This window comes from Halorubrum saccharovorum DSM 1137, from assembly GCF_000337915.1.
Taxonomy (GTDB): Archaea; Halobacteriota; Halobacteria; order Halobacteriales; family Haloferacaceae; genus Halorubrum; species Halorubrum saccharovorum.
Genome location: NZ_AOJE01000015.1, coordinates 1 through 45,959, shown reverse-complemented (window position 1 = coordinate 45,959; position 45,959 = coordinate 1). Strand labels below are relative to the sequence as shown.

The window sequence follows — 45,959 nt, the reverse complement described above, 5'->3', positions numbered from 1 at the left end:
TCGCCGGAGCATCGTCCTGTCTCCTCGCCGGAGCATCGTCCTGTCTCCTCGCCGGAGCATCGTCCTGTCTCCTCGCCGGAGCATCGTCCCGTCGCCTCGCCGGAGCCGTCTTGGCGTGATCGCCGCTCCGTTCGCCGCGCGGGGCTCGGTCCCGACGCGGCACCGGAGTCCGGAGCGAGGGCTCGCGTGGCTAACACGACGCTTCTACCCATGGCGACAGCCACGCGGCGAGGACGGATGAAAGCGCGGGACTCACTCGCCGCCGGCGACCCGGCCCGCGACCCGGTCGCGGTCGGTCCGGATCTCCTCGACGATCTCCGCGATCTGCGCCAACACGGGGTAGTTCGTCCCCTCGGTCGCCCCGTACAGGTACTCGTGGAACGACTGTCGATCCGCCCCCTCGCCGGGGTCGTCGATGGTCATCGGCGGGTCGTCGAGCGCGCGCTGCCGCTCGCTGGCCACCTCGTCGCAGTCGTCTTCGAGCCCGCCGAGGCGCTGCCAGATGTCGATCGCCGCGTCCGTTTGATCCCCCTCCACGCCGTCGAGGTGTTCGATGAGGCGACGACGGCGGCGGTCGACGCGGGTCAGCTCGTTCTCGTACCGGGACAGCGTGTCGATCTCCGCGTCGATCGCGTCCGCCAGCGACGACCGGGCGTCGGCGGCCCGCCGGCTCCGCCGCACCAGCGCCGACTGCGCCCCCGCCGAGAGGGTGCCGTTGGAGGCCAGCGCGGTGGCGGTGTCGGGGCCCAGTTCGGCCGCGAGGCTCTCGGAGATCGTCTCGTCGTACTCCTCCCTGTAGTGGGGGAGCGACATCACCGTGTCCCGGTACGCCGCGAGCACGCGCCGGAGCCTGACGTCGTCGGTCCCGTTCCCGCCGTTGACCGCGGAGACCGGGCGGACCGCGGCCGCCGGCCCGTCGAACGACGGCGCGGTCGACGAGGCGGGTGCGGGGTCAAGCCCGGAGATGCGGTCCGCGAACTCCTCGAACGCGGCGCGCTCGTCGAGGACCCGCCGCCGCTCGCTCCGGCACTCGTCCTTCGCGTCGCGGACGTACGTCAGCGCGACGAACGCGACGACGCCGGCGATGACCAACGCGGTGACGACGCCGGGCTCGCTCGCGATCGCGGTGAGGTCACACGAGACGCTGGCACACTCCGCCGTCGTCGGGTCCGCGCTCCGGATCCGAAAGACTCCTGCCGCCCCCTGTCTCGTGCTCATTGTATGCGGTAACACGACACACGTACAAAGTGCTTGTGGCGGATCTCGGCACCTGCTACGACGGTTTCCGGATCCGATTGTTCACTGCCGTTTCGGCGACGGCGGCCGGTTCCCGGCGCCCGGACTACTCCACGACGCCGTCGTCGGTGATCACGGTGTCGACCATGCCGATCGGGGTCGCGTCGTAGCTCGGGTTCTCGATCGTCACGTCCTCGACGGGCTCGCGCATCACCTCGACGGCGTCGCGGAACTCGTTTTCGAACCGGAACTCCTCGATCTGTTTCGCGCCGGAGCCGACCGCGGTCACGGGGACGCCGAGTTCGCGGGCGGTGACGACGAGCGGGAACGTCCCGACGCGGTTGTAGTACGTGCCGCCGGTCATGCAGGTGATCCCGAGGAGGACGCGGTCGCAGTCGCGGAGGGCGTACCCCATCGCGCTGTCGACCACCATCCGGGTGTCGACCCGCGCGATGCCGGCGAGCACGCGGGCGGTCTTCCGGCCGAGGGTGCGCGGGCGCGCCTCCGTGACGTACACCGTCAGGTGGGCGCCGTCGCGGGCCGCGTTCTCGATCGACTCGAGCACCGTCGTCGAGTAGTCGTGGACCAGCAGGGTGTCGCCGTCCTCGATGTGCTCGGCCGCGTTGGCGGCGGCCTCTCCCTTCGCCGTCTCGATGTGGTCGGCGACGCGGTCGATGGTCTCTTCGAGCCGCTGTTTACCGTCCTCGACGCTCGTCGCTTCACCGACCACGGAGCGCTCGACCTCGCGTATCGCGTTGTGGAGCGCGGCGTGGGAGGGGTTCGACCGCCGCAACACCCCCGCGTTGTGTTCGAGGTCGCGCTCGAATTCGTCGACCGCCACGTACTCGCGGTCGAGCAGCTCCGCGAGCGCCCGCGTCGCCTTCACGGCCACCGCCGACGTGCTGTGGGTCCGCATCGCTCGGATCTCGGCGACCGTCTCGTCGATCATACCCTGAGAATCGTCGTCCCACTTCAAAGGGGTTCCGGGGTCTTATCGGACCCAGAGTGCGAGCCCGATCGACGACCGTCGCACCTGACCGTCAGAAACGCCCCAACACTCGGGTCACACGCGGAAAAACCCAATACCCCGTCATCCCGCCCCTACGCGAACGAGACAGGTCCACGAACGGAACAGGTCCACGAACCGAACAGGTCCACGAACGGGTCAGGCGAACAGGTCGCGGGCCTCGCCGACGGCCTCGACCAGGGCGTCGACCTCCTCGACGGTGTTGTAGAGGTAGAAGGAGGCGCGCGCGGAGGCGGCGACGCCGAGTTCGTCGTGAAGCGGCTGCGTGCAGTGGTCGCCGGCTCGGATCGCGACCCCGTAGTCGTTGAGGATGCTGGAGAGGTCGTGGGCGTGGACGCCCTCGACGTTGAACGCGACGAGCCCGCCGCGGTCGTGGCCCGGCGGGCCGTAGATCTCCACGCCGCCGAGGGCGGTCAATTCGTCGTACGCGTACTCGGCCAGCAGGTCCTCGTGGGCCTGCACGTTCTCCATGCCGATCTCCTCGAGGTACTCGATCGCGGCCGCGAAGGCGATCCCCTGCGCGATCGACGGCGTCCCGGCCTCGAACTTCCACGGGAGGTCCTCCCACGTGGAGTCCTCGAAGGAGACCCGCCGGATCATGTCGCCGCCGTAGAGGTACGGCTCCATCTCGTCGAGGATCTCCTCGCGGCCGTACAGCGCCCCGATCCCGGTCGGGCCGCACATCTTGTGGCCGGAGAACGCGAGGAAGTCGACCCCGAGGTCCTCGACGTCGACCGGGCGAGTCGGGACCGACTGCGCGCCGTCCGCGAAGACGTACGCGTCGTGGTCGTGGGCCATCGCCGCGATCTCGGGGATCGGGTTGACGGTGCCCAGCGTGTTCGAGACGTGGACGACAGACACCATCTGCGTGTCGTCGTCGATCAGGGTCGCGGCGTGCTCCATGTCGAGCCGGCCCTCGTCGGTCACCTCGACGAACCGCACGTCGGCGCCCGTGCGCTTTCCGATCTGCTGCCACGTGACGAGCGAGGCGTGGTGTTCCATCTGCGTGAGGACGACGTTGTCCTCCGGTCCGAGCTCGTTGAGTCCCCAGGCGTACGCGACGAGGTTCATCGCCTCGGTGGTGTTCTTCGTGAAGACGATCTCCTCGCGGCCCGACGCGCCGACGAAGTCGGCGACGGTGTCGTGGGCCTGCTCGTAGGCGACGGAGGCCTCCTGGCTCAGCTGGTGGATCCCGCGGTGGACGTTGGCGTTGTAGCCGCGGTAGTAGTCCGCGATCGTGTCGACGACCGGGTCCGGCGTGTGCGAGGTCGCCGCGCTGTCGAGGTAGACGAGCGGGGTGTCGTCGCCCGCCCCCTCGCCCGGCGACTCCGGATCGCCGCCGACCTTCCGATCGAGGATCGGGAAGTCGGCGCGGACGGCCTCGATATCGAACGGGTACTGTTCCTGAACTCCCATTACCCGGATCTGGGCCCCGAGCACTAACACACCTTCGGTCCGGTACGTGTTGCCAGTGTCTCAGAGGTGTATTTTGTGAACCCCGTCGCCGGTTCGGCCGTATCGACCCTGTTGTGGTCTCTCATACAAGAGAGTACGTTTCGTGTGTTCTGTGAAATACGAAGAGTACATTTCGTCTGTTCTTCGGTTCCGTATCTAATTGCGGACTTACGGCTGAAAACTTCACTCAGCGGGTCTGCTCAGCGATCTTCTTCCGTGTTTGGACAACGATGTTCGGATCGAGATCCAGTTCGTACTCGTAGTACTGTCCGCCACTTCGCCCCTGATTCTGTTCGTGCCGGATGAGAAAGCCGAGCATATGGAGGTCGGAGAGGCGGTCCTGCACGCTTTTCAAAGTCGTCAACGGTGACGCCCCGTGGGCGTCGGCAACCGTCTCGTATACCGTCTGAATCTCTTTGGACCGTGCCGGAAGTTCACCTTCCTTGGCCAGCGTAGCGATCGCTTCGAGAATATACTGGGCGTGCTCGGTCTGATCACGGATCTTGTTCTGGAGACGGCCCCGCTGGACGAGCGTCCGTAACCGTTCGATGTGATCGTCGATCACGTGTCGGTCACCCTCCCGTTCTGCGATTTCGGATCCGACACGAACTGTGATCATTCCGGAGAACACACGAAACGTACTCTCTCAATGTCAGCGACAGCTCAGATAGCTTCAGGTCACGACCGAACTAGTGCGCTTTTGAACGCGGGGGGCCTCGATCCGGGTATGACCGATACGCTCAGGCTCGCCACGCGCGGGTCGGACCTGGCACTCCGGCAGGCCGGGACCGTCCGCGACGCCCTGTCGAGCCGCCGACGCGACGTGGAGCTCCGGCGCGTCGAGACCCGCGGCGACCAGATCCCCGACGAGCTGATCCACCGCCTCGGCAGGACCGGCGCCTTCGTCCGCGCGCTCGACGAGGAGGTGCTCGACGGCGACGCCGACCTCGCCGTCCACTCCCTGAAGGACGTGCCCACCGAGGGGATGGGCGACATGGTCGTCGCCGGCGTCCCCGAGCGCGCGCCCTCCGGCGACGTGCTCGTCCACCCCGACGGCCTCGGCATCGAGGACCTCCCGTCCGGCTCCGTCGTCGGGACCGGATCGCTCCGCCGGACCGCCCAGATCAAGGCCGCGCGGCCGGATCTGACCGTCGAACCACTCCGCGGCAACGTCGACACCCGGATCGAGAAACTGCTCGCGCCCCGGCTGCAGGCGGAGCACGAACGCCGGCTGATCGCCTCGGGCGAGGCGCGCGCGGCGACGGCTGAAGAGGGCGGAGAGAGCGGCGAGGAGGGAGACGGCGAGACCGACGCCGACGAACCGAACTGGGACGCTCTCGGCGACGACGAAGGCGGCGACGGCGGCGAAGGGGACAGCGAGGGAGACGACGTCGACGAGGAGTTCGATCAGACCGTCGAGGAGTGGTTCGACTCGCTCTCGGACCTCGAACGCGCGGCGATGGAGCGGAAAGTCGAGACGGAGTACGACGCCATCGTCCTCGCGGAGGCGGGACTCCGGCGCTCGGAGCTGTTCTACGAGGTGGAGACGACGCGGCTCCCCCGAGAGGAGTTCGTCCCCGCGGCCGGGCAGGGCGCCATCGCCGTCACCGCGACCGACCCCGACGTGATCGAGGACGTGCGCTCCGCGGTCGACCACCCGCGGACCCGGGTGGCCGTCACCGTCGAGCGCACGATCCTCGGCGAACTCAACGGGGGGTGTGTCGCCCCGATCGGCGTCTCGGCGCTCGTGCAGGGCGAGCACGTCCACACCCGCGTCCGCGTGCTCTCGACCGACGGCACCGAGGAGGTGGCCGACACCCGCGACCTCCCGATCCGGTCGCACGCGAAGGCCGCCGAGGAGTTCGCGGCGGACTTAGCCGACAGGGGCGCGGCGGACCTGATCGCGGCGGCCCGCGAGGAGACCGAGGGCGGCGCCGACGAGGGGACTCGGGTAGGGACCGAGGAGGAGGCGGCCGATGAGTGAGGGGGACGCGGCGGCGCCGCCGAGCGACGGGCGAACCGACGACGACCTCGGCACCGTCTACCTCGTGGGCTCCGGCCCGGGCGACCCGGACCTGCTGACGGTGAAGGCCGCCGATCTGATCGAGTCGGCCGACGTGGTGCTCCACGACAAGCTCCCCGGCCCGGAGATCCTCGGGCGGATCCCCGAGGCGAAGCGCGAGGACGTGGGGAAGCGCGCCGGCGGCGAGTGGACCCCGCAGGAGTACACGAACCGGCGGCTCGTCGAGCTGGCGCGCGAGGGGAAGTCGGTCGTCCGTCTGAAAGGCGGCGACCCGTTCGTTTTCGGGCGGGGCGGCGAAGAGGCCGAACACCTCGCCGAAGCGGGAATTCCCTTCGAGGTCGTCCCCGGCGTCACCTCCGCGATCGCGGGCCCCGCGGTCGCCGGGATCCCGGTGACGCACCGCGACCACGCCTCCTCCGTCTCCTTCGTCACGGGCCACGAGGACCCGACGAAGGAGGAGTCTGCGGTCGACTGGGAGGCGCTCGCCGCGACCGGCGGCACCGTCGTCGTGCTGATGGGCGTCGGCAAGCTCCCGGCGTACACCGCGGAGCTCCGCGACGCCGGCCTCGGCGGCGACACCCCGGTCGCGCTGGTCGAGCGCGCGACGTGGGCCGACATGCGCGTCGCCACCGGAACCCTCGACACGATCGTCGAGGTCCGCGACGAGGCGGGGATCGAGCCGCCCGCGATCACCGTGATCGGCGACGTGGCCGCGACGCGCGACCGGGTCGTCGAGTTCCTCCGGAACGAGGGTGAGGGAGGTGGCGACGCGTGAGTGACGACGCCCCCGCGACCGACGAACCCGACGCCCTCGACGCCTCCGACGCCCCCGCAGTCGCCGTCTTCCGTCCCGCCGACGAGCGGATCGAGGACGCGGAGTCGCTCCTGGCGTCGCTCGGAGCCGATCCGGTCGCCGACCCGATGCTCGCGGTCGATCCGACGGGCGAGACCCCCGGCGACGAGCCGTACGTCGTCCTCACGAGTAAGACGGGCGTCGAGCTCGCCGCCGAGGCGGGCTGGGAGCCGGGCGACGCGACCCTCGTCGCCATCGGTCCCGCGACCGCGGACGCGGCGCGGGCGGCGGGCTGGACCGTGGACCTCGTGCCGGACGAGTACACCTCCGCAGGACTGGTGGCGGCGCTGGAGGATCGCGTCGACGGCGAGCGCGTCGAGGTGGCGCGCTCGGACCACGGCAGCGACGTGCTCTTGACGGGGCTCCGCGAGGCGGGCGCGACCGTGACCGAGACGGTGCTCTACCGGCTGACGCGCCCGGAAGAGGCCGGCGAGTCGGTCGTGTTGGCCGCCGCGGGCGAACTCGACGCCGCGGCGTTCACCTCGTCGCTCACGGTGACCCACTTCCTCGACGCCGCGGCGGAGCGCGGGGTCCGCGAGGCGGCGATCGCTGGGCTGAACGACGCGGTCGTGGGCGCGATCGGACCGCCAACCGCTGAGACGGCCGCGGAGGGCGGAATCGACGTCGACGTGGTCCCCGACGACGCCGACTTCGATGCGCTCGCGCGGGCCGTCGTCGACGCAGCCGACCGAGACGGTGAAGCGGGCGGCGAGAGACGAGACTAGAGGCGATCGAGCGGCCGGCCCGTCCAACGATTCGTTCGAACCGATAGGTCTCACGATCGATAGCGAGACGTGACTTCTCGTCGTATCCGAGAGAACGACGGGAGATTCGGCCACGAACGACGGCTCCGTGCGATTTCAGTCGCGTCTCATTCTCACCCTCTAAATATCTACTATGATATTTTCCTCCGCGGGTTTATTAGCCGACAGGTGAGAACAGATACCATGGAACCGAGCGAGCGATGGTCGATCCGGGTCGACGACGGAGTGCTCGTCGTCGAGCTCCCACACGGGACGGGTCTCTCCCCGTCGGACGGCGAGTCGCTGCTCGACCGGTGGCGGACGCTCTCCGCCGAGCGGCGAGTGGACGCGGTCGTGCTCGTCGTCCGGACGACGCGCCCCTGCTCGGACGCCGGTCGGCGGACGCTCCGGCTCGCGGCGCGGGCCGCCGCCGACCGCGGCGTGACGCGGTTCGCGGTCGTCGCGGAGCGCCCGAAGCGGCGGTACCTCGAACGGACGATGGACGTGGACGGGATCGACGCCGAGCCGTTCAACGACGCCGCGGCCGCGGTGCAGTGGGCGAAGTGCCCGTCGGAGCCGGCGGCGTCCGTCGCCACCGAGTGAGCGGTCGCCGCCGCTGACGGCTTCATACGCAACAGCCGCGAGAACTCCCCCTACCGACCGCTCTCGACAGCGACGTACATGTCCGTCGCGAGCCGCTCCGCGCGGTCGGCGTCGGCGGACTCGGCGTAGATCCGGATCTTCGGCTCGGTGCCGGAGGGGCGCACGAGCACCCACGCGTCGCCGTAGTCGAGCCGGTAGCCGTCGGTGGTGTTCGGCTCGGCGTCCGCGGTCTCGACGTAGGCGCGCGCGGCAGACAGCATCTCGTCGCGCTCGTCGTCGTCCGCGTACTCGACGTTGCGCCGCACGAAGTGGTAGTCGGTGTACGGCGCGACGACCTCGCTGACGGGCGCCCCGTCTGCGCCCGCGAGCAGCTCGAGGAACCGGGCGCCGATGTACGCGCCGTCCCGCGAGAGCCGGTACGGCGGGAAGAACAGCCCGCCGTTCCCCTCGCCGGCGACGGGGACGTTCGTCCCCTCCTCGTGGAGTTCTCGCGTCCGAGTGATGATGTTCGTCGCCCCGATGGGCGTGAGTTCGAGGTCGGCGTCGTTGGCGTCGCAGACGTCGACGACCCGCTGTGAGACGTTCACCGCGCTGACGACGGCGTCGCCCGGTTCGAGGCAGGCGTCCGCCATCGCCGCGAACGAGGTGTCGCCGTCGACGAACGCGCCCGTCTCGTCGACGAACACCGCTCGGTCCGCGTCGCCGTCGTGAGCGATTCCCACGTCGGCGTCGCTGGTCGCGACGAGCCGCTGGAGGTCGTCGAGGTTCTCCGGCACCGGCTCCGACTCCCGGCCGGGGAAGTGACCGTCGGGCGTCGCGTTCACCGTCAGCACCTCGCAGCCGAGCTCGCGGTAGATCCGCGGCGACGACACCGACGCCGCGCCGTGACCGGGGTCGACCGCGACCGTGAGATCGGCGTCGGCGATCGCCTCGGCGTCGACCGCGTCGATCAGCTGGTCGGCGTAGTCGTCGACGGCGCCCTCGATCCGGGTCGTCGCGCCGGCGTTCCGCCAGTCCGCGTGGTCGTAGTCGTCGTCGAGGACGCGGCGCTCGACGCGTTCGAGCACGTCGACGGAGAGCTCCACGCCGTCGTCGCCGACGAGCTTGATCCCGTTGAACTCCGGCGGGTTGTGTGAAGCGGTGACGAGCACGCAGGGAACCTCCGCGGACTCGCAGTAGTTGCCGACCGCGGGCGTCGGGACGACGCCGAGCCGGTCGACGTCGCAACCGACGGCGGCGAGCCCGCTCGCCGCGGCGTTGGCGAACAGCTCACCGGTGGTGCGGGTGTCGCGGGCGACGGCGACCCGGTCGGCGTCCCAGGTCGTGCCGGCGGCCTTCGCGATGTCGAGGACGAGCTCCGGCGTGAGGTACCGAAGCGCGACTCCGCGAATGCCGCTGGATCCGAACAGCTCCATGGACGGCAATGCGCCGGCCGACGGGAAAGCGGTTCCGAACCGGGGCGGGAGGAGTTCCGAACCGAGACCGGAGCGAGACGTGCTGGCGCACGCTCGGCGCCGACGCGTGCGGTTCAAACCCGTCGCGCCCCAATGGGTCGCATGAAGCGCACGCGACGCGATCTGTTGGCGACGAGCGCGGGGACCCTCACCGCCGCCGGGTCGGTCGGGGTCGCCGGGTGCCTCGACTTCGCCGCGGGCGACGGCCCGCAGGGACCCGAGGGAGTCCCGGAGACGCTGACGTGCGAGGACGACGCGTTCGCCCGGCTGACGGCTCCCTTCGACGAGCCGGTCGAGGGGACCATCGTCGACGCCGGGGGGACGCGGTTCGAGCTGGCGACGGAGGGAAACGCCGAGACGTACGGCCAGTCGATGCGGCTCGTGTTCCGTAACACCGGCGACGAGCCGGCGACGGTCCTCGGCAAGCACGCCTACTCGTTCCAGCGCCAGACGGGCGAGGGGTGGCTCGACGTCCGCGGGTCGCCCACGGGCGAGGCGGTCGAGCTTCCCCGAATCGAGGAGACGCTCGACCCGAGCGGCGCGTACATCTGGTCGATCGACCTCGAAGAAGCGGTGATCGCGTCGGCGGTCCCCGACCGGGAGCTCGCGGTGTGCCCGCCGCTCGGGCCCGGCACGTACCGATTCGTCTACTGGGGGATCCCAGACGCCCCGCCGCTGGGCGCCGAGTTCGAGCTGGTGGGGTAATCGACGCGGCTCGGCCCCCGCGAGCTAAAACGCGGTCCACTCGGTGGGTTTCCCAACCCGACCGCGGACCCGGAACTCCCGGTCGTCGCCCTCGACGCGGGTCTCGACGATCACGTCGAACGGCTCGTGGAGGGTGTGGACCACCTGCTCGTCGTGGGCGGTCGAGTTGACCACGCCGACGAACGGCCACCCCTCTCCCGAGGTCTGGGAGGTCATCACGCGGGTGAACCGGTAGATCCGCTCTGGGTCCCAGTACATCAACAGCTGGGACAGCGAGTAGACCCCGACGGCGCGCTCCCGGCCCGCAGAGGACTCGACCACGTCGGTGAACTTGATCCCGATATCGGTGAGGTTGCCGGCGCTGGCGACGTACTTCGTCGTCGGGGTGTCGTCGCGCTTGTCGCCCTGCTCGTGAGTGATGCAGTCGATGACGATCACGTCGTCGCCGTCGCGGCCCGTGATCGACTCGTAGTCGCCGCGGACCTTCTCCGCGGTGCGCCCGGTGGAGATTATCACCGGGCCGGTCGACCACTCGGCGAGCAGTCGGTTGAACAGGTCGTACTTCCCGCTCATCGGTGGCCCGGTGACGAGCACGCTGTCGGCGTCGAGGACAGCGTCGGGAAGCACGGTCATGTGTCTGGGTTGAGGGGGTATCGGGTAAAACCCTTCCGAGGGATCACTTCCGGAGCATGGACGGGAGGTCGAGCGACGACGGGGGGCCTTCTCGGGGGCGCCTCGTGAGTGTCAGTTCCGTTATCGCTCCGGGGAGGGCGGCCGACACGGGAGAATCGCGCGGGGAGCCGGTGCCGTCGACGAGTTGGTCCCAGACCGCCTCGGCGTCGTCGGCCTCGGCGGCGGCTTCGAGCGCCTTGGTCCGACCCTCGTCGTACGCGAGTTCGATCAGGCTCCGGTCGTACGCGTTCTCGAACGCGGCCAGAACGCGGTCGAGCTCGGTCGGTCGCTTGCTGCCGACGCCGTCGGCGACCCCGAGCGCGAACGCGCGCTCGACCGCCTCCTCGCGGGCGAGGTCGTCCCACTCTGTTCCGAAAGTCCGGTCGTACATCAGTAGTTCACCGTCGCCGCCGAACCGACCCGGATCCCGCCGTCGGTGAACTCAACGCCCTGGATGTCGGTGTTCACGTCGGTCCCGCGCATCTTCAGCACCTGGATCCCGCGCTGCATCCCGTCGTCTTCGAGGTAGTTGTGCATGAAGACGACGCCGTGCGCGAGGTAGTGCTCTTCGGAGTACGCGCTCGGATCGGTCATCTCGGAGATGAGCAGGGTCGTCGCGTCGGTCCGCTTCAGCGAGGAGAGCAGCTGTACCATCGTGTCCTCGTCGTCGTCGAGGAGGAACCGCAACAGCATGGTGGAGTCGAAGACGACCCGGTCGATGTCGCGGGAGTTGATGAAGCCGGTGAGCCGGTTCGTCACCCCCGAGTGGTCTCGCCGCTCGCCCGGTAGGCCGAAGAAGCGTCGGCCGTCCGAGGAGAAGGAGTCGAGGAAGGTGATCCGGTCGCTGTCGAGCGCGCGGTCGAATCCGAACTCGTACCCGCCCATGTCCCGACGGATCCCCTCCTTCGTCTCGTGCATGCTGATGTACAGCACGTCCTCGCCGTTACGAGCGCCCTGCGCGGCGAACTGCGAGCAGAACGTCGTTTTCCCGCTGCCGGGAGGGCCGCTGACAACGTACAGGCGATTCTCCGGGAACCCGCCGTCGACGAGGGCGTCGAACCCGGGAACGCCGCTTGAGGCGCGCATACGGATCGACTTGTCGGTTATCGGATAAGGGTTGCCACCCGGTTCTCACGGGTGAGAACGATCGCGGGACGAGTCGCGGACGGACCGGCGACCGCCGATCGCCGATCGGGGCTCGGACGGACCGGCGACCGCCGATCGCAGATCGGGGCTCGGACGGACCGGTGCGCTACGCTTCGGCCTCCTCGCCCTCCGCGGCGAGGTCGGCGGCGTCGAGGTCTTCGGCCTCTTCGACATCGGGAGAGACCCAGACCACGAAGCGGTCGTCGGACTTGACGATCCCGTTGACTCCCTCGTCGTCGACCGTCGTCGCCTGATCGACGTCTTCCGGGGCAACGTCGCGGACCTGGAACACCTCGTCGACCATCCAGCCGACCGTGCCGCCCTCGTCGATCTCGGTGTCGTCGAACACCACGATCCGCTCGCGGGGGCCCTCCTCCTCGATCGCGAAGAGCGTCTTCGGGTCGACGATCGTGGTCGTGCGGCCCCGCAGGTCCATCACGCCCTCGACGTGGTCGGGGGAGTTGGGGATCCGCGTGAGCTCGCCGGCGTCGACGATCTCGTCGATGACCCCGATGTCCAGACAGTACGTCCCGTCACCCAGTCCGAACTCCAGCACCTTCGTGGGTTCGGCGTCCGTCTCGATGGCTGCCATGGAGGGGACTGCGGCGAAGGGACCAATAACCGTGTCCCCTGAATTATCAGGCGTGATTACCGGGTCCGTGGATTTATGCTGATTCTGGGCCCGCTTCCGTACATGAGTAGGACGACGGATCGGCGAGGCGGTCGCGACGACTCCTTGCGGGTGGTTGTCGTCGACGACTCGCCGTTCATGCGAGGGTTGATCTCCGACCTCTTGACCGACGCGGGGGTCGCGGTCGTCGGCGAGGCGGGCGACGGCGCCGAGGCGCTGTCGGTGGTCGCCGAGACGCGTCCGGATGTCGTGACGATGGACGTCGAGATGCCGGGAATGGGGGGGCTCGAAGCCGTGGAGCGGCTGATGGACGAGACGCCGACGCCCGTGCTGATGCTCTCGGCGCACACCGCCGAGGGCGCGGAGGTGACGTTCGAGGCGCTCGAACGCGGCGCGGTCGACTTCTTCTCGAAGCCCGGCGGCGAGGTGTCGACGGGCGTCTCCCGCGAGTCGGACCGGCTCGTCGAGGCGGTCCGGTCGGTCGCGGGCGCCGACCTCGCCGCGGCGACGCGCGACCGGCGCGAGCGCGAGGCCGCCGAGGGCGGCTCGGGCGCGACGACCGCGAGCGCGTCGGCCCCGTCCGCGTCGACAGCGACCGCCGAGGTCGACGGTCCGCTGACGGTCGTGATCGGCGCGTCGACGGGCGGACCGAACGCGGTCGAGCGCGTCATGGGGGCGTTACCGATGGCAGACTGCCGGGTCGTCATCGTCCAGCACATGCCGGAGGCGTTCACCTCTCGGTTCGCCGACCGCCTCGACGAGGCCTCGGCGTACGACGTGCGCGAGGCGAGCGACGGGGCCCGGATCGGCTCCGGCGAGGCGCTCGTCGCCCGCGGCGGGAGCCACACCCGGATCGACAGCTACCGGTCCGGACGGCTCCGCGTCAAGCTCGACGAGGACGACTCGCAGTCGGTCACGCCCGCCGCCGACGTGACGATGCGCTCGGCCGCCGAGGTCGTCGACGGCCCCCTCGTGGGCGTCGTGTTGACCGGGATGGGCGCCGACGCCTCGGAGGGGATCCGGGCGATGGCCGACGCCGGCGCGCGGACCATCGCGCAGAGCGAGGACACCTGCGTCATCTACGGGATGCCGAAGCGCGCGGTCGAGACGGGCGGCGTCGACGAGGTTCACGACCTCGACGACGTGGCCGGCGCGATCGTGGGGGGTGAGGCCTGATGGACTCCCACCGCGCCGCGTTCGTCGCCGAGGCGGAAGACGGGATCACGGACCTGAACAACGCCCTGCTCGCGCTGGAGGCCGACCCCGAGGACGCCGAGGCGATGGACGACGTGTTCCGCGTCGCCCACACGCTGAAGGGGAACGCCGCGGCGATGGGGTACGAGGACGTCTCCGACTTCGGACACGCCCTCGAAGACCTGCTCGACGCGGTCAGGCAGGGCGACCGTGAGGTGACGCCCGAGCTGATGGACCTGCTCTTCGAGGGGGTGGACACCGTCGAGGCGATGGTGTCGGAGATCGCCGACACGGGCGACGTGTCGACCGACCCCTCCGACCTGGAGAGCCGCCTCCGCGAGATGGAGGAACACGGGACCGTCGGCGGGGAGGACGCCGGCAGCGACGACGGCTCCGACGCCGGCGAGGTCGACGATACTGACGCGGACGACAGCGACGAGGGCGGCGAGGCCGACGAGGGGCCCGCCGAGGAGAGCGACGAGAACACCGAGGACGACGCGGACGCCGTCTCAGTCCCCGAACTCCCCGACGCGGCGGCCGCCCTCGACGGTCCGGTCGTGTACGCGGACGTGACGATCGGCGAGGCCGCGATGGCGGGCGTCGACGCGGCGCTCGTGTTGCAGGCGCTCGACGACCAGTTCGGCGAGCACGTCACGGTCCCCAACCCCGAGGCGCTGGAGGACGGGGAGTACGACGAACGGTTCGACGCCTTCGTCGCCGACGCCGACCCCGCGGTCGTCGCCGAGGGGATCGGCGCGCTCACGCAGGTCGAGTCGATCGCGACGGCGCTGGTCGGAGATAGTGACGAAGGCGGAGAGGCGGACGCGGTCGACTCCGGCGGCGACGCCGAATTGGGTGCAGAGGCCGACGCCGAATCAGGTGTGGGGGCCGACGCCGAATCAGGTGTGGGGGCCGACGCCGAATCGGGTGCAGAGGCCGACGACGACGCGGACGCCGAAGACGGCGCGGAGGCCGACGACGACGCGGACGCCGAAGACGGCGCGGACACCGAAGACGACGCGGACGACGGCTCGTCCGACACCAAATCCGACTCGAAGTCCGGCGACGAGATCAAGTCGATCCGGGTCGACGTCGACCAGGTCGACGAGCTGTACGGGCTCGTCGAGCAGCTGGTGACGAGTCGGATCAAGCTCCGCCGGGAGTTAGAGGAGCTGAACGCGCAGTCGGACGCCTTAGACGAGCTCGACAAGCTCGCCTCCAGCCTGCAGGACACCGCGATGGACATGCGGCTCATCCCGTTCTCCCAGGTGTCGGACTCGTTCCCGCGGCTCGTCCGCGACATCTCGCGGGACCTCGACAAGCGGATCGACTTCGAGATCGAGGGCGACGACGTGGAGCTCGACCGCACCATCCTCACGGAGATGCGCGATCCGCTCGTCCACGTCTTGCGGAACGCGGTCGACCACGGGATCGAGACCCCCGAGGAGCGCGAGGCCGCCGGGAAGGACCCGACCGGGCACGTCAGGCTCACGGCCGAGCGCGAGCGCGACCACGTGATCATCGAGGTCGCCGACGACGGCGGCGGGCTCGACCCCGACCAGCTCCGCGAGAAGGCGGTCGACGAGGGCGTCAAGAGCCGCGAGGCGGTCGAGGCGATGGAGGACGACGAGGTGTACGACCTCGTGTTCCACCCCGGCTTCTCCACCGCGGAGGAGGTGACCGACGTCTCCGGGCGCGGCGTCGGGATGGACGTGGTGCGGACGACCGCCCGCGACCTAGACGGCTCCGTCTCGGTCGAGAGCGAACCGGGCGAGGGGACCACGGTCCGGTTCCGGCTCCCCGTCACCGTCGCCATCGTGAAGGTGATGTTCGTCGACGTGGGCGGGACGGAGTACGGGATCCCGATCAAGTCGATCGCCGAGGTCGCCCGCGCGGACGACATCGAGGAGGTCCACGGCGACGAGATCGTCCGTCACGAGGACGATCTCTATCCCGTGATCCGGCTGAACGAGCGGCTCGCGAACGGCGGCGCCGCGGCGGTCGGGTCGGGTGCCGGCGACGCCACGGAAGTTGACACCGCAGGAGGCGAGTCCGCCTCCGCGACGACCGACGGCGGCGTGACCGACGAGGGGATGCTCGTGCGGATCCGCGAGGAGACGCGGCAGGTCGCGCTCCACTGCGACGCCGTGCTCGATCAGGAGGAAGTGGTCGTGAAACCGCTCGACGGGCCGCTGTCGGGGACGCCGGGCCTCAGCGGCACGGCGGTCCTCGGCGACGGCGACGTCGTGGCCGTCCTCGACGTGGTGAGCCTATGAGCGGCGAGAGCGAGACGGAGTTCGAGGGCGTGCTCAGGCAGATCAACGACACGGTCCCGTTCGAGCCCGGCTACTACAACGAGTCGTACCTCGACCGCCGGATCACCGCCCGGATGCGCCGGCGCGACACCGAGTCGCACGCCGAGTACGAGCGCCTGCTCCGGGAGGACGACGGCGAGCGCGAGGCGCTGATGGACGCGCTCACGATCAACGTGACCGAGTTCTTCCGCAACTCGGAGATGTGGGACGTGCTCCGCGACGTGCTCCGCGAGCGGACGAGCGAGCAGCGCCGGGTCCGCGTCTGGTCGGCCCCTTCGGCCGACGGCCGGGAGCCGTACTCGGTCGCGATGTTAGCCTGCGACGACCCCGAGATCGACGAGTCGCGCGTCGAGGTGCTCGGCTCCGACATCAGCGAAGAGGCGCTCGACAGCGCTCGCGAGGGCGTCTATCACACCACCCGTACGACCGACATCGCGGCCGAACTCGAACCCCTCTCGGACCCCGATCGCTACGTCGAGCGCGACGACGACGCGTTCCGGGTGCGCTCGGCGGTCCAGCGGCTCGTCGACTTCGAGACGCACGACCTGATCCGCGACGGCGCGCGCGACCCGTTCGACGTGGTGTTGTGCCGAAACCTGCTGATCTACATCGACGTGGACCACAAGGGGGCGCTGTTCGACACGCTGGAGGCGTCGCTCGCGGAGGACGGGGTGCTCGTGCTCGGCATGACCGAGAGCGTCCCGCCGGACCGATCGGATCGGTACGAACCGATCGACAAGCGCCGGCGGGTGTTCCGGAGGGTCTGATGTCGCTGTACCAGCACGCGCGGGACGGGAACGCAGACCGGCTCAGGGACGCCATGGGCAGCGACAGCGCCGCGGTCCGGAAGCGCGCGGCCGAGTTCCTCGGCGAGGTCGCCGATACAGGCGACCAGCCGTCGATCGACGTCCTCCTGCGCGCCGCGACCGGCGACGAGGACGCGCAGGTCCGCGGGGCCGCGGTCGACGCGCTCGACGAGATCGGCGAGGCGGCGCTCGAACAGCTCCTCTCGGAGCTCACGGGGACCAAGGGCTCCGAGGCGGAGTGGGTCACCGCCCGGAAGTTCGCCCGCGCGCTGCGGGCCGACCGTCCGGAGCTCCGGATGGCCGCCGCGAACGCGCTCGGTCGCCTGGACGACGACAGCGGCCTCCAACACCTCGTCGAGGCGCTCGACGACGAGGACCCTCGCGTCAGGCTCCGGGCGTGTCAGGCCTGCGGGACCTTCGCCGACCCCCGCGCGGTCCCCGCCCTGACGGAGCGGCTCGACGACGAGCCGCGGGTCCGGCGGGCCGCCGCGAACGCGCTCGGCAACATCGGCACCGATCGGGCGCTCGCCCCTCTCCTGGATCTGCTCGACGACGGGGACGAGTCGCTTCGGCGGATCGCCGCCGGCGCGCTCGGAAAGGCGAACAACCCGGAACCGGTCGAGCCGCTGGCGCGCGCGCTCGGCGACGAGAGCGCGGTGGTGCGCAACGCCGCGGTGTACTCGATCATCGAACTGCTCTCGAACGTGCCGACCCGGCAGAGCCACGCGGTCCGCGACCGGGTCGTCTCCGAACTGAAGCAGGCCGACGACGCGACGGTCGTCGAGCCGCTCGTCGAGATCCTCACGGACGGCCAGCAGAGCCGCCAGCGGCGGAACGCCTCGTGGATCCTGGGCCGCGTCGCCGAGCCGGAGTCGGCGGCCGCCGTCGAGGCGCTCGCGGACGCGCTCGCGGACGACGACCCCCAGACCGCGCAGTTCGCGGCCACCAGCCTCAAGAGCCTCGGCGGACCGATCGTCGAGGACCGACTGCTCGACCGGCTCGGCACCGAACACCCCGAGGACGCCCGCGCGAAGGCGGTGTTCGTGCTCGGGCAGATCGGCGGGCAAGAGACGCTCAACCGGCTCGAAGAGTTCACCGACGACGAGAGCCCCGCGGTCCGGAAGCGGGTGTTCTCCGCGGTCTCGAAGCTCCGGGCGGGGGGGCCGTAAATGTCCGGCGGGAGCGGCGAGTACAAGGTCGCCGACACCCAGGCGCGGTTCGCGGTCGCCGTCCGCGACGGGCGGAAGGTGAGCGACGTCTCGTGGACGCCGGGGCGCGTGCTCCTCTCGAACCGACGGCTGATCTTGGCCGGCAACGACGGAAAGCGCACCGTCCCGCTCTCGGACCTCGAGGGGCTCGGCGGGCGCCACGACGCCAACCAGTCGGTCGCGCGGGTCTCCAACTACGTCAGCTTCGACCTCGGCGATCAGGTGCTGTTGGTCGCCGCCGCCGAGCACGAGGAGTTCGAGCGCGACGTGTACCGCGCGCTGCTCGACCAGCGGACGGTGACCGCGAAACACCCCGCGATCGAGGGCGGCGTCGTCCAGGAGACCGAGTGGGAGCAGGCGCGGGTGAAGATCGACGAGAACGGACTCAACGCGGCCCTAGAGAGCGGCGCGTTCGTGAAGTTCGACCTCGACGACATCAGCGGGCTCGACGCCGCGAAACGCACCGTCAACGGCGAGAAGAAGCCGGTGATCGAGGTGTCGCACACCGACGACGAGGGGACCAGCATCGAGACCCACATCGCGGGCGACCCCAACCGAATGCGGTTCGTCGAGGCGTGGCTCCGGAAGGGCGAGGAGCGGAGTTCGACGAACGTCGACCTCTCCAGCCGCGACCGGGAGGTGTTGATGGCGCTGTACTCCGGGGTCTCGCCCTTCGAGATCCCGTCGTTCCTCGGGATGGACGTCGACGCCGTCGAAGAGACGTTCGAGCGGCTCGTCGACCTCGAAGTGGTCGAGGAGGTGCGGGTGCGCCGCGAGGTGGCGTTGAACTCCCGCGGCCGCAACATCGCCAGCGAGGCGATGAACGAGCAGTGACTGGCGAGCGGCGGTACCGCTGATCGCGACGGCACCGGACCGACTGGCGAGCGGCCGCCGCGGGTCGTCCCCGCAACGGCGGTGCGCCGGGCTCGCCTCGGCCGCCGCGGACCGCGGTCACGTCACGGCCGTGGTGGCCGCGGTATCGGACGACGGGAACGGGGCCGCCAGCCGTCTCCGTGCGGTCGGTGTGCGTCCCGAGAGCGGATCGGGGCCGATATTAAGTCCGTCCGGTGACGAGAGTGACCATGCCGACCGATCGAGCCGCCGCGTCTCTCGACGGCGACGCGAAGGACACGTCGGAGGTGCTGACCGGCCGCCCCGACGAGGGCCCGGGCGGGATCGTCGCGTTCGCACGGGCCGTCGACGGGGTCCCGCTGCCGATCGCCGCGGCGTTCCCGATCGACGCGTGGGTCGGATCCCGAACGATCTCCGACGTGTCCGGGGTGGTCTAATGGGGGCGAGGCGGATCGGGGTCGATGTGGGCGGAACGTTCACCGACGTGGCGCTGTCGCTCGACGGCGACCTCGTGACGGCGAAGGTCCCGAGCACCGCCGACCAGAGCGAGGGCGTGATCGCCGGGATCGAGAAGGCCTGTGCGGAGGCGGGGGTCGACCCGGAGAGCGTGAGCGAGTTCTCGCACGCGATGACCGTCTCGGTCAACGCGCTCCTCGAGGGGGACGGCGCGAGGACCGCGCTCGTCGCGACCGAGGGGTTCCGAGACGTCTTGGAGATCGGCCGACAGGACCGGCCGTCGCTGTACGACCTCGGCGCCGAGAAGCCGACGCCGCTCGTCCCGAGGCGCCGCCGCTTCGAAGTGTCCGAGCGGGCGACGACCGAGGGCATCGAGCGCCCCGTCGACGACGGCGAGGTGCGCGCGATCGCCGAGCGGATCCGAGAGTCGGACGCCGAGTCCGTCGCGGTCTCGCTGCTGCACGCCTATGCGCACCCGGAGAACGAGAAGCGCGTCGCGGAGGTGCTTCGGGAGGAGCTCGACGTGCCCGTGTCGGCCTCGCACGAGGTGCTCGCCGAGTTCCGCGAGTACGAACGCACGTCGACGACCGCCGTCGACGCGTACGTGCGGCCGACGATCGACCGCTACGTCGGCCGTCTCACCGAACGCGCGCGGGACCTCGGCGTGCCCCAGCCGCGGATCATGCAGTCGAACGGGGGTGTCACCGACGCCGACACCGTCAGGCGGAACGCCGTCACGACCGTGCTCTCGGGCCCCGCCGCGGGCGTCGTGGGCGCGAGCGCGATGGCGGCGGGCGAGACCGGCGGGCGGGAGGGGCTCGTCACTTTCGACATGGGCGGCACGTCGAGCGACGTGAGCCTCGTCCGCGACGGCGAGGCCGAACGGACGACGACCGGGGTGATCGGCGAGCGGCCAGTCAAGACGCCCATGGTCGACGTCGAGACCGTCGGGGCGGGCGGGGGGTCGATCGCGTGGGTCGACGCCGGCGGCGCGCTCCGGATCGGTCCGCGATCGGCCGGGGCCGACCCCGGTCCCGCGTGCTACGGGAAGGGCGGGACGGAGCCGACCGTCACCGACGCGAACCTCGTCTTGGGATACATCGGGTCGAGCACGAGCCTCGGCGGCGAACTGTCGCTCGACGAGGACGCCGCCCACGACGCGCTTTCCGGCCTCGCCGAGGAGGCGGGACTGTCCGGGGCGCTGGAGGCCGCTCGCGGGGTCCACCGCGTCGCGAACGCGAACATGACCCGAGCGATCCGCTCGGTGACCGTCGAGCGGGGGCACGACCCGCGGACGTTCGGTCTCGTCGCGTTCGGCGGTGCCGGACCGATGCACGCGATCGCGATCGCGGACGGCCTCGACATCGACCGGGTGGTTATCCCTCCCGCGTCGGGCGTCCTGTCCGCGTACGGGCTGCTCGCGGCCGACGAGAAGCGCGACGCGGTTCGGACGTACCGGCGTCCGCTCTCCGAGCTCGATCCGGACGACGTCGACGCCGTGTACGAGGCGCTGTCCGAGGAGCTGCTTGCGGAGATCAGCGACTCCGACGCGGCGACGGTGCGGTGCGCCGCGGACCTCAGGTACGCCGGGCAGAGCTTCGAGCTCACCGTGGACGTCGCTCGACCGTTCGATCCCGTGGACGCCCGAGAGCGGTTCGCGGCGACCCACGAGGCGGCGTACGGCTACCGGGCGGACGAACCGGTCGATCTGGTGAACTGCCGGGTGACGACCACGGTGGGACGAGACGCGCCGTCGATCGAGTACGCGGCCGACGGCGATCCGCTGTCTGGAACCCGCGAGGCGGCGTTCGCGGGTGAGATCCGCGAGACGCCCGTCTACGAGCGGGATCGGCTGTCGCCGCGGCGCGGGGGCGAGGGCTCACCGACGGTGAGCCCGTCTACCGCGGGGTCCCCCGTCGAGGGGCCGGCCGTCGTCGAGGGGACGGAGAGCACCGTCGTCGTCCCGCCCGGATGGGGCGTTCGGGTGCGCGACGACGGCGCGCTGATCGCGGGGGTGAGCGACGCGTGACCGACGGTCCCGCCGAGCCGAGCGGAGAGCGAGACGGGATCGACCCGGTGACGCTCGAAATCCTCCGGAACCAGCTGGAGAGCGTCGCGACCGAGATGGGGCACGTGCTCATCCGCGGGGCCTACTCGCCGAACATCAAGGAGCGGCAGGACTGCTCGACGGCGCTTTTCGACGCCGACGGCCGCATGGTCGCGCAGGCGGAGCACATCCCGGTCCACCTCGGCGCGATGCCCGACGCGGTCGACGTGGTCCTCGGGAAGGAGCCGAAGCCGGGAGACGTCTTCGTCGTCAACGACCCGTTCGCGGGGGGGACGCACCTCCCGGACATCACGCTGGTCTCGACGATAGCGCCCGACGACGAGGTGATCGGGTTCGCGGTGTCGCGGGCGCACCACGCCGACGTGGGGGGCAGCGCGCCGGGGAGCATGCCGCCGGGGGCACGGGAGATCTACGAGGAGGGGCTCCGACTGCCCGCGGTCCGGCTCGTCGACGGCGGCGAACCGAACGAGGGGGTCCACGACCTGATCCGGGCCAACGTTCGGACGCCGGACGAGCGCGAGGCCGACCTCCGGGCCCAGCGCGCCGCGAACGCGCGTGCGGAGACGCGGGTCGGCGAGCTGCTCGACGAACACGGTTCGGCCCTGATCGACGCGTTCGACGCGGTCATCGGCTACTCCCGCGAGCGCGTCGAATCCGAGATCGAGGCGCTCCCGGACGGCACGTACCGGGCGCGAGACGTCCTCGAAGGCGACGGCGTCACCGACGACGACGTGCCGATCGAGGTGGCCGTCGCCGTCGACGGGGCCTCGATCGACGTCGACTTCGCCGGGACCGCAGACCAGGTTGCGGGGAATCTCAACGCGCCGCTGTCGGTCGCGAAGAGCGCGGTCTACTTCGTCGTCCGCGCGATAACCGACCCGGACATCCCGCCGAACCACGGCTGTTACGAGCCGGTGTCCCTGTCGGCGCCCGAGGGGTCGGTGCTCAACCCCGAGCCGCCGGCCGCGGTCGTCGGGGGCAACGTCGAGACCAGCCAGCGGGTCATGGACGTCACGCTGGCGGCGGTCGCCGCGGCGGTTCCCGACTCTGTTCCGGCGGGCGGACAGGGGACGATGAACAACCTCATCATCGGCGACCGGAGCGGCGAGTTCACCTACTACGAGACGATCGGTGGCGGGTTCGGAGCCCGCCCCGACAAGGACGGCATGGACGGGGTGCAGGTCGGGATGACCAACACGCTCAACACGCCCGCGGAGGCGATGGAGATCGAGTACCCGCTCCGGGTCGAACGGTACGCCCTGCGCCCGTCGAGCGGCGGCGACGGCAGGCACCGCGGCGGACTGGGCCTCGAACGGACCGTCGCCGTCGAGACCGACGCCGCCGTGTCGCTGCTGACGGAGCGGCGGCGGACCGCTCCCGCGGGGCTCGACGGCGGCGAAGACGGCGCGACCGGTGAGAACCTCGTCGACGGCGAGCCCGTCCCCGCGAAGGCCTCCGTCGACATCGAGGCCGGTACGACCGTCTCGATCCGAACGCCCGGCGGCGGCGGGCACGGCCACCCGGAGGAGCGCGACCCGACGGCGAGGGAACGCGATCGGCGCGACGGGAAGACGAACGGCCGATGACCCGTATCGGTGCGATCGCCCCGTCGAACCACTCTTAAGTCGCAGCCCGACCGAGTGCGTCCATGAGCTACGAGGCGGTGTTCTTCGACCTCGACAACACCCTGTATCCGTACGCCCCCTGCAACGAGGCCGGCAAGCGGGCCGCCCTCGCGGCGTTCCGCGATCGGGGATACGAGATGGATCGCGAGACGTTCGACGAGCTGTACGCGACCGCGCGGCGGGAGACGAAGCGGGAGACCCGCGAGACCGCCGCCTCCCACGACCGGCACATCTACTTCAAGCGCGCGCTGCAGCACCACGCCGGCGACCACGACGCCGCCGACGCGCTCGCGCTCGGTGACGCGTACTGGGGGGGATACGCGACCGAGATCGAGCTCTGCGACGGGGTCGAACGCGTCTTCGACGCGCTCGCCGAGGCGGGGACGGACATTGCGGTGGTGACCAACCTCACGACCCGCGTCCAGCTTCGGAAGCTCTCCCGGCTCTCGATCGACGACCGGATCGACCGGCTCGTCACCTCCGAGGAGGTCGGCCGCGAGAAGCCGAGCGCGATCCCCTTCACGACCGCGCTCGCGGCGTTCGATCTCCGGCCGAGCGAGGCGCTCATGGTCGGCGACAACGTCGGCGCCGACGTGGCCGGCGCGAACGCGGTCGGCATGGACACGGCCCTGTTCGTCGCCGACGGCGAGACGCCGGCCGTCGACGAGCTCGACGGCGACCGGCGCCCGGACCACCGGCTCGACGCGTTCGCCGACCTGACGGAGGTGGCGGCGTGACCCGAGAGGAGTCCGACGCCGGTGTCGACCCCGACCGCCTTCGCGACGCGCGCGAGGCGGTCGTCGAGCACGCGCCGGCGCTCGCGGACCTGACGCCCGGCCGGACCGGGAACCTGAGCGTTCGCGACGGCGACGCCGTGGCGGTCACGCCCACCGGCGTCCCGTACGACTCCTTCGACGCGGCCGACGTGCCGGTGGTCTCGCTGGAGGGCGAGCGGCTGGCGGGCCGGATGGCCCCGTCGAGCGAGGTGCCGATGCACACGGGGATTTATAAGCACGACCGGCCGGGCGCGATCGTCCACACCCACTCGCCGTGGGCGACGACGATGGCGACGCTCCACCGGAAGCTCCCGCCCGTGCACTACATGATCGCCGCCGTGGGCCGGGAGGTCCCGCTGGCCGACTACGCGCCGTACGGCACCGAGGAGCTGGCCGCGAACGTGGTCGCCGCGATGGCCGAGGCCGACTCCGACGCCGCGATCCTCGCCAACCACGGGCTCGTCGTCACCGGCCCCGACGTCGAGACGGCGGTCGAGAACACACACCACGTCGAGGACCTCTGTCGGCTCTACCTGCGGGCCTCGGCGGTGGGCGAGCCGCACGTGCTCTCCGACGAGCAGATGGCGACCGTCGAGGAGCGGTTCGAGAGCTACGGCCAGCAGCCGGACGCCGACGGCTCGTAGCAGGGACGATAGCCGGGCGCCGACGATTCGTAACCCGATCGCCCCTTGCCCGGATTTATAACTACCGAGCCGGCTACTGGATCGGTATGACCGACACGGAGCCGGCGGCCCCGGTCCGGGAGACCGCCGAATCGATCGCGACGATGGAGATCCGCGGCGCGGCGACCATCGCGGCCGCGGCCGCGGAGGCGCTCGCCGAGCAGGCGGAGGCCGCGGCCGCGTCCGGGGAGACCGCGAGCGACCCCACCGCCTTCCGGGCGTCGATGCGCGCCGCGGGGCGGACGCTCCGCGAGACCCGACCGACCGCCGTGTCGCTGCCGAACGCCCTCCGCTACGTCCTCCAGCGGATGGAGGGAGAGACGGTCGACGAGCTGCGCCGCAGCGTGATCGGCGCGAGCGACGCGTTCGTCCGCCAGCTCGACCGCGCGCAGGAGGACCTGGGGCAGGTCGGCGCGAACCGCCTCGCCGACGGCGACACGGTGATGACCCACTGCCACTCGACGGACGCGCTCGCGTGTATCGAGGCCGCCGTCGACCAGGGGAAGTCGATCTCGGCGGTCGTCAAGGAGACGCGCCCGCGCCAGCAGGGCCACATCACCGCCGAACAGCTCCGCGACGCCGGGGTGCCGGTCACCCTGATCGTCGACTCCGCGGCGCGGCGGTACCTCGACGAAGTCGACCACGTCGTCGTCGGCGCCGACTCGATCGCCGCGGACGGCGGCGTCATCAACAAGATCGGCACCTCGGGGCTCGCGGTCAACGCCCGCGAGCGCGGCGTCCCGATCATGACCGCGGCCCAGACGATCAAGCTCCACCCGGAGACGCTGACGGGCCACACCATCGAGATCGAGATGCGGGACGAAAGCGAGGTGGTCGACCCCGAGGCCCGCGAGGAGATCGGCGAGATCGACGTCGAGAACCCGGCGTTCGACGTGACGCCGCCGCGGTACATGGACGCGATCGTCACCGAGCACGGCCAGTTCCCGCCCGAGAGCATCGTGACGCTGATGCGGGAGCTGTTCGGCGAGGGCGCCGAGGAGCCGTGGGCCGAGCCATGAGCGGCGAGGGCGCGGGACGCGACGGGACCGACGACTGGGAGGAGGAGCTCGCCGAGTGGGACGAGGAGGTCTCCGAGTGGGAGGCGGGAGAGAGGGAAGACGAGGGAGGCGACGGCGAGGGCGGCGATAGACGGGACGGCCGCGACGCCGCCGGCGACGAGACCGACGACGACGACCCCGTCGACGACCCCGATCTGGAGCCGGAGTCGTCCGGCCACGTCCCGAAGGTCATCTCCGCCGGCCACATCAACTGGGACGTGACGATCCACGTCGATCGGCTGCCGGAGCCGGACGGGGAGACCCGGATCGACCTGCTCGAACAGTCCGGCGGCGGCAGCGCCGCGAACGTCGCGGTCGGGCTCGTGGGGCTCGGCGGTCAGTCGGTCGTCTACGGGAGCGTCGGCGGCGACGAGTCGGGCGCGCTGGCGCTCCGCGAACTGGCGAGCGCCGGCGTCGACCCCGGACAGGTCCTCGTCGACGCGGACGCCCCGACCTCGGTGAAGTACGCGATCGTCGACGGCAGCGGGGAGTTACTGATGTTAGCGAACGACGGCGCCAACGAGGCGTTCACCGCGGCCGAACTCGACCGCGACACGCTGTCGGCGGCCGACCACCTCCACCTCACCGGCCAGCAGCCGGGGACCGCGGCCGCGCTCGCGACCGCCGCGGGCGAGGCCGGAACGACCCGGAGCTTCGATCCCGGGCGGCGCGTCGGCGACCGCGAGTTCGAGGCCGTGCTCCACGCCACGGACGTGCTCTTCCTGAACGCCCCGGAGGCCGACGCGCTCGCCGACTCGACCGACATCGACCCGTGGGAGCCCGACGACCGCGTGGTCGCGATCAAGCTCGGCGAGGAGGGCGCGACGATCCGGACACCCCACGGCGACGTGTCCCATCCGGGGTTCGACGTCGATGCCGTCGACACCGTCGGCGCCGGCGACGCGTTCGCGGCCGGCTTCCTCGGTACGGCTCTCAGGGACCCCGAAACCGCCGGCGACGGCTTCTCGCACGACCCGCGCGACTACCAGGTGCCGCTGCTCGTCGGCAACGCCTGCGGCGCGATCGCGGCCGAGACGGTGACCGCCCGCGCGGAGCTCTCGTGGGAGCGCGTCCGGTCGGTGATGGGCGAGTCGCCCGAGTCGGACCTGCTGATCGAGATCCGCGTCTGAACGGGCTCGACCGCGATCGCGCTACCCGACGTAGTCGAACGCGACCGCGACATCGGCGGCGCCGAAGAAGACGAACCGGTAGCGCCCCGGCTGCAGGTCGGGACAGACCCGCAGCCCCTCGGGCTGGTGCTCGCCGGCGACGAGCCCCGACTCCGTCATCGCGAACTCCCACGCGACGGTCTCGCCCGGCGGGTGCGCGATCGCCTCGTCGGTGTAGCCGAAGCGCCCGTCGTCCGCGCCGCGCACGTCGGTCCACCCGTCCTCGGTGAACACCTCCACGTTGTACTTCCCGTGGTTTCCGACGTACACCTCGCGGTTCGAGACGTTGGTCAGTTCGAACCGCACGTCGTCGCCGCGCTCGAACGTCAGCGCCTCGGCGGGGTCGTCCCCGTCGGACGCGGGGTTCACGACGCGGAGCTCCAGGGCGCTTCCGCCGTCCGCGCCGGCCCCGCCGCCGGACCCCCACGAGACGCCGTCGGAGTAGGCGGGGGGATGGCGCTGGAAGGCGTCGTCCTCGCAGTCGAGCGGAGCCGGCACGGTTCGGGGGTCGCCGTCGGGCCTGACGTACCCGTCGAGGGCGTCGGGGTCGCGGACGCCCTCCTCGCCGGTCAGCTCCGCGGTCTCGCCCCAGCCGTCCGTCATCGAGAGCCGGAGCGACTCCGGCAGCGGGTCGGCGGTGACCCGGAGCAGCGCGCCGGAGAAGGTGATCGCCTCGCCGCACGCCTCGTCGTCGCCGGCGGTGTTCTCGACGGTCGCGTCCGCGACGAGGGTCCCGTCCTCGACGCCGACGTCGTCGAACGCGATCCGGTCGTGGCAGGTGGTCGGGCCGACCGACTCGACGTACGCGAGCACGGACGACGAGAAGTCGGTCGCCTCGACGAACTCACCGACCGCTTCGGGAGCGTCGTCGAACAGCCACCGGCCCTCGTCCCCGTCGGTGAACAGCACGCAGAAGCCGCGGCGCGACTCGCGGTCCCAGGCGGGCCCGGAGAGCGCGCCGCCGGCCTGCTGGACCGCCGTGTCGGTGACGCCGGATCCGCCGTCTTCGCCGTCCCCGCCGTCCGATCCGTCTTCCCCGTCGCTCCCGTCCCCGCCGTCTCCCGCGCCGGGATCGACTTCGTCGGTACAGCCGGCGAGCGCGACGACGCCTCCCGTCCCGATGCCGTACATCGCCGTTCGACGCGTGAGTTCGGTCATGACGAGCGTCGCTACGACGGCTCCGTATAAGGGATTCCCGTAGGCGCAAAGATCTCTCTGTGCTACCCGGCGTCGTCCTCGGTCGGAGACCCGTTCCGGTCGAACGCTCTCATCGCCGCTGATCGAATCACCGTTCGACGATCGTCTCGACCACCAGAAAAAGAGTAGGCGGCTCGATAAAGAGTTAAACCGCATCTGAGTGGGTTTTAAAACGTCGGCGGGCTGTGAGAAACGTGGTGAAATCGTCCGAACCCTCTACGGGCTATATGGGGTCACCGGTTGTAGGGTGAAGTGGTTATGTCCATCCCCGCACCCACGCACCTCGCCTCCGGCCGGCAGGTGACCGAACTGATGACCGGCACGATGAAGGCCGCCGCCTTCTGGGCGGCGATCGCGATTCCGACCACCTACCCCGTGCTGCTGTACTCGGGGCTCGACGGCGGCACCGGGCAGCTGTTCGTCGGCCTGCTGTTCGCGAACGCGCTCGCGCTCGCGCTCGGTCACGACTACAAGCGCTGAGGCCGCCGCGCCCTCCGAACCGCATCGCGGCGACGACCGACCGTCGCCCTCCGACGACCGCGCCCTCCCTTCCCTCCGCCCTCCGACGACCGCGCCCTCCCTTCCCTCCGCCCTCCGACGACCGCGCCCTCCCTTCTCTCCGCCCCTCTCACCCGTCGCCGCTCTCGCCGACCAGCCGCCTTTCGCTTACCGCTCTCGAAGCGCTTACCCACCGCCCGGTCCGACTGTCGGTATGACCGACGAGACGCACGTCGAGTGGCGCGACTGGGGCGCCGAGGCCTTCGCCGAGGCCGACGAGCGGGACTGTCCGATCCTCCTCTCGCTCTCCGCCACCTGGTGTGAGGGCTGTCACGAGATGGACGCGATCACCTACGCGGAGCCGCGGATCGCCGCCAACGTCAACGAGGGGTTCGTCCCGGTCCGCGTCGACGTGGACCGCCACCCGCGGGTGCGCGAGCGGTACAACATGGGCGGGTTCCCGACGACCGCCTTTCTCACCCCCGAGGGCGAGCTGCTCACCGGCGCGGGCTACCTCGACGTGGACGGGATGCGGCAGGTGCTCGAGTCGGTCCGGCAGATGTGGGCCGACAAGGGACGGGAGGCGGGCCGGGTCCCGCGCGCGCTCGACGCCGACCTCCCGCCGAGCGGGGAGCTGACGGACGCGATCGAGAACCACCTCGCCGGCCAGATCGAGGCCAAGTACGACGAGGAGTACGCCGGGTGGGGCTCCGACGCGAAGTTCCCGCTCCCGCGGACCGTCGAGTTCGCGCTGAAGCGCGACCGCGACCGCGCCCTCCGGACGCTCGACGCGGTGCGCGACCACCTCGCAGACGACGTGGCCGGCGGCTTCTTCCGGTTCGCGGGGACGCCCGACTGGGGCGACGTGGCCTACGAGAAGCCGATCGACACGAACGCGGCCGTCACGCGGGCGTTCGCGAACGCCTACCTCTACACGGGCGACGAGGCGTATCTCTCCCCCGCGCTCGACGCGGTCGAGTTCCTCACCGACGACCTCTGGACCGGCTACGGCGTCGGCGGGAGCGTCGGTCCGGGGCTCGGGCGCGCCTACTACGCGGCCTCCGCCGCGGACCGCGAGGACCTCGACTCGCCGCGCCGAGACCTGACCGTCTTCGCGGGCGGGAACGCGCTCGCGGCCGACGCGCTGCTCGCGGTCGCCGCCTACACCGACGACGAGCGCGCGCGCGAGTACGCCGACCGGATCCTCGGCGGGCTCGAACGCGACCTGATCGACGCCGACTCCGGAGCGGTGACACACTACCGCGGGAGCGACGAGGTCGGCGAGGCGGACTTACTCGCCGACGCGGCCCGCGTCGTGAGCGCGTACACCCGCGCCGCGGGCGTGCTCGGCGAGGGCGCGGCGGTCGCCCGCTCGGTCGCGGACCGAGCGATAGACCGCCTCCGCGTCGACGGCTCCTTCGTCGACGGACCGCGGTCGGGAGCGGGACTGCTCGACCGCCCCTTCCGCCCGCTCGATGGCAACGTGGAGATGGCGACCGCGTTGCTCGACCTGGCGGCGCTGACGGGCGAGGAGCGCTACGAGACGGTCGCCCGCGAGACGGCGGGGTCGTTCGCCGGCGCCACCGAGCGGCTGAGCGTGCAGGTCGCCGGGTACGGCAGCCTCGCGGGGCGGCTCCTCCGCGGCACCACGGTCGTCGCCGTCGGCGACGAGCCCGGCAGCGACCTCCACCGCGCCGCGTGGCGGGTCGCCGACCACGAGAAGGTCGTCGTTCCGAACGCGCATCGGGAGGACGCGCCNGCTCAGAGATGTGTATAAGAGACAGGGTCTCCGAGACGGCCGAGTAGCGACCCGGAACCGCGCGGTTTCCCGCCCGGAGCGTTTCGGTTCGGTATTCGGTCGGATTTGGGATCGGTTCGTCTCGACGACCGACGCCGCTGCGAGTAAACCGGCGACGTGTTTATACGGGTCCCGACGGATGAGACGGTATGGCATCTCTCCGCGACCTGGGACTCTCCGAGTACGAGGCCCGCGCGTACCGCGCGCTCCTTCGCACCGGCCCGACGACGGCGAAGGACCTCTCGCGGGCCAGCGAGGTCCCGATGGGGCGAGTGTACGATGTGCTCAACAGCCTGGAGCAGCACAACCTGGTCCGGAGTCAGGCGGCCAGCCGGCCGAAGAAGTACGCCGCGGTGGAGCCGGACGCCGCGCTCGACCGGCTGTTGGAGGAGAAGAAGCGGGAGCTGGAGACGCAGGCGGAGCAGTACGAGGAGGTGGTCGACGACCTCTCGACGGAGCTCGACGCGGGCGAGCCCGTCGACGGGCAGTTCTGGACCGCCGCAGTCGGCGCGGAGGACGCGACCGACCTCCTCTTAGAGCGGATCGCGGCCGCCGAGCGCCGGATGGTCGTCGTCGCCGGCGCGCCGGCGACCGGCTTCGACCTCGGGACGATCGGCGAGCGGGTGACCGACGAGTTGGAGGCCGCGTTAGACAGGGGCGTCGAGATCCGCGTGCTGCTGTCGCCGGAGACGGTCGACGAGCTTCCGCGGAGCGTCGGCCGGCGGTACACCGCCGACCTCTCTGACATGGAGGGGTTCGAGGTGCGCACGACCGACGGCGTCGACGGGACCTTCTCCGTCTTCGACGGGATCGAGGTGTGTATCGAGGTGCCGCACCCGCTCTCCGGCGACGAGCCGTTCGCGATGATCGACGTGAAGGACGCGGAGTTCGCGGCGAGCGTGAGCGAGGAGTTCGAGCCGCAGTGGGGGGAGGCGGAGCCGCTGACGTTCGGGTGAGACCTGACCGGTCAGCGGGCGGAGACCGCCGCGCGCTTACTTTGCGTCCAGTTCGTCCCGCAAATCGCCCATCCGGACCTCTCGCTCGGCGTGGGCGTTGTGCTGATGGATCGACTCGTCGTTCGATTGTTTCATGTGGATCACGGCGTCGTCCGAGAGGTGGTCGAACTCGTCGACGGTGCCCTCGGCGAGCGCGCGGACGCAGTCCTCGACGAACTTCGCGTCGGCGTGGGCCTCGTAGGTCATGTGATCCTCGTCGGGACGCTTCGCCATGTTGTAGATCCGGGCGCTCATCGAGTCGCGGGCGACGTCGATCACGTCTCGGAGGTCGATCTCGGGGTGGCCGTCGGTGGTGACGGTGAGCGTCGCGTGGCCGCGCTGTGAGTGGCCCGGCTGCGGGACGGCGTCGAGGAACTCCTCGGTCGTCTCCTCGTCGACGCCCAACTCGGCGAGCTTGTCCCGGGCGCGCGACTCGCTCATCCCCTGCGAGCAGGGACAGACCGTCATGCCGGTGACCTCGGCGCCGATCTCCTCGCGGGTGCCCTCCTCGGTCGCGGTGGCGCCGGCGACGATCGTCGCGGTGCTCTGCGTCTCGATCCCGGACGCGGGGGTGTCCTCGCGGGTGACCAGTTCCGCCGACATCGACACCTCGGCGGTGGTGGTGTAGTCGTGCTTCTCGAGGAGTCGCTCCGCGGCGTCGCCGCAGACCTCTTCGACGCGGTACGCCTCCTCGCGGGTGATCTCTTCGAGGATCTCGTCGATCGTCGCGAGGTTCCGCGACATGTCGATCCCCTTGCGGCCGCTCGGGAGGTCGACGAACACCTCGAACTCCGCCATGAGGACGATGGGTCGCTTGTCCCCCCGCGCGAGCTTGACGAGCTTCTCGACGCCGGTGACGCCGACCTGCGAGAGCCCGACAGAGACGTCGGGCGCCGACGCCTGGACGTCCGGCAGCTGGTGACTCATTACGAATAGGGTAGGGAGTCAGGGGATTAGCCCTTTCGAAAGGGGGACTCGCGTGGGGTTGTCTCGGGACTGGTGCGTCGGCAGCGGAGGAGATCCGGGGACGTGGTGGTTCCCGAACGACCGTGGTACCGGCTCTCTTCCGAGGACCGTAACGCACCATTTATAACCGCGGCAGCGGAAGAACGCCCAAGACCATGCCGAGTTCCAATGGGCCCCAGAAGGCGACCCGCGACAAGCTCTCGAACAAACCCCGCGACCGCGGCACGTCGCCGCCGCAGCGAGCGATCCAGGAGTTCGACGAGGGGTCACAGGTCCACCTCAAGATCGACCCGAGCGTCCAGAAGGGCCGCTTCCACCCGCGCTTCGACGGCCGCACCGGTACGGTGGTCGGCAAGCAGGGCGCCGCGTTCAAAGTCGAGATCCCGGACGGCGGCAAGACGAAGACGCTCATCGTCGCCGCCGCCCACATGAGCGCACAGCAGAACTGAACCGAGATGACGATATTCAAAGAGAAGCTCGACGAGGAGTACGTCACCACCTCCGAAGCGAAGGAGATCCTCGTGGATATCGAAGCGGAGCGCGCGGACGACGAGGACCGCGACCTCCGCTACGAGCTCGCACGCGCGATCGAACACGTCAACCGCTTCGCCCACCTCGACGCCGAGGAGTCCCGAGAGCTGGTCGAAGAGTTGACCGAGCTCGACCAGATCGACGTGCCGACCGCGGTGAAGATCGCGGACCTCCTGCCCGAGGACCGCACCGAACTCCGGTCCGTGTTCGCCCAGGAGCGCTACTCGCTCGACGGCGACGAGCTCGACGACGTGCTCAACGTCGTCGCGAAGTACGCCTGACGCGTCGGCAACCGGGTTTCTCCCGCGTCCCGTTCGGTCACGCCGCCGCCAGCGTACGCGTCGGCGCGGAAAGCTGCCTCTCTACCTCCGACCGGCTGGTCGGGCCGCCGTGAACGGTGACGACGAGCGGGCGACGCTCCCCCTCCGGAGCCGTCACGTCGGGATTGTGTGGCGGGTCCGTCACGTCGGGATTGTGTGGCGGGTCCGTCACGTCAGGATTGTGTGGCGGGTAGTAGTGCGCGTACGCGACCGCGTCGCCCACCCCGACCGAATCCCCGGTGGGAACGGTTAGGGGCCGGGGCGTCGAGACGTACGCGGGATCGAGCGGGTCGTCGGTGGACTCGCGGAGGCGGGTGACCGACTCGCCGGAGTCACTGGGGTCGCCGGAGCCGGAATCCGGATCGAGCAGCCGGAGGCTCGGCTCGCCCGCCCTCGGCGACGTCTTCCGGGGCGATGGGAGAGGGCCACTCGCCGTAGGCTGTCGGCATGACAGATCGATCGCCGCGGGTCGTCTTAACTCTGGTCCGGCGGCGCCTTCCGCCCGTTTCATCCGAGTGGTTGTGGAGTTTCGATGACCGATTCCATCGGTGTACCGGCGACGATCTTTCGATCTGGGTCGTGACAACGTCAATCGCACCACTATTATTATCCTACCGGCTGAACGTGTATCTGAAGAAAAATAACAACGCATGTTGTTGCCTATCGACGAGCCGTTGTTCGTACCCTCCCTATGACCGACCGCAATTCGTCAACTCCGTCCGACCCATCCGAACCGATCCGATCGACTGCCCCCACCGCTACCGGTGTCCAGACCGGCTCGCTCGACCCGGCCGATCCGGTCGGATCGGCCGGGTCGGGCGACGAGAGCGCCGTTCGGCTCGACGTGCTCCACGTCGAACCCGATCCGCGGTCGGCGGAGCTCCTGGCGACGTTCGCGGCCCACCTCGCGGACGGGGTGTCGGTCCGGTCGGTGACGGGCGTGGAGGCGGCGCTGGCCGCGGTCGACGACGCCGACTGCGTCGTGACCGAACAGCGGCTCCCCGACGGGTCGGGCGTGGAACTCGTCGAGCGCCTCCGACGCGACGGCGAGGACCTCCCCGTCGTGTTCCACACGACCTGTCGCGAGGAAGACGTGGAGGCACGGGCGTTCAGCGCCGGCGCCGACGCGTACTTCTGGAAACTGTCTACCCGCGGACAGTACGAGCGCATCTTCGACCGGGTCCGGACGCTCGGCTCGAAGCGAGGATTCCGCCGGTCCGGACCCGCTGAATCGGCGTCCTCCACCGATTCGCCGGGCCTCCGGGAGACGGTCCGATCCGAGGAGTGAGTTCGGCTCCGTTGAGGGAGCGCTCCGGGCCCGGGCCCGAGACGCTCCGCCCGTCCGATCGACGGAACCCTTTTGACTCGCACGGGCCTACCTGAGGTCGATATGGGACTGGGATCGGACATGTACCGGCAGCAGATCCTCGACCACTACAAGAACCCGCGCAACTACGGGGATCTCGAGGATCCCGACTTCACGCACGTCGGCGAGAACCCCTCCTGCGGCGACACGATCCGGATGCAGGTCGCCCTCGACGACGCGGGCGAGACGATCGACGCGGTGCGGTTCACCGGCGACGGCTGCGCCATCTCGATGGCCTCGGCGAGCATGCTCTCCGAGCGGCTCCACGGGATGTCGATCGAGGAGCTCGAGGAGCTCGACACCGACGACGTCACCGAGATGCTCGGCGTCGACATCTCCCCCATGCGCGTGAAGTGCGCGGTGCTCGGCCGGCAGGTCGCGCAGGACGGCTCGAAGATCTACCGCGGCGAGCTCGACCCCGACGACCACACGGAAACCGAGGAGTAGGGTTCCGATCGCTGTCGCTCCGCCCCGTCCCGTCCTACCTCGCTCCGCCTCGTCTCGAGCCCACCGGACTTTTGCTCGTGAGTCACGTTCGTCCGCGTATGAGCGACGGGTTCGACAAGGAGGCCGAACGCGAGAAGCTCCGCGAGAAGTTCGCGGAGGACGAACAGAAGCGCGAACACACCCAGCGGATGTCCGAGCTGCTGTTACAGGGCGCGACGATGACGAATCGCCACTGCGACGACTGCGGCGATCCCATCTTCCGCCACGACGGCCAGGAGTTCTGCCCGACGTGTCAGGCGACCGGGTCGGGCGGGAACGCGCAGGACGGGTCACGGGAGAACGCGCAGGACGGGTCACGGGAGAACGCGCAGGACGGGTCACGGGAGAACGCGCAGGACGGGGCTCTGGGAGAGGCGGGGAACGCGCCCCGAACAGTCGTGAGAACCGGTGAGAGCGACGAGAGCCCGCCGCAGAAAGAGGGAGACGCGTCGGCGTCCACGGATTCGGGGCAGTCGACTCCCCCGAACGCGAGTCGGAACGCGACGCCTCAGAACGCTACGAACCCGAACGCGGCCGCCCCCTCGTCAAACGCCGAGCGGCCGAGTAACGAGCCGACCGCGACCCGTCCGACCGAGCCCGCCGAACCCGGAACGGTCGCCGACGCCCGCGCGTCGCTGACGCGGACGCTGGCCCGGTTCGCCCGCGCGGCCGAGGAGACGGACGACCCGCGGCGCGCCCGCGACCACCTGCAGGCGGCCCGCGAGGCGGCGGAGGCGCTGTCGGCGCTGGACTGACGCGTCTCCCTTAGCGCTCGAAGACGAGTCCGTAGTGGTACGGCGGAAGGTCGACCTCCCGTACGAGGCGCAGGTCGCCCGCGTCCTCCACGGCCCGGCGAGTCGCCTCCGGCGGGAGGCGCAGGTCGGTTGGCGGCCCGCGAGGCTCGCCACCGATCGTCGTCTCCTCGCGCGGCACGTCCCGCCAGTTCACCACCGCGAACCGGCCGCCGACGGCGAGCGCGTCGGCGACTGCCTCGACGAACGCGGCGCGGTCCTCGATCCCGTGGAACGCGTTCGCGAGCAGCGCGACGTCGACGGGCTCGGGGAGTAGGCTCGGAAGCGCTCGCGCGTCTCCCTCGACAGTCCTGACGTTGTCGATTGCCTGATCCGCCGCGAGCGCGTCGAGCTCACCGAGCAGCGACCCGTCGACGTCGACCGCGTACACCGTCTCCGGATCGGCGATCCGCGCCGCGGGAAGCGCGAAGTAGCCGTTTCCGCTACCGATCTCGACGACGCGGTCTCCGGGCGCGAGCCCCAGCTGCCGGAGGGTGGCGCCGGGCGTCGGCCACGCCCGTCCCCACCAGTCCCAATCCGGCTGTCCCGTGTTCTGGAAACGATCCATATCCGGTGTGAGATCCGGGAGATAGGTAGCGGTTCGGATCGCTCGTCGCCGGTCCCGCCGAACGGACGACCGATCACCGGTGGGGCCGAGGAGCCCGCCGCCGGTGTCGATGAGGCTCCGACCCCGCCTCCTGCTCAGTCATATCTGATTTACTTCTTATTTTGTATTCTGACATGTCTCGTGCGACGGGTCGATCTCCTCTCCCCACTTCGATACCGGATTCGGTGCCGGAGTTACACGTACTCCAGAGATATGAGGCCGGAAAGCACTGCTTTCGGCTGTTCCGGCGATGATGACACGGATGTTCCCGACGACTGGGTCGGATGCCCCGGCCTTCGCTCGGACCGGCGGGTCAGGCTGTCGTTAGAGACGACCACAGAACGCCTCTATCGCCGGAATCGTCGAGACCCAACCGCGTTCGAGAGGACCGTCTCGATATCCGATCGACTCGACAGCTCGGAATCCCGCCCCGTTATACTTATTTATTCTTGGAGTATTTCCGAAACACCGGATATTCTATCTTTTCGGTTCCGTCGGCCGATCGGGAGCGACTTCGGTCCGGCGGATCGGTGCGGGCGTAGCCGGCCCAAAATACCGGGGTTCGATGAGTGAAGGATAGATTTAACACCACGAGCGTTGTTTTCCGATTATATCGATGGCTCAAACCTCGAAAAGCGCCGTCCACGTTGATGTTCGAAACATCGGCGGGATCGACGAGGCGTCTGTCTCCCTCTCGGACGGCGTCTCGATTCTGACCGGGCGAAACGCGACAAACCGGACCTCCTTCTTGCAGGCACTGATGGCCGGACTGGGAAGCCGCCAGAGCTCGCTGAAGGGGGACGCGGAAGAGGGCGAGGTGACCCTTGAAGTCGGCGACGAGACGTACACGCGGACGCTGCAACGCCGCGGTGATTCCGTCGCCTTCGGCGGCGACCCGTATCTCGACGACCCGGAGCTCGCCGACCTGTTCGCGTTTCTACTGGAGAACAACGAGGCGCGGCGGGCTGTCGCGCGCGGTGACGATCTCCGCGAGATCATCATGCGCCCGATCGACACCGAGTCGATCGACGCGGAGATCCGCGAATGCAAGCGCGAACGCGACGATCTGGAGTCCGAGATCGAGGAGCTCGACAGCCTCGAACGCGACCTGCCCGACCTCGAAGCGGATCGCCGCGAGAAGGTCGAAGAGCTGGAGGCGGCGGAGGAAGAACTCGAGTCGGTACGGGAGGAACTCGACGACCTCGATACCGGCGTCGAGGAGAGCCGGACGCGCAAACAGGAGATGGAAGAGGCGTTCCAGCAGGTCCGCGACGCTCGGTCCGACCTCGAGGACCTCGAGTTCGACCTCGAAACGGAGCGCTCGACGCTCTCGGAGCTGAAGGCGGAGCGCGACGAACTCCAAGAGACGGTCGAGGAGGCGGAAGAGCCCGACAAGAACGCGGACCGGCTCGCCGGCCGCATCGACGAACTGCGCCGCCGGAAGCGTTCTCTCGACGACGACATCAACGAACTCGGGAGCGTCATCGGGTTCAACGAAGATATGGTGGACGGCTCGGGGATCGACATCGACGAGGGAATCTCGGGTGACGACCCGACCGACGCCTTGACCGCGGACGACCAGACGGTCTGTTGGACCTGCGGGTCCGAGGTCGAGACCGACCAGATCGAGGCGACCCTCGGCCGCCTCCGGGAACTCCGCTCCGACAAGCTCGACGAACGCAACGAGATCCGCGCAGAGATTCAGGAGCTCACCGACCAGCAGTCGTCGATCCGCGAGGCGCAACGCGAGATCGAGCGCGCTGAAGAGCGACTCGACACGGTCGAAACAGAGATCGAGTCGACCGACTCGCGGATCGCGGACTTGGAAGCCCGGATCGAGTCGAAACGAGACGAGATCGAGGAGCTCGAAGACGACGCGGAATCGATCGACATCGACGGGTACGACGAGGCGTTGGAGCTTCACCGCGAGGCGAACGGGATCGAGCTCCGGATCGAGCGGCTCGAAGACGAGATCGACGAGATCGATGACGAGATCGAGGAACGGGAGGCCGCGATCGAGCGCCGCGAGGACCTGAAGGCGGAGCGCGAGGAGCTCGCCGACCGGCTGACGGAGCTGCGGACGCGCGTCGACCGCATCGAGGAGAACGCCGTCGAGGAGTTCAACGAGCACATGGGGACCGTGCTCGATATTCTGGAGTACGAAAACCTCGATCGGATCTGGATCGAGCGCCGGGAGACGGAGGTCCGCGAAGGCCGTCGCAAGGTCACGCGAACCCGGTTCGACCTGCATATCGTCCGTTCGTCGCCGGACGGATCAGCCTACGAGGACACGGTCGACCACCTCTCGGAGAGCGAGCGAGAGGTGACGGGGCTCGTGTTCGCGCTCGCGGGATACCTCGTTCACGACGTCCACGAGACGGTCCCGTTCGTCCTGCTCGACTCGCTCGAAGCGATCGACTCGGACCGGATCGCGCGCGTCGTCGACTATTTCCGGGCGCACGCCGACTACCTCGTCGCCGCGCTCCTTCCGGAAGACGCCGCCGCCCTCCCCGACAAGTACGCCTACGTCGAACAGATCGACTGAACGAACGTCGGCTACGGCTCGCCCCCTCGATGACGCTCTCCGGTCTCCGTCCTCGGTGTCTTCGGGGTGTTCGAAGGCCCGATCGAAATTACACCATTACGTTTGTAACACAGACGGTTTTCAATGGCAGAACGCCATTCCGTTGGTGCGTCGGCCGAGCGGATTGATAGTCTATGGTCGATACCTCTCGGCGGCGCTGTTCAAAGCACTGTAGCGCCGTCTTTCGGACGAGAGACCGAGTATCTCGGGAGCGAGACGATTCCCATCCGCGCCACGGCCACTCGATCTATTTTCCATCGCAGAACGGTCATCGAGAGATATCGACACTGATAGAGTTCTGTGAAACGCCCGATTAACACCGGGAGTGGGTTCGAAAACGCCATTACGGAAACACCGTGAACACTCGATCGAAGATGTTCTGATAAACAGAACAGATAGTTCACCTCGTCTATCTGGGATCTGAGGGGCTCAGTGACGTGAATTGGTTCGGGCGGTGGCGTCGCCGAGACACGATCGCGGGCGACACGTGGCTCGGGCGCGGGCGACGCGTGACTCGGGCGCGGGCGACACGTGACTCGGCGGGGATTCGGCGGGCCGTCAGACGCCGACGGTGCCGTTGACGAGCTGTCCGATCTCGTCGATATCGATCGTGATCCGATCGCCCTCGGCGAGCGTGAACGACTCCGGCGGCACGAGCGCGGTGCCGGTCAGCAGGACGACGGTCTCCGGGAGGTCGTTGTGGCGCCGGAGGTACGAGACGAGCTTCTCGCAGGTGGTCGCCATCTCGCTCGTCGACGTGGAGTCCTCGAACAGGACCTCGCCGTCGCGCTCGATGGCGAGCGTCATCCCGAGGTCGTGGGGGTCGTCGACGACCTCCGGGGTCGCCACGCACGGGCCGACCGAACAGCACTTGTCGTAGACCTTCGCCTGCGGGAGGTACAGCGGGTTCTCGCCTTCGATAGACCGGCTCGACACGTCGTTGCCGATCGTGTAGCCGACGACCTCCTCGCGGTGGAGCACGACGCCGAGCTCCGGCTCCGGCACGTCCCACGTGGAGTCGCCGCGGATGCCGACCGCGTCGTTGGGGCCGACCGTCCGCGAGGGCGTCGCCTTGAAGAATATCTCGGGGCGCTCGCTGTCGTAGACGTCGATGTACACCTCGGGCTTGCCGCTCTCGGCCTCGCGCGCCTGTTCGCTGATCTGATACGTGACGCCCGCGGCCCACACCTCGTCGGGGGTCACCGGCAAGAGCACGTCGTCGGGATCGAGTTCCACCGGGTCCGCGTCTGGAATCCGGTTCCGAGCGATGGCGTCGACGGACTCGTCGCACGCGTTCGCGGCGCGAGCGAGCTGCGTGAACGATCCGAGGTCGTCCGATGCCGTCGACAGGTCGTAGGCGTCGCCGTCGTCGACGACGACGAGCGAGTCGGACCCCGAACTGTGCTTTCGGCCGGGGAGTCGATAGTACCGCATACCACACCGATACGCAGACGCCATTATAAGAGTACCGCCAACGGGGCGGCCGGATCGGGGCGTCACCTTCGTACTCTCTCGGTTTCGTTGCCCTCCGCTTCGCCGAACAACGCCTGACCCCGTCAGGCGGACTCGGCGACGATGCTCCGTCGAACAAAGCAGCACTTCGCGCTGCTGGCCCGCTCCGGCTTACGCCTCGTCGAACACCGATAGACTCGCTCCGCTCGTCTATCGAGCCCGACGAGGCTTACGCCTCGTCGAACAGCGTCTCGCCTTCGACCATGTGCTCGCCGACGGCGTCGAGGTCCAGCGTCAGGCCGAGGCCGGGCTCCTCCGGAATCTCCATGCGGCCCTCCTCGATGAGGTTGTCCTCCTCGACGAGGTCCTCCCACCAGCCGAGCTCGTAGGAGTGGTACTCCAGCGCGAGCGAGTTCGGGATGGCCGCGCCGACCTGCGCGGACGCCATCGTGCCGATCGGCGACGAGACGTTGTGCATCGCCACCGGGATGTAGTACATGTCCGCAAGGTCCGCGATCTTGCGGGTCTCGCGCATCCCGCCGACGCGCGGCAGGTCGGGCGCGATGATGTCGACCGCCTGCGGTTCGAGCAGGGTGCGCTGGCCGTGCTTGCGGTAGACGTTCTCGCCGACCGCGATGGGGGTCGTCGTCGACTTCGTCACCTGCTCTTGCACGTCGTGGTTCTCCGGCGGGACGGGGTCTTCGAGCCACCACACGTCGTACTCCTCGAGGGCCTCCGCGAGGCGCTTCGCGGAGCCGCCGGTGAACGACCAGTGGCAGTCGAACGCCACGTCGGCCTTGTCGCCGACGGCCTCGGTGGTCGCCTCGACGATGTCGACCTTGTGGTCGATCTCGGGGTTGCGGAGGTGGCGGTTCGCGCGGTCCTTCTCGTGGCCGGACGGCACGTCGAGGTCGAACTTGATGGCGTCGTAGCCGAAGTTCTCGACGACGCGCTCGGCCTCGGCGGCGCACGCCTGCGGGTCGGCCTCGTTCTCGGTGTGGAGGTCGCAGTACACCCGGACCTCGTCGCGGTACTTCCCGCCGACGAGCTGGTAGGCGGGCACGTCGAGGAGCTTCCCGGCGGCGTCGTGGAGCGCGATCTCGATCCCGGAGATGGCCGAGATGACCTTCCCCGAGATCGAGCCCTCGCCCGACATCTTCTGGACGAGGTGCTCGTAGAGCCGGTCGATGTCGAGGGGGTTCTCCCCGACGAGGAACGGCTTCATCCGCTCGATGATGGCGGTGTCGCCGCCGCCCCAGTAGGACTCGCCGGTGCCGACGACGCCCGCGTCGGTGTAGACGCGGACGAGGATCCACGGGTAGTTGCCGTCGACCATCGTCGTCTGTACGTCCGTGATCTCGGCGTCGCGGACACCGCCGCGCGAGTTGGTGATGTCCATCGTCTCCGCCGAGAGGTCCCGCATGGTGTACTCCGCGTTCGGGTCGCGAAGCTTCGCGTGATCGACCATTAGCGTCTGTATATCCCTGAACCCGCTAGTAAAGCTTGTGGATGGGGTCCTGTCCCGCCCCGATCGCGGGGCGAGCCGTCGCGGTCAGTCGTCGCAGTCGACGACCGCCCGGAGGCCGCGTCTCGCGACCCGAGCCTGCCGGTCGACGTCCGCTCCCCGCCGGTCTGTTCGGCGTCGTCCGGCTACCGGGCCGCGCGTTCGCGAACGGGGTGTCGGGCACCCTCGACGTACGGGAGAGTCGGGTCGGACGGGCCGGCGTAGCGCGGGGCGGTCGTCTATCGGACCGTCGTGGACCGGCCCGCTACACCGAGACCGTGGTTCCGGTCTCGGCGGCGTCGTAGATGGCCTCGAGGGCGCGCATGTCCACGAGCGCGTGGTCGCCGTCGGGGTGGATCGGCGCGTCGCGAAGCACGCGGTCGGCGAAGTAGTCGAACTCCTCTGTCATCTCGTCGCGCATCACGTCTCGCCGGCCGTCGGCGACCTCCAGGCGTCGACCGTCGCTGTGGAGCGTCAGCGTCTGTTCGGGCTGTCCGAGGAAGACGGGTTCGAGGACCAGCTCCCCATCGGTCCCGACGACCCGAAGGTGTCCCGTGTACGCGGCGTGCTGGCTGGCCGTGCAGGCCGCCTGCGTCCCGTCGTCGAACCGGATCGTGAAGGCCGCGTGCTGGTCGGGCACGTCGCCGAACGCGGCGTCGGCGGAGTGCATCTGGGCGGTCACGCTGACGGGATCGGCGCCGAGGACGAACCGCGCGGTGTTGAGCGGGTAGATACCCAGGTCCATCACGCTCGCGCCGTACCCGACCAGGTCCGGGTCGAGGCGCCACTGGTCGGCGTCGTCGGAGACCGTCTCCAGCATCTGCTGGCTCATGCTCCCGTGGACGGCCACGGGGTCGCCGATGGCGCCCTCCGCGACCAGCTCGCGCATGCGACGGACCTGCGGGTCGGTCTGCATCCGGTAGGCGACCATCAGCGGCACCTCCTCGGTGGCTTCGACGAGGCGCTCGGCGCGCTCGCGGGTCGACTCCACGGGCTTCTCACAGAGGATCGCCTTCCCGTGCTCGGCGGCGGCCTCCGCGTACGGCAGGTGGAGCGCGTTCGGCGTGCAGACGTAGACCGCGTCGTACTCGTCGGTCGCCTCGCCGTCCGTGAACTCCTCGTAGGTGAGCGCCGCCTCGACGGTCGGGATCTCGGCGGCGGCCGCGGACGCCTTCTCGCGGCTCCGGCTGACGAGGACGGTGGTCTCACAGAACTCCGAGTCTTCGACCGCGGGGATCGCCTGCTCGCGGGTCCACCACCCGAGGCTGATCATCGCGATCCGGAGCGTTCCCGACTCCAACTGCTCCCAGTCTCGGTCCCTCACGGTCCCGAGGTAGTCGGCGGCTGACATGGCTCGACGTTCGCGGCTATCTGGAAAAGTGTATTGGACGGCGCGGCTCGGCGGCGTCGGCAGCGTCTCTTGACGGGCGGCGCCCCTCGGCGGCGTCGGCAGCGCCTCTCGATCCGCGACGCCTCCCGGAGAGTGTCGGCAGCGCCTCTCGATCCACGACGCCTCCCGGAGAGTGTCGGCAGCGCCTCTCGATCCGCGACGACTCCCGGAGAGTGTCGGCAGCGCCTCTCGATCCACGACGCCTCCCGGAGAGTGTCGGCAGCGCCTCTCGATCCACGACGCCCCTCGGAGAGTGCCGGCGGCGGCTCGCGGGTGGCTCAAACCGTAAGAATGGTATGGGTCGATCGCGAAGACCCGTACGTGACTGAGCCCAATCAGAACTACGTCGGCGGAGAGTGGGTCTCCTCGGAGACGGGAGAGACGTTCGAGGTACACAATCCCGCGGCTCCCGACCAGACGGTAGCGAGCTACCAGCAGTCCGGCGCGGCGGACGCCGCCGAGGCGGTCGAGGCGGCGGCCGACGCACAGGACGAGTGGGCGGCCACGCCCGGTCCGGAGCGCGGTCGTATCCTCCGGCAGGCGGGGACGACGCTCGCCGAGCGGAAAGACGAGCTCACCGCGATGCTCGTCGAGGAGGAGGGGAAGGCCCGTCCCGAGGCGGCCGGCGAGGTGCAGCGCGCGATAGACATCTTCCACTACTTCGCGGGCAAGGCCTCCGACCTCGGCGGAACGGTGAAAGGGTCGAGCGGTCGCGACACGACCCTGTATACGCGCGACGAGCCGGTCGGCGTCGCGGCGCTGATCACCCCGTGGAACTACCCCATCGCCATCCCCGCGTGGAAGCTCGCTCCCGCGCTCGCCGCGGGTAACTCCGTGGTCATCAAACCCGCGAGCGCCGCCCCGGGCGTCGTCCTCGCGGTCACGGAGGCCCTGGACGAGGCCGGGCTCCCGGACGGCGTGCTCAACGTGGTGACCGGGCCGGGGAGCTCGGTCGGCAACGAGTTCATTACGAACGAGGGCACCGACGCCGTCTCCTTCACCGGCAGCGGACAGGTGGGCCAGATGGTCTACGATCAGGCCACGGACGCCGGAAAGCGGGTCCAGACCGAGATGGGCGGGAAGAACCCCACGCTGGTCACCGACTCGGCCGACCCCGCTGAGGCCGCGGAGATCGTCGCGAGCGGCGGCTTCGGCACGACCGGCCAGTCGTGCACGGCGTGTTCCCGCGCGATCGTCCACGAGGACGTGTACGACGAGTTCGTCGCCGAACTCGTTGACGCGGCCGAGGCCATCGACATCGGCCCGGGGTCCGACCACGAGATGGGACCGCAGGTCAGCGCCGACGAGCTGGAGTCGACGCTCGAGTACATCGACATCGCCCGCGACGAGGGCGCGACGGTGGCGGCCGGCGGCGAGAAGCCGACCGGCGACGCCGTCGAGACCGGTCACTTCGTCGAGCCGACCGTCCTGACCGATGTCGACAACGACGACACGATCGCCTGCGAAGAGGTGTTCGGACCGGTCGTCGCCGTCATCGAGGTCAGCGACTTCGACGAGGGGCTTCACGTCGCCAACGACGTCGAGTACGGGCTCTCGGCCAGCGTGGTCACCGACGACCACACCGAGGCCAACCGGTTCATCGACGAGGCGGAGGCCGGCGTCGTGAAGGTCAACGAGAAGACGACCGGGCTCGAACTCCACGTCCCCTTCGGCGGGTTCAAGCGCTCCTCGTCGGAGACCTGGCGCGAACAGGGCGACGCGGGGCTGGAGTTCTACACCATCGAGAAGACCGTCTACGACAACTACTGAGCCGGTCGTCGGCTCCGCGTGTCTCACGCGTTTTCCCACTTCTCACGGCCCGCCGCGGAGTTCGTCGTCGACGACCGATCCGAGGGGTATCGGCACCGACCTCGCGAGGACGTTCGGGGCCCGACGGCCCACCGGGCGACAGTCGCTCGACGGGAACGGTGACGCGATCTCCCTCCCAACTCAGAGTTCTGAAGAGCAGAACGACCTGGGGAGGATCGGCGCTTCAACCACGCGCGCATAATTGTAGTTCTCCCCACGGAAACAGGATACGATCGTCGAAATTCCCCTGTATGCTGTAATGAGTCCGTATATTCGCTTAAAACGCGTTTGGAATATGTTCTGAATATCGAAACACAGATCAGTAGTTGATGTTTAGTTCGACGACGTTGGCCGCGCTGAGCACGCGTTCGGGGAGCCGACCGTGGAGGTCGTCGTCGCTGACGCGGCTGGCGGGTGCCGACACGCTGATCGCGCCCAGCACCTCGTCTGCGGAGTCCTTGATCGGGGCAGCGATACACCGCAGTCCTTCGAGCCGTTCCCCGTCGTCGATCGCGTACCCGCGGTCGCGAATCTCTTCCAGCGCCTCGAACAGCTCCTCGCGGGAGCCGACGCTGCGGGGGGTCTTCCGTTCCAGGCCGCGCTGCTCGATGATCTCCTCGACGCGGGGCTCGGGCAAGTGCGCGAGGATCGCCTTCCCGAGCGCGGTGGTGTGCAGGTGGGTCCTGCGCCCGGCGTAGGTGTCGAGGTCGACGGCCTCCTCGCCCTTCGAGCGCATCAGATACACGCCCATCCCCTGCTCTTCGACGAGGAGGTTCGCGAGCTCGCCGGTCTCGCTCGCGAGCGACTTCACCTCCGGCTCGGCCACCTGATAGAACTCCATCGACTTCCGCGTGGAGCCGCCGACTTCGAGGCTGTCTCTTATACACATCTCTGATGGCGCGAGGGA

At 69.7% G+C, this 45,959-nt stretch carries 44 protein-coding genes and 1 pseudogene; 27 read left to right on the top strand and 18 right to left on the bottom strand.

Features of this window, described 5'->3' with window-relative positions; all coding sequences use genetic code 11:
* The 5 genes and pseudogenes from C471_RS17905 to C471_RS05470 all read right to left on the bottom strand — a co-directional run.
* Positions 1-212, bottom strand: a 212-nt coding sequence (locus C471_RS17905; RefSeq protein WP_204365927.1) for a hypothetical protein, incomplete at its 3' end; no start/stop codon positions are given.
* A gap of 40 nt (positions 213-252) precedes the next feature.
* Positions 253-1,218 (bottom strand): DUF7260 family protein, encoded by a 966-nt coding sequence (locus C471_RS05485; protein WP_004047050.1) that lies wholly within the window; start codon positions 1,216-1,218, stop codon positions 253-255.
* A gap of 124 nt (positions 1,219-1,342) precedes the next feature.
* A complete protein-coding gene (locus C471_RS05480) occupies positions 1,343-2,185 on the bottom strand; it encodes a translation initiation factor eIF-2B (RefSeq protein WP_004047049.1) in 843 nt (280 codons plus the stop codon).
* Between the two features lie 216 nt (positions 2,186-2,401).
* Complete coding sequence (locus C471_RS05475; protein ID WP_004047048.1) at positions 2,402-3,679, bottom strand: aminotransferase class V-fold PLP-dependent enzyme; 1,278 nt, start codon at positions 3,677-3,679, stop codon at positions 2,402-2,404.
* A 226-nt stretch (positions 3,680-3,905) separates the two neighbouring features.
* A pseudogene (locus C471_RS05470) lies at positions 3,906-4,328 on the bottom strand (cell division control protein Cdc6); the annotation flags it as partial.
* A gap of 117 nt (positions 4,329-4,445) precedes the next feature.
* Between C471_RS05470 and hemC the strand changes: the two are divergent.
* From hemC to C471_RS05450, 4 genes are all read left to right on the top strand, one after another.
* The gene (hemC, locus tag C471_RS05465) at positions 4,446-5,702 is read left to right on the top strand and encodes a hydroxymethylbilane synthase (protein ID WP_004047046.1); all 1,257 of its coding nucleotides are present in this window, start codon (positions 4,446-4,448) and stop codon (positions 5,700-5,702) included.
* On the top strand, positions 5,695-6,516 hold the full coding sequence (gene cobA / locus C471_RS05460; protein WP_004047045.1) for a uroporphyrinogen-III C-methyltransferase: 822 nt from the start codon (positions 5,695-5,697) through the stop codon (positions 6,514-6,516). Before hemC ends, cobA begins: the two co-directional genes overlap by 8 nt.
* Positions 6,513-7,319, top strand: a complete 807-nt coding sequence (locus C471_RS05455; protein WP_004047044.1) for a uroporphyrinogen-III synthase — start codon at positions 6,513-6,515, stop codon at positions 7,317-7,319. Before cobA ends, C471_RS05455 begins: the two co-directional genes overlap by 4 nt.
* Before the next feature lie 222 nt (positions 7,320-7,541).
* On the top strand, positions 7,542-7,940 hold the full coding sequence (locus tag C471_RS05450) for a hypothetical protein (RefSeq protein WP_004047043.1): 399 nt from the start codon (positions 7,542-7,544) through the stop codon (positions 7,938-7,940).
* 50 nt (positions 7,941-7,990) lie between these two features.
* Here the strand turns inward: C471_RS05450 and glmM are convergent, their stop codons facing one another.
* The gene (glmM, locus tag C471_RS05445; protein ID WP_004047042.1) at positions 7,991-9,355 is read right to left on the bottom strand and encodes a phosphoglucosamine mutase; all 1,365 of its coding nucleotides are present in this window, start codon (positions 9,353-9,355) and stop codon (positions 7,991-7,993) included.
* Between the two features lie 141 nt (positions 9,356-9,496).
* Here glmM and C471_RS05440 point away from each other — a divergent pair, with 141 nt between their 5' ends.
* Positions 9,497-10,099, top strand: a complete 603-nt coding sequence (locus tag C471_RS05440) for a hypothetical protein (protein ID WP_004047041.1) — start codon at positions 9,497-9,499, stop codon at positions 10,097-10,099.
* Positions 10,100-10,123: 24 nt separating this feature from the next.
* Here the strand turns inward: C471_RS05440 and C471_RS05435 are convergent, their stop codons facing one another.
* The 4 genes from C471_RS05435 to C471_RS05420 all read right to left on the bottom strand — a co-directional run bounded on the left by C471_RS05435 (position 10,124) and on the right by C471_RS05420 (position 12,509).
* Positions 10,124-10,732: a DUF7504 family protein gene (locus C471_RS05435; protein ID WP_004047040.1), complete on the bottom strand. Its 609-nt coding sequence runs from the start codon at positions 10,730-10,732 to the stop codon at positions 10,124-10,126.
* A 43-nt stretch (positions 10,733-10,775) separates the two neighbouring features.
* Positions 10,776-11,162, bottom strand: coding sequence for a hypothetical protein (locus C471_RS05430; protein ID WP_004047039.1), 387 nt, complete (start codon positions 11,160-11,162; stop codon positions 10,776-10,778).
* Positions 11,162-11,857, bottom strand: coding sequence for an RAD55 family ATPase (locus tag C471_RS05425; RefSeq protein ID WP_004047038.1), 696 nt, complete (start codon positions 11,855-11,857; stop codon positions 11,162-11,164). Before C471_RS05425 ends, C471_RS05430 begins: the two co-directional genes overlap by 1 nt.
* 166 nt (positions 11,858-12,023) lie before the next feature.
* On the bottom strand, positions 12,024-12,509 hold the full coding sequence (locus tag C471_RS05420) for a chemotaxis protein CheW (protein WP_004047037.1): 486 nt from the start codon (positions 12,507-12,509) through the stop codon (positions 12,024-12,026).
* Positions 12,510-12,611: 102 nt separating this feature from the next.
* On the opposite strand from C471_RS05420, the gene cheB reads away from it, so the two are divergent.
* The 12 genes from cheB (at position 12,612) to C471_RS05360 (ending at position 26,719) form a co-directional block, all read left to right on the top strand.
* Positions 12,612-13,724, top strand: coding sequence for a chemotaxis-specific protein-glutamate methyltransferase CheB (cheB, locus tag C471_RS05415; protein ID WP_193366111.1), 1,113 nt, complete (start codon positions 12,612-12,614; stop codon positions 13,722-13,724).
* The gene (locus C471_RS05410; RefSeq protein ID WP_004047035.1) at positions 13,724-16,018 is read left to right on the top strand and encodes a chemotaxis protein CheA; all 2,295 of its coding nucleotides are present in this window, start codon (positions 13,724-13,726) and stop codon (positions 16,016-16,018) included. Before cheB ends, C471_RS05410 begins: the two co-directional genes overlap by 1 nt.
* Entirely contained in the window at positions 16,015-16,824 is an 810-nt protein-coding gene (locus C471_RS05405; RefSeq protein ID WP_004047034.1) for a CheR family methyltransferase, read from the top strand. The genes C471_RS05410 and C471_RS05405 overlap by 4 nt, the downstream gene beginning before the upstream one ends.
* Positions 16,824-18,032 carry a HEAT repeat domain-containing protein gene (locus C471_RS05400; protein ID WP_004047033.1) on the top strand — a complete coding sequence of 403 codons (1,209 nt, stop codon included), beginning with the start codon at positions 16,824-16,826 and terminating at the stop codon, positions 18,030-18,032. Before C471_RS05405 ends, C471_RS05400 begins: the two co-directional genes overlap by 1 nt.
* Positions 18,033-18,905, top strand: a complete 873-nt coding sequence (locus tag C471_RS05395) for a CheF family chemotaxis protein (protein ID WP_004047032.1) — start codon at positions 18,033-18,035, stop codon at positions 18,903-18,905.
* A 248-nt stretch (positions 18,906-19,153) separates the two neighbouring features.
* Positions 19,154-19,360 carry a hypothetical protein gene (locus C471_RS05390; RefSeq protein WP_004047031.1) on the top strand — a complete coding sequence of 69 codons (207 nt, stop codon included), beginning with the start codon at positions 19,154-19,156 and terminating at the stop codon, positions 19,358-19,360.
* Positions 19,360-21,408: a hydantoinase/oxoprolinase family protein gene (locus C471_RS05385; protein WP_049908995.1), complete on the top strand. Its 2,049-nt coding sequence runs from the start codon at positions 19,360-19,362 to the stop codon at positions 21,406-21,408. Before C471_RS05390 ends, C471_RS05385 begins: the two co-directional genes overlap by 1 nt.
* Positions 21,405-23,033: a hydantoinase B/oxoprolinase family protein gene (locus tag C471_RS05380; protein WP_004047029.1), complete on the top strand. Its 1,629-nt coding sequence runs from the start codon at positions 21,405-21,407 to the stop codon at positions 23,031-23,033. The genes C471_RS05385 and C471_RS05380 overlap by 4 nt, the downstream gene beginning before the upstream one ends.
* Before the next feature lie 62 nt (positions 23,034-23,095).
* On the top strand, positions 23,096-23,809 hold the full coding sequence (locus C471_RS05375) for an HAD family hydrolase (protein ID WP_004047028.1): 714 nt from the start codon (positions 23,096-23,098) through the stop codon (positions 23,807-23,809).
* Entirely contained in the window at positions 23,806-24,492 is a 687-nt protein-coding gene (locus tag C471_RS05370; RefSeq protein ID WP_004047027.1) for a class II aldolase/adducin family protein, read from the top strand. Before C471_RS05375 ends, C471_RS05370 begins: the two co-directional genes overlap by 4 nt.
* A gap of 86 nt (positions 24,493-24,578) precedes the next feature.
* Positions 24,579-25,550, top strand: a complete 972-nt coding sequence (locus C471_RS05365; protein WP_004047026.1) for a ribose 1,5-bisphosphate isomerase — start codon at positions 24,579-24,581, stop codon at positions 25,548-25,550.
* Positions 25,547-26,719 carry a carbohydrate kinase family protein gene (locus C471_RS05360; protein ID WP_004047025.1) on the top strand — a complete coding sequence of 391 codons (1,173 nt, stop codon included), beginning with the start codon at positions 25,547-25,549 and terminating at the stop codon, positions 26,717-26,719. Before C471_RS05365 ends, C471_RS05360 begins: the two co-directional genes overlap by 4 nt.
* Before the next feature lie 21 nt (positions 26,720-26,740).
* Here the strand turns inward: C471_RS05360 and C471_RS05355 are convergent, their stop codons facing one another.
* The gene (locus C471_RS05355) at positions 26,741-27,916 is read right to left on the bottom strand and encodes a hypothetical protein (RefSeq protein ID WP_004047024.1); all 1,176 of its coding nucleotides are present in this window, start codon (positions 27,914-27,916) and stop codon (positions 26,741-26,743) included.
* A gap of 297 nt (positions 27,917-28,213) precedes the next feature.
* Between C471_RS05355 and C471_RS05350 the strand changes: the two genes are divergently transcribed.
* The 3 genes from C471_RS05350 to C471_RS05340 all read left to right on the top strand — a co-directional run bounded on the left by C471_RS05350 (position 28,214) and on the right by C471_RS05340 (position 31,207).
* Entirely contained in the window at positions 28,214-28,435 is a 222-nt protein-coding gene (locus C471_RS05350; protein ID WP_049908992.1) for a hypothetical protein, read from the top strand.
* 232 nt (positions 28,436-28,667) lie between these two features.
* A complete protein-coding gene (locus C471_RS05345; protein WP_004047023.1) occupies positions 28,668-30,230 on the top strand; it encodes a DUF255 domain-containing protein in 1,563 nt (520 codons plus the stop codon).
* A gap of 170 nt (positions 30,231-30,400) precedes the next feature.
* Entirely contained in the window at positions 30,401-31,207 is an 807-nt protein-coding gene (locus tag C471_RS05340) for a TrmB family transcriptional regulator (RefSeq protein ID WP_004047022.1), read from the top strand.
* Between the two features lie 36 nt (positions 31,208-31,243).
* On the opposite strand, the gene mptA is transcribed toward C471_RS05340, so the two are convergent.
* Positions 31,244-32,173: a GTP cyclohydrolase MptA gene (gene mptA, locus C471_RS05335; protein ID WP_004047021.1), complete on the bottom strand. Its 930-nt coding sequence runs from the start codon at positions 32,171-32,173 to the stop codon at positions 31,244-31,246.
* Positions 32,174-32,367: 194 nt separating this feature from the next.
* Here mptA and C471_RS05330 point away from each other — a divergent pair, with 194 nt between their 5' ends.
* Together C471_RS05330 and C471_RS05325 are read left to right on the top strand one after the other, a co-directional pair.
* The gene (locus C471_RS05330; protein WP_004047020.1) at positions 32,368-32,661 is read left to right on the top strand and encodes a 50S ribosomal protein L21e; all 294 of its coding nucleotides are present in this window, start codon (positions 32,368-32,370) and stop codon (positions 32,659-32,661) included.
* Between the two features lie 6 nt (positions 32,662-32,667).
* Positions 32,668-33,024, top strand: coding sequence for an RNA polymerase Rpb4 family protein (locus C471_RS05325; protein WP_004047019.1), 357 nt, complete (start codon positions 32,668-32,670; stop codon positions 33,022-33,024).
* A gap of 37 nt (positions 33,025-33,061) precedes the next feature.
* On the opposite strand, the gene C471_RS17975 is transcribed toward C471_RS05325, so the two are convergent.
* The gene (locus C471_RS17975; RefSeq protein WP_239638622.1) at positions 33,062-33,574 is read right to left on the bottom strand and encodes a hypothetical protein; all 513 of its coding nucleotides are present in this window, start codon (positions 33,572-33,574) and stop codon (positions 33,062-33,064) included.
* A 180-nt stretch (positions 33,575-33,754) separates the two neighbouring features.
* Between C471_RS17975 and C471_RS05315 the strand changes: the two genes are divergently transcribed.
* The 3 genes from C471_RS05315 to C471_RS05305 all read left to right on the top strand — a co-directional run bounded on the left by C471_RS05315 (position 33,755) and on the right by C471_RS05305 (position 35,670).
* Positions 33,755-34,351: a response regulator gene (locus tag C471_RS05315; RefSeq protein ID WP_004047017.1), complete on the top strand. Its 597-nt coding sequence runs from the start codon at positions 33,755-33,757 to the stop codon at positions 34,349-34,351.
* A gap of 102 nt (positions 34,352-34,453) precedes the next feature.
* Positions 34,454-34,876: a Fe-S cluster assembly sulfur transfer protein SufU gene (gene sufU / locus C471_RS05310; protein WP_004047016.1), complete on the top strand. Its 423-nt coding sequence runs from the start codon at positions 34,454-34,456 to the stop codon at positions 34,874-34,876.
* A gap of 98 nt (positions 34,877-34,974) precedes the next feature.
* Entirely contained in the window at positions 34,975-35,670 is a 696-nt protein-coding gene (locus C471_RS05305; RefSeq protein ID WP_004047015.1) for an Sjogren's syndrome/scleroderma autoantigen 1 family protein, read from the top strand.
* 10 nt (positions 35,671-35,680) lie between these two features.
* Here the strand turns inward: C471_RS05305 and C471_RS05300 are convergent, their stop codons facing one another.
* The gene (locus C471_RS05300) at positions 35,681-36,274 is read right to left on the bottom strand and encodes a class I SAM-dependent methyltransferase (protein ID WP_004047014.1); all 594 of its coding nucleotides are present in this window, start codon (positions 36,272-36,274) and stop codon (positions 35,681-35,683) included.
* A 655-nt stretch (positions 36,275-36,929) separates the two neighbouring features.
* Here C471_RS05300 and C471_RS05295 point away from each other — a divergent pair.
* Positions 36,930-38,858 (top strand): archaea-specific SMC-related protein, encoded by a 1,929-nt coding sequence (locus C471_RS05295; protein WP_004047013.1) that lies wholly within the window; start codon positions 36,930-36,932, stop codon positions 38,856-38,858.
* Between the two features lie 597 nt (positions 38,859-39,455).
* Here the strand turns inward: C471_RS05295 and C471_RS05290 are convergent.
* The 3 genes from C471_RS05290 to gfo6 all read right to left on the bottom strand — a co-directional run bounded on the left by C471_RS05290 (position 39,456) and on the right by gfo6 (position 43,204).
* Positions 39,456-40,331: a fumarylacetoacetate hydrolase family protein gene (locus C471_RS05290; protein WP_004047012.1), complete on the bottom strand. Its 876-nt coding sequence runs from the start codon at positions 40,329-40,331 to the stop codon at positions 39,456-39,458.
* A 247-nt stretch (positions 40,332-40,578) separates the two neighbouring features.
* Complete coding sequence (locus C471_RS05285) at positions 40,579-41,817, bottom strand: mandelate racemase/muconate lactonizing enzyme family protein (protein WP_004047011.1); 1,239 nt, start codon at positions 41,815-41,817, stop codon at positions 40,579-40,581.
* Positions 41,818-42,118: 301 nt separating this feature from the next.
* Positions 42,119-43,204, bottom strand: a complete 1,086-nt coding sequence (gene gfo6 / locus C471_RS05280; protein ID WP_004047010.1) for a D-xylose 1-dehydrogenase Gfo6 — start codon at positions 43,202-43,204, stop codon at positions 42,119-42,121.
* A 360-nt stretch (positions 43,205-43,564) separates the two neighbouring features.
* On the opposite strand from gfo6, the gene xacF reads away from it, so the two are divergent.
* Positions 43,565-45,013, top strand: a complete 1,449-nt coding sequence (xacF, locus tag C471_RS05275; RefSeq protein ID WP_049908999.1) for a 2,5-dioxovalerate dehydrogenase — start codon at positions 43,565-43,567, stop codon at positions 45,011-45,013.
* 358 nt (positions 45,014-45,371) lie between these two features.
* On the opposite strand, the gene xacR is transcribed toward xacF, so the two are convergent.
* The coding region (gene xacR / locus C471_RS05270; protein WP_049908998.1) for an HTH-type transcriptional regulator XacR at positions 45,372-45,959 on the bottom strand (588 nt) is incomplete at its 5' end.

Bases quoted from the DNA above. Each gene is read 5' to 3' on its own strand.
- C471_RS05485 (WP_004047050.1), bottom strand. From the start codon at position 1,218: ATGAGCACGAGACAGGGGGCGGCAGGAGTCTTTCGGATCCGGAGCGCG.
- C471_RS05480 (WP_004047049.1), bottom strand. From the start codon at position 2,185: ATGATCGACGAGACGGTCGCCGAGATCCGAGCGATGCGGACCCACAGC.
- C471_RS05475 (WP_004047048.1), bottom strand. From the start codon at position 3,679: ATGGGAGTTCAGGAACAGTACCCGTTCGATATCGAGGCCGTCCGCGCC.
- hemC (WP_004047046.1), top strand. From the start codon at position 4,446: ATGACCGATACGCTCAGGCTCGCCACGCGCGGGTCGGACCTGGCACTC.
- cobA (WP_004047045.1), top strand. From the start codon at position 5,695: ATGAGTGAGGGGGACGCGGCGGCGCCGCCGAGCGACGGGCGAACCGAC.
- C471_RS05450 (WP_004047043.1), top strand. From the start codon at position 7,542: ATGGAACCGAGCGAGCGATGGTCGATCCGGGTCGACGACGGAGTGCTC.
- glmM (WP_004047042.1), bottom strand. From the start codon at position 9,355: ATGGAGCTGTTCGGATCCAGCGGCATTCGCGGAGTCGCGCTTCGGTAC.
- C471_RS05440 (WP_004047041.1), top strand. From the start codon at position 9,497: ATGAAGCGCACGCGACGCGATCTGTTGGCGACGAGCGCGGGGACCCTC.
- C471_RS05435 (WP_004047040.1), bottom strand. From the start codon at position 10,732: ATGACCGTGCTTCCCGACGCTGTCCTCGACGCCGACAGCGTGCTCGTC.
- C471_RS05430 (WP_004047039.1), bottom strand. From the start codon at position 11,162: ATGTACGACCGGACTTTCGGAACAGAGTGGGACGACCTCGCCCGCGAG.
- C471_RS05425 (WP_004047038.1), bottom strand. From the start codon at position 11,857: ATGCGCGCCTCAAGCGGCGTTCCCGGGTTCGACGCCCTCGTCGACGGC.
- C471_RS05420 (WP_004047037.1), bottom strand. From the start codon at position 12,509: ATGGCAGCCATCGAGACGGACGCCGAACCCACGAAGGTGCTGGAGTTC.
- cheB (WP_193366111.1), top strand. From the start codon at position 12,612: ATGAGTAGGACGACGGATCGGCGAGGCGGTCGCGACGACTCCTTGCGG.
- C471_RS05410 (WP_004047035.1), top strand. From the start codon at position 13,724: ATGGACTCCCACCGCGCCGCGTTCGTCGCCGAGGCGGAAGACGGGATC.
- C471_RS05405 (WP_004047034.1), top strand. From the start codon at position 16,015: ATGAGCGGCGAGAGCGAGACGGAGTTCGAGGGCGTGCTCAGGCAGATC.
- C471_RS05400 (WP_004047033.1), top strand. From the start codon at position 16,824: ATGTCGCTGTACCAGCACGCGCGGGACGGGAACGCAGACCGGCTCAGG.
- C471_RS05395 (WP_004047032.1), top strand. From the start codon at position 18,033: ATGTCCGGCGGGAGCGGCGAGTACAAGGTCGCCGACACCCAGGCGCGG.
- C471_RS05390 (WP_004047031.1), top strand. From the start codon at position 19,154: ATGCCGACCGATCGAGCCGCCGCGTCTCTCGACGGCGACGCGAAGGAC.
- C471_RS05385 (WP_049908995.1), top strand. From the start codon at position 19,360: ATGGGGGCGAGGCGGATCGGGGTCGATGTGGGCGGAACGTTCACCGAC.
- C471_RS05375 (WP_004047028.1), top strand. From the start codon at position 23,096: ATGAGCTACGAGGCGGTGTTCTTCGACCTCGACAACACCCTGTATCCG.
- C471_RS05365 (WP_004047026.1), top strand. From the start codon at position 24,579: ATGACCGACACGGAGCCGGCGGCCCCGGTCCGGGAGACCGCCGAATCG.
- C471_RS05360 (WP_004047025.1), top strand. From the start codon at position 25,547: ATGAGCGGCGAGGGCGCGGGACGCGACGGGACCGACGACTGGGAGGAG.
- C471_RS05355 (WP_004047024.1), bottom strand. From the start codon at position 27,916: ATGACCGAACTCACGCGTCGAACGGCGATGTACGGCATCGGGACGGGA.
- C471_RS05350 (WP_049908992.1), top strand. From the start codon at position 28,214: ATGTCCATCCCCGCACCCACGCACCTCGCCTCCGGCCGGCAGGTGACC.
- C471_RS05340 (WP_004047022.1), top strand. From the start codon at position 30,401: ATGGCATCTCTCCGCGACCTGGGACTCTCCGAGTACGAGGCCCGCGCG.
- mptA (WP_004047021.1), bottom strand. From the start codon at position 32,173: ATGAGTCACCAGCTGCCGGACGTCCAGGCGTCGGCGCCCGACGTCTCT.
- C471_RS05330 (WP_004047020.1), top strand. From the start codon at position 32,368: ATGCCGAGTTCCAATGGGCCCCAGAAGGCGACCCGCGACAAGCTCTCG.
- C471_RS05325 (WP_004047019.1), top strand. From the start codon at position 32,668: ATGACGATATTCAAAGAGAAGCTCGACGAGGAGTACGTCACCACCTCC.
- C471_RS17975 (WP_239638622.1), bottom strand. From the start codon at position 33,574: ATGAAACGGGCGGAAGGCGCCGCCGGACCAGAGTTAAGACGACCCGCG.
- C471_RS05315 (WP_004047017.1), top strand. From the start codon at position 33,755: ATGACCGACCGCAATTCGTCAACTCCGTCCGACCCATCCGAACCGATC.
- sufU (WP_004047016.1), top strand. From the start codon at position 34,454: ATGGGACTGGGATCGGACATGTACCGGCAGCAGATCCTCGACCACTAC.
- C471_RS05305 (WP_004047015.1), top strand. From the start codon at position 34,975: ATGAGCGACGGGTTCGACAAGGAGGCCGAACGCGAGAAGCTCCGCGAG.
- C471_RS05300 (WP_004047014.1), bottom strand. From the start codon at position 36,274: ATGGATCGTTTCCAGAACACGGGACAGCCGGATTGGGACTGGTGGGGA.
- C471_RS05295 (WP_004047013.1), top strand. From the start codon at position 36,930: ATGGCTCAAACCTCGAAAAGCGCCGTCCACGTTGATGTTCGAAACATC.
- C471_RS05290 (WP_004047012.1), bottom strand. From the start codon at position 40,331: ATGCGGTACTATCGACTCCCCGGCCGAAAGCACAGTTCGGGGTCCGAC.
- C471_RS05285 (WP_004047011.1), bottom strand. From the start codon at position 41,817: ATGGTCGATCACGCGAAGCTTCGCGACCCGAACGCGGAGTACACCATG.
- gfo6 (WP_004047010.1), bottom strand. From the start codon at position 43,204: ATGTCAGCCGCCGACTACCTCGGGACCGTGAGGGACCGAGACTGGGAG.